The 53287-nt window shown below is 61.9% G+C and carries 62 protein-coding genes (1 of these 62 running past the window's edge); 12 read left to right on the forward strand and 50 right to left on the reverse strand.

All coding sequences use genetic code 11. The features are described from left to right. The 3 genes from K0H47_RS04085 to K0H47_RS04095 all read left to right on the forward strand — a co-directional run. Nucleotides 1-203, forward strand: partial view of an urea transporter gene (locus tag K0H47_RS04085; RefSeq protein ID WP_063028171.1) — the final stretch only. Its footprint begins 673 nt before the window's first position; 203 of the gene's 876 nt are visible here — the last part of the coding sequence; its start codon lies off the left edge, out of view; its stop codon occupies nucleotides 201-203. 31 nt (nucleotides 204-234) lie between these two features. Next, nucleotides 235-1059, forward strand: a complete 825-nt coding sequence (locus tag K0H47_RS04090; RefSeq protein ID WP_177025432.1) for an ion transporter — start codon at nucleotides 235-237, stop codon at nucleotides 1057-1059. Nucleotides 1060-1164: 105 nt separating this feature from the next. Further along, nucleotides 1165-2169 (forward strand): sulfate ABC transporter substrate-binding protein, encoded by a 1005-nt coding sequence (locus K0H47_RS04095; protein ID WP_063028168.1) that lies wholly within the window; start codon nucleotides 1165-1167, stop codon nucleotides 2167-2169. 141 nt (nucleotides 2170-2310) lie between these two features. Here K0H47_RS04095 and K0H47_RS04100 read toward each other — a convergent pair whose 3' ends face one another. After that, a complete protein-coding gene (locus tag K0H47_RS04100) occupies nucleotides 2311-2925 on the reverse strand; it encodes a DUF5666 domain-containing protein (RefSeq protein WP_017477504.1) in 615 nt (204 codons plus the stop codon). Between the two features lie 178 nt (nucleotides 2926-3103). On the opposite strand from K0H47_RS04100, the gene K0H47_RS04105 reads away from it, so the two are divergent. Then, nucleotides 3104-4300 carry an MFS transporter gene (locus tag K0H47_RS04105; protein ID WP_081253098.1) on the forward strand — a complete coding sequence of 399 codons (1197 nt, stop codon included), beginning with the start codon at nucleotides 3104-3106 and terminating at the stop codon, nucleotides 4298-4300. On the opposite strand, the gene K0H47_RS04110 is transcribed toward K0H47_RS04105, so the two are convergent. Together K0H47_RS04110 and K0H47_RS04115 are read right to left on the reverse strand one after the other, a co-directional pair. Further along, nucleotides 4301-4705, reverse strand: coding sequence for a type II toxin-antitoxin system HicB family antitoxin (locus K0H47_RS04110; protein WP_017477502.1), 405 nt, complete (start codon nucleotides 4703-4705; stop codon nucleotides 4301-4303). 21 nt (nucleotides 4706-4726) lie between these two features. Further along, on the reverse strand, nucleotides 4727-4915 hold the full coding sequence (locus K0H47_RS04115; protein ID WP_026077965.1) for a type II toxin-antitoxin system HicA family toxin: 189 nt from the start codon (nucleotides 4913-4915) through the stop codon (nucleotides 4727-4729). A gap of 215 nt (nucleotides 4916-5130) precedes the next feature. Here K0H47_RS04115 and K0H47_RS04120 point away from each other — a divergent pair, with 215 nt between their 5' ends. Then, on the forward strand, nucleotides 5131-6012 hold the full coding sequence (locus tag K0H47_RS04120; RefSeq protein ID WP_063028164.1) for a LysR family transcriptional regulator: 882 nt from the start codon (nucleotides 5131-5133) through the stop codon (nucleotides 6010-6012). Here K0H47_RS04120 and phnP read toward each other — a convergent pair. The 13 genes from phnP to phnC all read right to left on the reverse strand — a co-directional run bounded on the left by phnP (nucleotide 6009) and on the right by phnC (nucleotide 16447). After that, on the reverse strand, nucleotides 6009-6758 hold the full coding sequence (gene phnP / locus K0H47_RS04125; RefSeq protein ID WP_063028162.1) for a phosphonate metabolism protein PhnP: 750 nt from the start codon (nucleotides 6756-6758) through the stop codon (nucleotides 6009-6011). The two genes, K0H47_RS04120 and phnP, sit on opposite strands and share 4 nt — an antisense overlap. After that, nucleotides 6749-7312 carry a phosphonate metabolism protein/1,5-bisphosphokinase (PRPP-forming) PhnN gene (gene phnN, locus K0H47_RS04130; protein WP_177025429.1) on the reverse strand — a complete coding sequence of 188 codons (564 nt, stop codon included), beginning with the start codon at nucleotides 7310-7312 and terminating at the stop codon, nucleotides 6749-6751. Before phnN ends, phnP begins: the two co-directional genes overlap by 10 nt. Further along, entirely contained in the window at nucleotides 7312-8460 is a 1149-nt protein-coding gene (locus tag K0H47_RS04135) for an alpha-D-ribose 1-methylphosphonate 5-triphosphate diphosphatase (protein WP_063028157.1), read from the reverse strand. The genes phnN and K0H47_RS04135 overlap by 1 nt, the downstream gene beginning before the upstream one ends. Next, a complete protein-coding gene (phnL, locus tag K0H47_RS04140) occupies nucleotides 8450-9169 on the reverse strand; it encodes a phosphonate C-P lyase system protein PhnL (RefSeq protein ID WP_063028155.1) in 720 nt (239 codons plus the stop codon). Before phnL ends, K0H47_RS04135 begins: the two co-directional genes overlap by 11 nt. After that, nucleotides 9169-9978: a phosphonate C-P lyase system protein PhnK gene (gene phnK, locus K0H47_RS04145; RefSeq protein ID WP_108083535.1), complete on the reverse strand. Its 810-nt coding sequence runs from the start codon at nucleotides 9976-9978 to the stop codon at nucleotides 9169-9171. Before phnK ends, phnL begins: the two co-directional genes overlap by 1 nt. Then, nucleotides 9939-10805 carry an alpha-D-ribose 1-methylphosphonate 5-phosphate C-P-lyase PhnJ gene (locus K0H47_RS04150; RefSeq protein ID WP_063028151.1) on the reverse strand — a complete coding sequence of 289 codons (867 nt, stop codon included), beginning with the start codon at nucleotides 10803-10805 and terminating at the stop codon, nucleotides 9939-9941. The genes phnK and K0H47_RS04150 overlap by 40 nt, the downstream gene beginning before the upstream one ends. Further along, nucleotides 10798-11874, reverse strand: coding sequence for a carbon-phosphorus lyase complex subunit PhnI (locus tag K0H47_RS04155; RefSeq protein WP_093207541.1), 1077 nt, complete (start codon nucleotides 11872-11874; stop codon nucleotides 10798-10800). The genes K0H47_RS04150 and K0H47_RS04155 overlap by 8 nt, the downstream gene beginning before the upstream one ends. Then, nucleotides 11874-12464 (reverse strand): phosphonate C-P lyase system protein PhnH, encoded by a 591-nt coding sequence (phnH, locus tag K0H47_RS04160; protein WP_093207538.1) that lies wholly within the window; start codon nucleotides 12462-12464, stop codon nucleotides 11874-11876. Before phnH ends, K0H47_RS04155 begins: the two co-directional genes overlap by 1 nt. Next, entirely contained in the window at nucleotides 12464-12901 is a 438-nt protein-coding gene (gene phnG, locus K0H47_RS04165) for a phosphonate C-P lyase system protein PhnG (RefSeq protein ID WP_017477491.1), read from the reverse strand. Before phnG ends, phnH begins: the two co-directional genes overlap by 1 nt. An 11-nt stretch (nucleotides 12902-12912) precedes the next feature. Next, nucleotides 12913-13617 (reverse strand): phosphonate metabolism transcriptional regulator PhnF, encoded by a 705-nt coding sequence (phnF, locus tag K0H47_RS04170; protein ID WP_177025426.1) that lies wholly within the window; start codon nucleotides 13615-13617, stop codon nucleotides 12913-12915. Nucleotides 13618-13652: 35 nt separating this feature from the next. Further along, a complete protein-coding gene (phnE, locus tag K0H47_RS04175) occupies nucleotides 13653-14435 on the reverse strand; it encodes a phosphonate ABC transporter, permease protein PhnE (RefSeq protein ID WP_003210621.1) in 783 nt (260 codons plus the stop codon). Nucleotides 14436-14579: 144 nt separating this feature from the next. After that, a complete protein-coding gene (gene phnD / locus K0H47_RS04180) occupies nucleotides 14580-15581 on the reverse strand; it encodes a phosphonate ABC transporter substrate-binding protein (RefSeq protein WP_063028145.1) in 1002 nt (333 codons plus the stop codon). A gap of 32 nt (nucleotides 15582-15613) precedes the next feature. Then, nucleotides 15614-16447, reverse strand: a complete 834-nt coding sequence (gene phnC / locus K0H47_RS04185) for a phosphonate ABC transporter ATP-binding protein (protein ID WP_219272034.1) — start codon at nucleotides 16445-16447, stop codon at nucleotides 15614-15616. 374 nt (nucleotides 16448-16821) lie between these two features. On the opposite strand from phnC, the gene K0H47_RS04190 reads away from it, so the two are divergent. Further along, a complete protein-coding gene (locus K0H47_RS04190) occupies nucleotides 16822-17232 on the forward strand; it encodes an NUDIX domain-containing protein (RefSeq protein WP_063028142.1) in 411 nt (136 codons plus the stop codon). A 141-nt stretch (nucleotides 17233-17373) separates the two neighbouring features. On the opposite strand, the gene K0H47_RS04195 is transcribed toward K0H47_RS04190, so the two are convergent. Continuing rightward, nucleotides 17374-18270: a LysR family transcriptional regulator gene (locus K0H47_RS04195; RefSeq protein WP_219272035.1), complete on the reverse strand. Its 897-nt coding sequence runs from the start codon at nucleotides 18268-18270 to the stop codon at nucleotides 17374-17376. A gap of 106 nt (nucleotides 18271-18376) precedes the next feature. On the opposite strand from K0H47_RS04195, the gene K0H47_RS04200 reads away from it, so the two are divergent. Continuing rightward, nucleotides 18377-19609 carry an MFS transporter gene (locus K0H47_RS04200; protein WP_219272036.1) on the forward strand — a complete coding sequence of 411 codons (1233 nt, stop codon included), beginning with the start codon at nucleotides 18377-18379 and terminating at the stop codon, nucleotides 19607-19609. A 147-nt stretch (nucleotides 19610-19756) separates the two neighbouring features. Here K0H47_RS04200 and K0H47_RS04205 read toward each other — a convergent pair whose 3' ends face one another. The 10 genes from K0H47_RS04205 to ccmA all read right to left on the reverse strand — a co-directional run bounded on the left by K0H47_RS04205 (nucleotide 19757) and on the right by ccmA (nucleotide 27070). Beyond that, on the reverse strand, nucleotides 19757-20161 hold the full coding sequence (locus tag K0H47_RS04205) for a hypothetical protein (RefSeq protein WP_003210627.1): 405 nt from the start codon (nucleotides 20159-20161) through the stop codon (nucleotides 19757-19759). Nucleotides 20162-20176: 15 nt separating this feature from the next. Further along, nucleotides 20177-21370, reverse strand: coding sequence for a c-type cytochrome biogenesis protein CcmI (gene ccmI, locus K0H47_RS04210; RefSeq protein WP_219272038.1), 1194 nt, complete (start codon nucleotides 21368-21370; stop codon nucleotides 20177-20179). Then, the gene (locus K0H47_RS04215; protein WP_177025422.1) at nucleotides 21363-21836 is read right to left on the reverse strand and encodes a cytochrome c-type biogenesis protein; all 474 of its coding nucleotides are present in this window, start codon (nucleotides 21834-21836) and stop codon (nucleotides 21363-21365) included. The genes ccmI and K0H47_RS04215 overlap by 8 nt, the downstream gene beginning before the upstream one ends. Beyond that, nucleotides 21833-22369 carry a DsbE family thiol:disulfide interchange protein gene (locus K0H47_RS04220; RefSeq protein WP_063028134.1) on the reverse strand — a complete coding sequence of 179 codons (537 nt, stop codon included), beginning with the start codon at nucleotides 22367-22369 and terminating at the stop codon, nucleotides 21833-21835. The genes K0H47_RS04215 and K0H47_RS04220 overlap by 4 nt, the downstream gene beginning before the upstream one ends. Beyond that, entirely contained in the window at nucleotides 22366-24354 is a 1989-nt protein-coding gene (locus K0H47_RS04225) for a heme lyase CcmF/NrfE family subunit (RefSeq protein WP_017477482.1), read from the reverse strand. The genes K0H47_RS04220 and K0H47_RS04225 overlap by 4 nt, the downstream gene beginning before the upstream one ends. Before the next feature lie 3 nt (nucleotides 24355-24357). Next, nucleotides 24358-24813, reverse strand: a complete 456-nt coding sequence (gene ccmE / locus K0H47_RS04230) for a cytochrome c maturation protein CcmE (protein WP_008434786.1) — start codon at nucleotides 24811-24813, stop codon at nucleotides 24358-24360. Further along, nucleotides 24810-24986: a heme exporter protein CcmD gene (gene ccmD / locus K0H47_RS04235; protein WP_177025421.1), complete on the reverse strand. Its 177-nt coding sequence runs from the start codon at nucleotides 24984-24986 to the stop codon at nucleotides 24810-24812. Before ccmD ends, ccmE begins: the two co-directional genes overlap by 4 nt. Then, nucleotides 24983-25738, reverse strand: a complete 756-nt coding sequence (locus K0H47_RS04240) for a heme ABC transporter permease (RefSeq protein WP_219272039.1) — start codon at nucleotides 25736-25738, stop codon at nucleotides 24983-24985. Before K0H47_RS04240 ends, ccmD begins: the two co-directional genes overlap by 4 nt. Nucleotides 25739-25823: 85 nt before the next feature. Then, a complete protein-coding gene (gene ccmB, locus K0H47_RS04245; RefSeq protein WP_093207517.1) occupies nucleotides 25824-26492 on the reverse strand; it encodes a heme exporter protein CcmB in 669 nt (222 codons plus the stop codon). Continuing rightward, nucleotides 26489-27070 (reverse strand): cytochrome c biogenesis heme-transporting ATPase CcmA, encoded by a 582-nt coding sequence (gene ccmA / locus K0H47_RS04250; protein ID WP_242488193.1) that lies wholly within the window; start codon nucleotides 27068-27070, stop codon nucleotides 26489-26491. The genes ccmB and ccmA overlap by 4 nt, the downstream gene beginning before the upstream one ends. Before the next feature lie 252 nt (nucleotides 27071-27322). Between ccmA and K0H47_RS04255 the strand changes: the two genes are divergently transcribed. The 4 genes from K0H47_RS04255 to K0H47_RS04270 all read left to right on the forward strand — a co-directional run bounded on the left by K0H47_RS04255 (nucleotide 27323) and on the right by K0H47_RS04270 (nucleotide 31023). After that, complete coding sequence (locus tag K0H47_RS04255) at nucleotides 27323-28906, forward strand: flagellar hook-length control protein FliK (protein WP_219272040.1); 1584 nt, start codon at nucleotides 27323-27325, stop codon at nucleotides 28904-28906. Further along, on the forward strand, nucleotides 28903-29232 hold the full coding sequence (locus K0H47_RS04260; RefSeq protein ID WP_003210638.1) for an EscU/YscU/HrcU family type III secretion system export apparatus switch protein: 330 nt from the start codon (nucleotides 28903-28905) through the stop codon (nucleotides 29230-29232). Before K0H47_RS04255 ends, K0H47_RS04260 begins: the two co-directional genes overlap by 4 nt. A 202-nt stretch (nucleotides 29233-29434) precedes the next feature. After that, nucleotides 29435-29776 (forward strand): Rap1a/Tai family immunity protein, encoded by a 342-nt coding sequence (locus tag K0H47_RS04265; protein ID WP_219272042.1) that lies wholly within the window; start codon nucleotides 29435-29437, stop codon nucleotides 29774-29776. Between the two features lie 83 nt (nucleotides 29777-29859). Then, nucleotides 29860-31023 carry a hypothetical protein gene (locus K0H47_RS04270; RefSeq protein ID WP_063028124.1) on the forward strand — a complete coding sequence of 388 codons (1164 nt, stop codon included), beginning with the start codon at nucleotides 29860-29862 and terminating at the stop codon, nucleotides 31021-31023. Nucleotides 31024-31056: 33 nt separating this feature from the next. Here the strand turns inward: K0H47_RS04270 and K0H47_RS04275 are convergent, their stop codons facing one another. The 14 genes from K0H47_RS04275 to flhA form a co-directional block, all read right to left on the reverse strand. Further along, nucleotides 31057-31452, reverse strand: a complete 396-nt coding sequence (locus tag K0H47_RS04275; RefSeq protein WP_017477477.1) for a DUF2802 domain-containing protein — start codon at nucleotides 31450-31452, stop codon at nucleotides 31057-31059. Beyond that, on the reverse strand, nucleotides 31453-31938 hold the full coding sequence (locus tag K0H47_RS04280) for a chemotaxis protein CheW (protein ID WP_003210641.1): 486 nt from the start codon (nucleotides 31936-31938) through the stop codon (nucleotides 31453-31455). A gap of 73 nt (nucleotides 31939-32011) precedes the next feature. Further along, nucleotides 32012-32806, reverse strand: a complete 795-nt coding sequence (locus tag K0H47_RS04285; protein WP_093207501.1) for a chemotaxis protein CheW — start codon at nucleotides 32804-32806, stop codon at nucleotides 32012-32014. A gap of 151 nt (nucleotides 32807-32957) precedes the next feature. Next, nucleotides 32958-33746, reverse strand: coding sequence for a ParA family protein (locus K0H47_RS04290; protein WP_219272044.1), 789 nt, complete (start codon nucleotides 33744-33746; stop codon nucleotides 32958-32960). Nucleotides 33747-33797: 51 nt separating this feature from the next. Then, a complete protein-coding gene (motD, locus tag K0H47_RS04295; RefSeq protein ID WP_003210644.1) occupies nucleotides 33798-34685 on the reverse strand; it encodes a flagellar motor protein MotD in 888 nt (295 codons plus the stop codon). Between the two features lie 15 nt (nucleotides 34686-34700). Continuing rightward, nucleotides 34701-35441, reverse strand: a complete 741-nt coding sequence (locus K0H47_RS04300; protein ID WP_017477474.1) for a flagellar motor protein — start codon at nucleotides 35439-35441, stop codon at nucleotides 34701-34703. Further along, a complete protein-coding gene (locus tag K0H47_RS04305; RefSeq protein ID WP_093207495.1) occupies nucleotides 35441-36562 on the reverse strand; it encodes a chemotaxis response regulator protein-glutamate methylesterase in 1122 nt (373 codons plus the stop codon). The genes K0H47_RS04300 and K0H47_RS04305 overlap by 1 nt, the downstream gene beginning before the upstream one ends. Nucleotides 36563-36611: 49 nt before the next feature. Beyond that, nucleotides 36612-38834, reverse strand: coding sequence for a chemotaxis protein CheA (locus tag K0H47_RS04310; RefSeq protein WP_219272045.1), 2223 nt, complete (start codon nucleotides 38832-38834; stop codon nucleotides 36612-36614). Between the two features lie 11 nt (nucleotides 38835-38845). Then, entirely contained in the window at nucleotides 38846-39634 is a 789-nt protein-coding gene (locus tag K0H47_RS04315; RefSeq protein ID WP_063028114.1) for a protein phosphatase CheZ, read from the reverse strand. An 18-nt stretch (nucleotides 39635-39652) separates the two neighbouring features. Further along, nucleotides 39653-40027 carry a chemotaxis response regulator CheY gene (locus K0H47_RS04320; RefSeq protein WP_005790040.1) on the reverse strand — a complete coding sequence of 125 codons (375 nt, stop codon included), beginning with the start codon at nucleotides 40025-40027 and terminating at the stop codon, nucleotides 39653-39655. Nucleotides 40028-40197: 170 nt separating this feature from the next. Next, nucleotides 40198-40938 (reverse strand): RNA polymerase sigma factor FliA, encoded by a 741-nt coding sequence (gene fliA / locus K0H47_RS04325; RefSeq protein WP_003214541.1) that lies wholly within the window; start codon nucleotides 40936-40938, stop codon nucleotides 40198-40200. Then, nucleotides 40935-41768, reverse strand: a complete 834-nt coding sequence (fleN, locus tag K0H47_RS04330) for a flagellar synthesis regulator FleN (RefSeq protein ID WP_003192912.1) — start codon at nucleotides 41766-41768, stop codon at nucleotides 40935-40937. Before fleN ends, fliA begins: the two co-directional genes overlap by 4 nt. Before the next feature lie 105 nt (nucleotides 41769-41873). Continuing rightward, nucleotides 41874-43190 carry a flagellar biosynthesis protein FlhF gene (flhF, locus tag K0H47_RS04335; RefSeq protein WP_177025415.1) on the reverse strand — a complete coding sequence of 439 codons (1317 nt, stop codon included), beginning with the start codon at nucleotides 43188-43190 and terminating at the stop codon, nucleotides 41874-41876. An 11-nt stretch (nucleotides 43191-43201) separates the two neighbouring features. Next, nucleotides 43202-45316, reverse strand: coding sequence for a flagellar biosynthesis protein FlhA (gene flhA / locus K0H47_RS04340; protein ID WP_207198184.1), 2115 nt, complete (start codon nucleotides 45314-45316; stop codon nucleotides 43202-43204). Between the two features lie 368 nt (nucleotides 45317-45684). Between flhA and K0H47_RS04345 the strand changes: the two genes are divergently transcribed. Continuing rightward, nucleotides 45685-45900, forward strand: a complete 216-nt coding sequence (locus K0H47_RS04345) for a DUF6124 family protein (RefSeq protein ID WP_093210192.1) — start codon at nucleotides 45685-45687, stop codon at nucleotides 45898-45900. A gap of 167 nt (nucleotides 45901-46067) precedes the next feature. Here K0H47_RS04345 and flhB read toward each other — a convergent pair whose 3' ends face one another. The 9 genes from flhB to K0H47_RS04390 all read right to left on the reverse strand — a co-directional run bounded on the left by flhB (nucleotide 46068) and on the right by K0H47_RS04390 (nucleotide 53050). Next, a complete protein-coding gene (gene flhB, locus K0H47_RS04350) occupies nucleotides 46068-47204 on the reverse strand; it encodes a flagellar biosynthesis protein FlhB (protein WP_093207489.1) in 1137 nt (378 codons plus the stop codon). A 3-nt stretch (nucleotides 47205-47207) separates the two neighbouring features. After that, nucleotides 47208-47984 (reverse strand): flagellar biosynthetic protein FliR, encoded by a 777-nt coding sequence (gene fliR / locus K0H47_RS04355; protein ID WP_003214551.1) that lies wholly within the window; start codon nucleotides 47982-47984, stop codon nucleotides 47208-47210. A 13-nt stretch (nucleotides 47985-47997) separates the two neighbouring features. Then, on the reverse strand, nucleotides 47998-48267 hold the full coding sequence (gene fliQ, locus K0H47_RS04360; RefSeq protein WP_003214552.1) for a flagellar biosynthesis protein FliQ: 270 nt from the start codon (nucleotides 48265-48267) through the stop codon (nucleotides 47998-48000). A gap of 3 nt (nucleotides 48268-48270) precedes the next feature. Then, nucleotides 48271-49014: a flagellar type III secretion system pore protein FliP gene (fliP, locus tag K0H47_RS04365; RefSeq protein ID WP_003214554.1), complete on the reverse strand. Its 744-nt coding sequence runs from the start codon at nucleotides 49012-49014 to the stop codon at nucleotides 48271-48273. Next, nucleotides 49014-49448 (reverse strand): flagellar biosynthetic protein FliO, encoded by a 435-nt coding sequence (fliO, locus tag K0H47_RS04370; protein ID WP_177070635.1) that lies wholly within the window; start codon nucleotides 49446-49448, stop codon nucleotides 49014-49016. The genes fliP and fliO overlap by 1 nt, the downstream gene beginning before the upstream one ends. A gap of 1 nt (nucleotide 49449) precedes the next feature. Continuing rightward, nucleotides 49450-49917, reverse strand: coding sequence for a flagellar motor switch protein FliN (gene fliN, locus K0H47_RS04375; RefSeq protein WP_063028102.1), 468 nt, complete (start codon nucleotides 49915-49917; stop codon nucleotides 49450-49452). Nucleotides 49918-49951: 34 nt separating this feature from the next. Further along, nucleotides 49952-50920 carry a flagellar motor switch protein FliM gene (gene fliM, locus K0H47_RS04380; protein ID WP_010166091.1) on the reverse strand — a complete coding sequence of 323 codons (969 nt, stop codon included), beginning with the start codon at nucleotides 50918-50920 and terminating at the stop codon, nucleotides 49952-49954. A 9-nt stretch (nucleotides 50921-50929) separates the two neighbouring features. Then, nucleotides 50930-51430: a flagellar basal body-associated protein FliL gene (fliL, locus tag K0H47_RS04385; RefSeq protein ID WP_017477463.1), complete on the reverse strand. Its 501-nt coding sequence runs from the start codon at nucleotides 51428-51430 to the stop codon at nucleotides 50930-50932. A 249-nt stretch (nucleotides 51431-51679) separates the two neighbouring features. After that, entirely contained in the window at nucleotides 51680-53050 is a 1371-nt protein-coding gene (locus K0H47_RS04390) for a flagellar hook-length control protein FliK (RefSeq protein WP_219272047.1), read from the reverse strand. Nucleotides 53051-53287 lie beyond the last annotated feature (237 nt).

Here is a 53287-nt window from a genome sequence, read left to right on the forward strand (position 1 = left end):
CGGCATTGGCCCTCAGCCAGCAACGCCGCCACCCCTGGCTGCCGCTGACCGGCATCCTGCTGGCGATCATCCTCACGCCGGGCTTCACCGGCCTGAACCTGCCAGCGCTGACCGCGCCGTTTATCCTCGCCACCTGGCTGGTGCGCGCCAGTCAGCGGGTGATGCAGAAAACCCGCATGGACAGCCCCTTCGAATCCCCCTAGGCTTCGCTGATCTTCGATTCAGGCGACTTCCATGGACAGCAACAAACACTGGCGTGAACGTCTCTACGTCATGGTGTTCCAAAGCGACACCCCGGCCGGCCGGCGCTTCGACAGCACCCTGCTGTTGATCATTCTCGCCAGCCTGGTGATCGTGATCCTCGACAGCATCCAGGCGGTCCACGACAACTACGCCAACGTGCTGGCCTATATCGAGTGGGGCTTCACGATCATCTTCGCCATCGAGTACGGCCTGCGGCTGTATTGCTCGCCCAAGCCGTTGCGCTATGCCTTCAGCTTTTATGGGCTGGTGGATTTGCTGGCCATCGTGCCCGGGATCCTGGCCCTGTATTACAGCGACGCGCAGTACCTGTTGATCATCCGAATCATTCGGATGCTGCGGATCTTCCGAGTGCTCAAGCTCGGCCCGTATCTCAAGCAGGCCAACTACCTGATGTCGGCGCTGCGGGGCAGCAAGCAGAAGATCGTGGTGTTCCTGGTCAGCGTCTGCACACTGGTCACGGTGTTCGGCACCTTGATGTACGTGATCGAAGGCCCGGAACACGGCTTTACCAGCATTCCCAAGGGCATCTATTGGGCGATCGTGACCCTGACCACCGTGGGTTTTGGCGATATCGTGCCGAAGACCCCGCTGGGCCAGGTAATTTCGTCGCTGGTGATGATCACCGGTTACTCGATCATCGCCGTGCCCACCGGGATCTTCACCGCCGAACTGGCCAACGCCATGCGTGGCGAAATGCTGCAAACCGATTGCCCGGTGTGCAAGAAAAACAGCCATGAGCCGAACGCCGCGTTTTGCTCACGCTGCGGCAATGGGCTTTTCAAGAAAGTGGAATAAGCAAAGTTCTTTTTAATCTTTAAGCGACTATGCGCCCCCCGTTATAGTCGCTGGCATATTGCCCCTATGTGTTTCAAAACCTTCTCGAACAACAAGGAATGAGCAGTGAAAAAACTCGTTAGTGCCTCTCTCCTGGCCGCCGGCCTTGCACTGGCTGGCGTCGTCCAGGCCGCCCCGGTCACCCTGCTCAACGTCTCCTACGACGTGATGCGCGACTTCTACAAAGACTACAACGCCGCCTTCCAGAAGCACTGGGCCGCCGAGCACCCGGACGACAAGCTGACCCTGCAGATGTCCTTCGGTGGTTCGAGCAAACAAGCGCGCTCGGTGATCGACGGCCTGCCGGCTGACGTGATCACCATGAACATGGCCACCGACATCAACGCACTGGCAGACAACGGCAAGCTGGTGCCCGACAACTGGGTCACCCGCCTGCCGAACAACAGCGCGCCCTTCACCTCGGCCACGGTGTTCATCGTACGTAAAGGCAACCCGAAAGCCCTGAAAGACTGGCCGGATCTGCTCAAGGACGGCGTACAAGTCATCGTGCCGAACCCGAAGACTTCCGGTAACGGCCGCTACACCTACCTGTCGGCCTGGGGTTATGTGCTGAAGAATGGCGGTGACGAAGAGAAGGCCAAGAAGTTCGTGGGCGACCTGTTCAAACACGCCCCCGTGCTGGACACCGGTGGCCGTGCGGCGACTACCACGTTCATGACCAACCAGATCGGCGATGTGTTGGTGACCTTTGAGAACGAAGCAGAAATGATCGCCCGTGAATTTGGCCGTGATCAGTTCGAAGTGATCTACCCGAGCGTTTCCGCAGAAGCTGAGCCGCCGGTGTCGATTGTCGACAAAGTGGTCGAGAAGAAAGGCACCAAAGTGGCTGCCGAGGAATACCTGAAGTACCTGTGGTCGCCGGAAGGCCAGGAAATTGCCGCCAACAACTACCTGCGTCCACGTGACCCGAAAGTGCTGGCCAAGTACACCGACCGTTTCCCGAAGGTCGACTTCCTGTCGGTAGAGAAAACCTTTGGTGACTGGCGCACCGTGCAGAAGACCCACTTCAATGATGGTGGGGTTTTTGACCAGATCTACTCCGGCCAGTAATCCGCTCTAACTGGAGAAACCCGGTCAAAAATGTGGGAGCGGGCTTGCTCGCGAATGCGGTGGATCAGTCGGTACATCCGGTGACTGTCACACCGCATTCGCGAGCAAGCCCGCTCCCACATTTGTTTCAGTGTTCAGCCGTTACATCGGCGGCGTCACGCCATCCTTACCCGCAGAAATCGCCTGGGCCGTCACGCTCCCATCCTCACCCTTCGCCGCAAACATCACCACTTTCACCCCCGGCTTCAGCAAGCTGCGATCACCCGGTTCCAGGTTGACGATCGGCACATCATCCGGCACCACGATCTTTTGCTCGCCGCCCTTGTACTTGACGGTCAACGTCCGGCCCTTGCTCACCACCAGGTCACCCACGGTACCGTTGGTCATGCTGCTGCCTTCCTTCAGGTCGAACGCCCGATGCCCGTCGCCGGTACCCGCCATGGCCGGTGGGAACACATGCACTTCCAACGCCGTCAGGGTGCCATCCGCGTTAGGCATGGCCGCCGAGCCGATATAACTGCCAGGCTTGATGTCTTCGATCTTGGCCAAGGTGACTGCACGCACCAGCGTGTCCTTGGTCAGGTGCACGGTGACGTCTTCACCGCTGTTGACCTTGACGTGCATCGCGTCGCCGTCCATCGCGGTAATCGCACCCCGTACGCCGACACGCGGGGCATCCGCGGCCTGGGCAACGCCCACGGTCATCAGCGCGGCCAGACTTGAGGCCAGGAGCATCTTGTTGAATGTCGTCTTCATGGCAGTCGATTTCCTGTTTATGCAGTTGTGACTGAATGTATCATCGACCTTCAGCCCGAAAGTTAACGTTTCAGTCATTAATTCCCGGCATGAGTGTTATCACCGCAGACGGGCTACTCCCGCTCCGGCTCAATCATTATTCTCGCTCGCCTCTTTCCTTCGCTTTTATGAGAACACCATGAACGCTACGCCCCACGCTACAAACACCATGACCCGAGGCATGGTGATGCTGTTTGCGTTCTGTTGCGGCGCCATCGTCGCCAACATCTACTACGCGCAACCGATCATCGAACTGATCGCCCCGGACATCGGCCTCACGCCGGCCATGGCCAGTCTGATCGTGTCCCTGACCCAGATCGGCTATGCCCTGGGCCTGTTCTTCCTGGTGCCGCTGGGCGACTTGCTGGAAAACCGCCGGCTGATGATCATCACCACCGTGGTGGCCATCGCCAGCCTGCTGGGTGCGGCGTTCACCGAACAGCCGAACCTGTTCCTGCTGGTGTCGCTGCTGATCGGCTTCAGTTCGGTGTCGGTACAAATCCTGATTCCGCTGGCGGCGCACCTGGCGCCGGCCGAATCCCGTGGCCGGGTGGTCGGCAGCATCATGGGCGGCTTGCTGCTGGGCATCCTGCTGGCCCGGCCGGTGTCCAGCGTGGTGGCCGACCACTTCGGCTGGCGCGCCATGTTCATGGCCGCCGCAGCCCTGATGGCGTTTATCAGCGTGGTGCTGATGCTGACCATCCCCAAGCGTCAGCCGGATCACGCCGCCAGCTATGGCCAGTTGCTGGGCTCCCTGGGCACCTTGCTGCGCCGCCAGCCGGTGCTGCGCCAGCGGGCGTTTTACCAGGGCTGCATGTTCGCCACCTTCAGCCTGTTCTGGACCGCCGCCCCGCTTGAACTGTCCCGCAACCATGGCCTGAGCCAAAGCCAGATTGCCCTGTTTGCCCTGGTCGGTGCCCTGGGCGCCATCGCCGCCCCCATCGCCGGGCGCCTGGCGGATGCCGGCCACACTCACCGCGCCTCACTGCTGGCGATGGTGTTTGCTGCGCTGAGTTTCCTGCCGGCCTTCGTGCACCCGCTGTACAGCGTGATTGGCCTGGCGGTGACCGGCGTGGTCCTGGACTTCTGCGTGCAGATGAACATGGTCCTCGGCCAACGCGCCATTTACGCCCTCGACGCCAACAGCCGCAGCCGCCTGAACGCGCTGTACATGACCAGCATCTTCATCGGCGGCGCCTTCGGCTCGGCGATTGCCAGCAGCGTGTACGAACATGGCGGCTGGCTGGGGGTGATGCTGGTGGGCAGCGCCTTCCCGCTAGTGGCGTTGTTGCGTTTCCTGAGTGCATCGCGGCAAGGCGCGGTAGCGACTGCCTAGTTACAACCGCACCAATTTCTCCAAAGCCGCATCGGCCAGAAATGACGAGCGGCTTTTCACTTTGTGCTCCCGCACATAACGGTCGATACGCTGGATCACATAGCCGGGCAAGGTCACGTTGACCTTCTCGGTCTTGCCCAGATACGGCGAGATGTCGAGCTCCAACATTCCCCAGCCCATGCCGGCGTAATCCTCATTATCGTGATGGGCGGCCACCGACGTTGGCATCGGAATCACCCGGCCTTCTGCGGCGATCTCTTGCAGCATGATGTGCGCCACTTCAACCGCCGCGTTGTAAGCCTCTTCAAAACTGTCCCCGGCGGTCACCGCACCTGGAATGTCGGGGATCTGGATACCGGTGGCGACAAAGTCATCGCCCCATTCGATACAGATTGGGTATTGCATGGAAAATCTCCTTAAACCGTCCTAAAACGAAAACAGCCCGGCACGTTTCCTGATACTTCGCACGGTGCCCATGGGCAGATCCTTCTTGGGATGGGGCACCGGTATCGTGTACGGGTTATAGCGGTGGGTGAAAAGATGATGGCTGCCCGTCACCCGATCCAGCACCCAACCTGCCTCTTGCAGCTCTTTGATCAATAGCCTGCTTTGCACCACAGCCTCCTTGCTCTGGCTCGAATAAAGGTAACTCCAGAGTTATCTTTACTCAAGCACAGAATTCATCAGGCTGACTGGCGGCTGTTTTACCGGATGTTGGAAAAACAACGAATCTATTCCCTTAAGGAATAAATTCTATGCCCCCGAATTGACTTCCACGCTTTTCCTAAAGGCCCCATGATTCCCGAAACGCCACGCCACAAGGACACCCGATGGACCGCCTCACTGCCATGGAAACCTTCGTCCACGTCGTCGAGACCGGCTCGTTTTCCGCTGCCGCAAAACGTATGGGAGTCGGCCAGCCCGCCGTTTCCAAAGGCATAGCGCAACTGGAAGCCCGGTTGGCGGTCAGCTTGCTGATGCGCTCCACCCGGGGCCTGACGCCCACCGAGGCCGGGCTGGTATTTTTTGAAAAGGCCAAACGCGCGGTCGACGAAGCCAACGGTGCCGACGACGCCGCCCGGGGCGCCGGCAACGGCCTGTCGGGCAACTTGCGTATCAGCGCCGGCGTGACCTTGTCCCGCTTGCACATCATTCCCAACCTGGGCCCGTTCCTTGAGCAGCACCCCGGTTTGAATGTGGACGTGGTACTCGACGACCGCCTCCTCAACCTGGTGGAAGAAGGTATCGACGTCGCCCTGCGCATCGGCAACCTGAGTGACTCCGGCCTCACTGCCCGCAAGATCGGCCAAAGCCCCAGCCGGGTGTTCGGCACCCCGGCCTACTTCGAACGTTACGGCGAGCCCCACACCCCGGCAGATCTGCTGCACCACCAGGCGGTGATCTATAGCTTGAGCGAAAGCACCTGCTGGCCCTTCAGCCAAGGTGCTCATCAATACCCCATCGTCGCCGACGGACGCCTGCGTGTTACGTCATCCGAGGGCATACGCGCAGGCGTCCTCGCCCACCATGGGGTGGCCATGACCGCGGAATGGATGTTCGCCCCGGAGATCGCCAGTGGCGAGGTCAAGGCGGTGCTGACTGACTGGGAACTACCGCCCCGGGACTTGTGGGCGGTAACGCCGACAGGCCGGATGGCAGGTGCCAAGGCCCGGGCGTTTATCGAGTACGTGGAGGGCGTGTTCAGCCGCTAAACCACCCGCCCATCCCAGCCTACCGTCACATGGCGCGGCAACTCCCGCCGATGCTGCAACAACCACGCATCCAGCGTGTGCCCCACATGGGTCAGCACACCCAACTCGGCCTTCACCTCATCAATGCACTGCAACGCCAACGTCAGGTCATTGTGATTACGCGGAGCCTGGGGTTGCGGCGGCATGGAGCAGTCCAGCACCAGTACATCCAGCGGTTCACGCTGCAGCCAGTCGCGGGTAGCCGGTGGCAGGCCAACGGTGTCGGTGAGGTAGGCGATGCGCCTCCCCTCGCCTTCCAGCAGATAACCCAAGGTGGGTTTGGAGTGCACCAACGGCAGCGCAGTGACGCTCAGCTCACCCAACCGGCGGGTTTCAAACTCGGCAAACGGCTGGCTGAAATCGAGGATGCCGGGGTGCTTGTACAGGTCGGACAACCCTTCCGGATCCACCGGACCATGCACCGGAATCACCAGCCCTTGCCCCCAACGCAAATGCAGCAGGCCTTGGGCGTGATCGGCGTGGTAGTGGGTCTGGAGAATCCCGTTGAAACTGCGGGGCGGGAAGCGTTCGGTGAGGTCGGGCAACCCGCTGTCGATCAACCAGCGCTGGTCGCCGCACTCAATCAACGCGCTGCATGGGCGACGCCGCAGGCTCTCGTCACGGCGGGCCAAATCACAGGCCGCGCACTCACAGCCATACACCGGGACTTGCCGCGCATCGCCGGTGCCCAGCAGAGTCAGGCGCATGCCGGTTGCCCGTCGAGGCAGCCCAGCAGGCGCTCGACCGTGTGTTCCAGTTGGCCGGAGTTGTCGAGCAGGAAAACATCCGGTGCCGAGCTCAAGCCTTCGGCGAATCGCGCATTGCGTGCCAGCCGCTGATCAATCTCCGCCACGGATTCGCGGCCCCGCGCCAGCAAACGCTGGCGCAAAACGCCTTGATCCACCGTCAGCAATACCACCAGCAGGTTCGGGTAACGCAAGCGGGTTTGCGCCAGGTGGCCGCGAGAGCCGTTGACCAGCACGTCATCTCCCGCCGCCAGCCACCCGTCGATTTCCCGGGGGATGCCGTAGGACAAGCCGTTGGCGTGCCAACTGAGGGCAAACGCGCCCTCGGCTTCCATCGCGGCAAACTGCTCCGGGCTCACACCCTGCGCCGCTTCGCCCACCGCTTCCGCCGAGCGGGTGATGACCCGCCGCACAATGCGGCAGCCACGCTCGGCCAAACGCGGGCGTGCGGCATCCAGCAGGCTGTCCTTGCCCGAACCCGATGGTCCGATGAGATAGATCAACCTGCCTGCCATCAAAACACCCTCTTCGCTTGTCGCCAGACTTGTTGGACCACTGGCAGTCCGTCGCGGCTTTTTTTGGCTTGCACCAGGTCGGCCCGCAGACCGATAGCGATTTCGCCGCGATCACTCAGGCCCGCCGCGTGTGCGGGTGCCAGGCTGATCATCTTGACCGCCCGGGATAGGTCGCCACCGTCCTGTTGATCGGCCAGCACGAACGCCGCTTGCAGCAGGCTGGCCGGGTAGTAGTCACTGGAAAGTATATCCAGCAATCCTTCGGCAGCCAGGCCGGCGGCGGCCACATTACCCGAGTGGGACCCGCCACGCACCACGTTCGGCGCGCCCATCAGAACTTTCATGTTCAGTTCCTGGCAGCCACGGGCCGCTTCCAGGGTGGTGGGGAATTCGGCGATGGTCATCCCGTAGCGTGCCGACTCCTCGACGTGAGCCAGCGTTGCATCGTCATGGCTGGCCACGGACAAGCCGCGCGCCAGGCAATGCTCGACGATCGCGGCGCGGTAGCGGTCGCTGTATTCCTTCGAGTTGGCCATTTGCAGCTTGATGAACGCGTCCATGGTCTCGTCGTTCAGGTGGTACTTGCCCATGTAGTACTCACGGTACTTGGATTCGAGCACGAACTGGCGCTGGCCCGGCGAGTGGTCCATCACCGACACCAACTGCACCAGCGGGTTTTCCACCAGGTCACGAAACACGCTCAAGGTGTCGGGGTGGCACAGCTCGCAGCGCAGGTGCAGACGGTGTTCGGCGCGGGTCAGGCCGGCGCTTTCTGCCGAGGCGATGGCATTGAGCATCGCCGGCAGTTTTTGCATGCGGTTGCCCTTGGGGTTCACGTCGCCGATGGACACCGCGTCGAATACCGTGGTGATGCCGGCCGCGATGATTTGCGCGTCATGGCTGAGCACCGCCGAGGTCGACGGCCAGTCCACGCCGGGGCGCGGGGTCATGTGTTTTTCCAGGTTGTCGGTGTGCAGTTCCACCAGCCCCGGCAGCAGGAAATCACCGTCGAGGTCCTGGGCCTGGGGCAACTGGCTGCGGCCTTCGGCGATGTCGGCGATCAGTCCGTCCCGCAGCACTACGCTGCCAAGGAACATGCGATCAGCCGTCACCAGCCGGGCATTACTGAGGATCTGTTCAGCGGGCATGGGCGTATTCCTCTTGGGCAACGGGCGCGGGAGTCATGTCGAAATGGCGGTCGGCCACCGCTTCACGGGCGGCGCGGTCGTGGAAGATGCCGATCAGTGCGGCACCGCCGGCCTTGGCTTCGTTCATCAGTTCCAGCACCACCTGTCGGTTGCTGTCGTCGAGGGACGCGGTGGGTTCGTCCAGCAGCATCACCGGCCAGTCCACCATGAAGCCACGGGCGATGTTGACCCGCTGCTGCTCGCCGCCGGAGAACGTGCCGGGTGCCAACTGCCATAGGCGCTGGGGAATGTTCAGGCGGGTCAGCAGATGCTCGGCGCGCGACTGTGCATTGGCCTTCGACCAGCCACGGGCCAGGGCGGGCTCCATCACCACATCCAGGCAGGCCACGCGCGGGATCACCCGCAGAAACTGGCTGACGTAGCCCAGGGTCTGCTGGCGCACTTGCAACACCTCCCGAGGCTCGGCACCGACCAGCTCCAGCCATTCGCCGAGGTGCTGCACACGAATGCTGCCGCCTGCCGGTAAATAGTTGCCGTACAAGGTGCGCAGCAACGTACTTTTACCGGCGCCGGACTGGCCATGCAGCACCAGGCATTCACCGCCTTTCACGCTGAACTCCACCCCGCGCAGCACGTTCAGCACTACGCCGTTCTGCTGGTGCAAGGTGAAGGTTTTCGAGAGGTCACGGACCTCGATCAAGGCATTCATCATGGCTGCAATACCGAAGACACCAGCAGTTGAGAGTAAGGGTGCTGTGGATCGTCGAGGATCTGATCCGTCAGCCCGGTTTCCACCACCCGGGAGCGGCGCATCACCATCAGGCGATCGGCCAGCAGGCGCGCCACGGCGAGGTCGTGGGTCACGATCACCACCGCCAGATCCAGCTCGCGAACGAGGCCGCGCAGCAGGTCGAGCAAGCGCGCCTGTACCGATACGTCAAGGCCGCCGGTGGGTTCGTCCATAAACACAAGGCGCGGGCTGGAGACCAGGTTGCGAGCGATTTGCAGGCGCTGTTGCATGCCGCCGGAGAAGGTCCGGGGCAAGTCATCAATGCGCTGCGGGTCGATTTCCACCTGGCCGAGCCAGTCGAGGCCGGCGCCGCGCAGTTGCTCATAGTTGCGCACGCCTTGAGCCATCAAGCGCTCGCCGATGTTGGCGCCGGCCGACACGCCCATGCGCAAACCGTCCCGTGGGTTTTGCTCGACAAAGCCCCACTCGGTGCGCAGCAAGGTGCGGCGTTCGGCTTCGCTGGCGCTGTACAAATCCAGCCATTCGCCGCCCTTGCCGCGATAGCCGATGTTCCCGGCCTGCGGCGGCAAACGTCCGCTGAGCAACGAGAGCAAAGTGGACTTGCCCGAGCCGGATTCGCCAACAATCCCCAGCACTTCGCCAGGGTACAAATCGAAGCTGACGTCCTGGCAGCCCTTCTCTTCGCCGTATAACAACGACAGATCACGCACTTGCAAAAGAGGCTGGCTCACTGGTTGTTCTCCTTGACCCGTTGGGCGCAATACCAGGTGTCGGAACACACAAAACTCTGGGTACCGGCGTCGTCGAGAATCAGCTCATCGAGGAACGATTCATGGCTGCCGCAGATGGCGCAGTTGTGTTCCCACTTCTGCACTTCGAACGGATGGTCTTCAAAGTCCAAGCTAGTGACCTGGGTGTACGGCGGCACCGCGTACAGACGCTTTTCGCGACCGGCACCGAACAGCATCAGCGCCGGGCTCATGTCGAGTTTCGGGTTGTCGAATTTCGGGATCGGCGACGGGTCCATCACGTACCGCTCATCCACCATCACCGGGTAGGCGTAGCTGGTGGCGATATGGCCAAAGGTGGCGATGTCTTCGTAGAGTTTTACGTGCATCACCCCGTAGTCATTCAGGGCGTGCATGGTGCGGGTCTCGGTTTCCGACGGTTCGATAAAGCGCAGCGGCTCCGGGATCGGCACCTGGTAGACCATGATCTGGTCGGCGTGCAGCGGGGTTTCCGGGATGCGGTGGCGGGTCTGGATCACCGTGGCGTCCGGGGTGCTTTCAGTGGTGGCGACGCCGGCGGTGCGCGCGAAAAAGCGCCGGATCGACACGGCGTTGGTGGTGTCGTCGGCGCCTTGGTCGATGACCTTGAGCACGTCATCGGCCCCCAGAATCGCGGCGGTCAGTTGCATGCCGCCGGTGCCCCAACCGTAAGGCAGCGGCATCTCGCGACCGCCGAACGGTACCTGGTAACCGGGGATCGCCACGGCCTTGAGCAAGGCGCGGCGGATCATGCGTTTGGTCTGCTCGTCGAGGTAGGCGAAGTTGTACGCCGGGTCACGGGCAGGTGTTTGGGTCAGGTCATTCATGGCGCGTGCCCTCGGCCGGTTGGCGCAGTTTGCGGATCAGTTCCAGTTCGGACTGGAAGTCCACGTAGTGAGGCAATTTGAGGTGGGAAACAAAGCCCGCCGCCTCGACGTTGTCGCAGTGGGACAGCACGAATTCCTCCTGCTGGGCCGGCGAGACGATCTCTTCGTTGAACTCATTGGCCCGCAGCGAGCGGTCCACCAGCGCCATGCCCATCGCCTTGCGCTCGGCATGCCCGAATGCCAGGCCGTAGCCCCGGGTGAACTGCGCCAGCTCGGTGGCCGAGCCGACGAACTGGTTGACCATCTCGCACTCGGTGACTTCGATGCTGCCCAGGCAGACCGGGAAACCCAACTCTTCCGGGTCGATCCACACCTCCACATCGCCGATACGAATCTCACCGGCAAACGGGTGGTTGCGGCCGTAGCCGCGCTGGGTCGAGTAACCCAGTGCCAGCAGAAAACCTTCATCGCCACGAGCCAGGGCTTGCAGACGCTGGGCGCGGTTGGCCGGGTATTCCAGCGGGTCGCGGGTGATGTCGGCGACGCTGCCGGTGTCGTCGGATTCGTTCTTGATCAGCCCTTCCTTGGCCAGCAAGCCGAGTACCCGAGGGCATGGTTCAAGGGCAGCATCCGGCGTGGTTTGCGGGCCAGGGTATTCACCTTCGGCCAGCAGTGCGAAGTCCAACAGGCGGTGGGTGTAGTCGAAGGTCGGGCCCAGCAGTTGCCCACCCGGCACGTCCTTGAAAGTCGCCGACAAACGCCGGCTCAGGGACATCTGCGCGGTATCAATCGGCAGGCTCGGGTTAAAGCGCGGCAACGTGGTGCGGTAGGCCCGCAGCAGGAAGATCGCTTCCACCAGATCCCCCGCCGCTTGCTTGATTGCCAGCGCAGCCAGCTCTGTGTCGTACAGCGAGCCTTCGCTCATCACTCGCGCCACCGCCAAAGGCAGTTGCTCGCGGATCTGCTCCACGCTCAGTTCCGGAATGGAGGTATCGCCCCGGCGTTTTTTCGCCAGCAGGCGGTGGGCATTGTCGATGGCCTGTTCGCCACCCTTGACGGCTACGTACATCAGGCATGCTCCTGTGTAATTCGGGTGCTGCGTGGCAGGCCGATCAGGTGGTGGCCGGCGGCGAACAACACGTCCAGGCCACGGGGAAACGTCTCGCGGCGTTGACGCTCCAGCCAGAACGCCTGGGGCACCGGCAGGTTGACCTGACGCTGGGTCTTGATCCCCGGACCGCGCCAGTTCAAGGCGCGACCGGCTTCCAGGTCGGTCAACTGGACCAGCAAGGTGCAGGACTGATCGGGGTAGCGGTCATTGCCGTGGTCGAAGCCGCTGAGGTCGAGCAAGTCCTGTTCACCGAGCAAGGCGAACGCGGCCTCTTCACGGTTGGCGGTCAGCGGGCAGCCGCAGTGGAACGCCAGGTTGGCGCGAATCAGCGGTGTGTCGAAGCACGGCGCCAGCCACAGCGGCGTGTCCATATCCAGCAGCGCCAGGCACAGCGCGTATGTAGCGGGGGCCAGGCCTTCAAGGCTGGGGGCCGCGGGCAAGGATTGGATCAGGCCGGGCTCGGCGAGGGCCTTGAGGGCCCCGCGAAAACCGCGCTGGGCGTCCAGCACCGGGTCAACAAAGGCCGGTTGCAAGCGTTGGGCATTCATCAGTTTTCTCCTCGAACCAGGGTGAAGAACTCGACCTTGGTGGCGGCGGTGTCGGCCTCTTTGTGCGCCCGGCGTTCGGCCTGGGCGTTGGCCAGTGAGCCGATCAGGTCGCTGAGCCAGGGGCTCGGGTGCGCGCCCTGCAAATGCGCATCCGCCAGGGCCGCCAGTTCGGCATGGACCTTGTCGCGCCCGGCCAGGTAGCTGTAGCCGGTGCGCCCGTCTGCCAGGCGCACCACGCAGCGGGTCACGCTCATTTCGCCGAGGTTGAACGGCGCGCCATTGCCGCCCATGCGGCCGCGCACCAGGGTCATGCCGATTTCCGGGGCGCGGATCAGTTGGTAATCCACGTCGCGCAGGGCGTCTTCATGGGGCAGCAATTCACTGCGAAAGGCGCGGGCGAGCACGCCGATCCAGTGTTGACGCGGGGACAGGTTCATCGGGGTCTCCATCAGGTCACCACTTGGTACTGGAAGCGATCCGAACGGCTGGTGGACTGCGCCAGCTCCACCGGGCGGCCGTCGCGATCGCGGGAAAGGGTGAATACGGTCAGCGCCGGCAAGTGCCGGGGCATCATCAGCAGTGCGGCTTCGTCGCGGTTGGGCAAACGCGCGCCGATCAGGCTCTGGGTGCGGGTCAACGGCAGGTCGCGCTCACGCAGGTAGTGGCGTAGCGAGCCGCCGTTGTAGTCCGCCAGCAGCGGCGCATGGCTGGCGCAGTAACGATGACGGATCAGGCTGACCGGCTGGTGGTCGAGCTTGCGCAGGGTCTGCAGCTCGATCATTGGCGCCATCTCGGCGATGCCCAATTGCTGCGCCTCTTCGCGGCTGGCGAAGCAGTAGCGACGTTTGAGCAGCATCGCTTCCACGCCCACGCCTTGGGCCGACAACGACTGGCTGTAGGAGGTCTCGGCCCCCATCGGGTAAATCAGCGGGCGGTCCAGCACTTGGGTGCCCTTGCCCTGGCGGCGCAACAGGCTGCCTTCGAAAACCAGTTCATCGATGGCGCGGCGCAGGGTGTGGCGATTGACACCAAAACGCTCAGCCAACTGCACCTCGCCCGGCAGGAACTCACCGGCCTGGTAGCTGCTCAGTTCGCGGCGCAGGATGTCGGCGAGTTCGCGGTACACCGGCTCATCTTGTCTAGACAACTGCATGCTTAAAAAAAGCGCCCTCGGGCACCCCTCCGACGTCAGATGAACTGCTTGCGCAGGCGTTGGGACAGCACGTCGATACAGCTCACCACCACGATGATCACCAGCAGCACCGCGCAGGTCTGCACGAACTGGAAGGCGCGGATGTTTTCCCAGAGGATCACGCCGATCCCGCCGGCACCGACCATCCCCACCACCGTCGCCGAGCGTACGTTGGCCTCGAAGCGGTAGAGCGCGTAGGACACCCACAGCGGCATCACTTGCGGGATCACGCCGTAGATCACTTCCTGCAAGGCACTCGCGCCGGTGGCTCGCACACCTTCAACGGGGCCCGGGTCGATGGCTTCGACGGCTTCGGCAAACAGCTTGGCGAGGACGCCGGTGGTGCTGATCCACAAGGCCAGGACACCCGCGAAAGGACCGAGGCCCACCGCGACCACGAACAACATGGCGAACACCATTTCGTTGATCGAACGGAAAGCATCCATCACCCGGCGCAGTGGTTGGTGAATCCACCACGGCGTGATGTTGTCGGCGCACAGAATGCCCAGTGGCACCGAGCAGACAATCGCCAGTACCGTGCCCCAGAGGGCGATTTGCACGGTGACGATCATTTCCTTGAGGTAGGAGCGCCATTCGTGGAAGTCCGGCGGGAAGAAGTCGGCGGCGAAGGTCGCCATGTTTCCGGAGTCGCGGTACAGCGCCAGCGGGTTCATCTCGGCGCCGTGCCAGGCCCAGGCCAGCAGGATCAGGAACAGGCCCCAGCCCAGGTATTGCGGCCAAGTCCTTTTGCCCACTGCTTCAGCATGCAAGGTAGTCATGGGTCACTCTCAATAAGTGTATGGGCAAGGCTTATGTGGGAGCCGGGCTTGCCCGCGATAGGATCGACCCGGTTTTACTGTCAGACCGAGTTGCCTGCATCGCGGGCAAGCCCGGCTCCCACACAAGCCCGCGCCTACAGGGGGTTAGCCGTTGGCTGCGGTCTTTTTGTCCAGTTCGGTGATGCGCTGTTGCAGCTTGGCGAGGTCGGCGTCGATATCCGCCAGCTTCTTGGCCTTGTCAGCCGCTTCCAGCTTGTCGTCGGCGCTGATGGTGGTGCGCTGCTTGAACAGCTCCAGTTGGCGGATCGGCAACAGCTGGTCGTCGCTGGACTTGAGGAACTTGCCCAGTTGCATGTTCTTCAGCACGGCCTTCTCTTCGTCGGTGTCACCGTAGTTGGCGAAGAAGTCGCGGATCTTGGTCTTCTCGCTGTCGCTCAGGGCCTTGCTCCACACCATCGGGTCGGCCGGGATCAGCGGCGACTTCCAGATCACCTTGAGCATCGCGGCCTTGTCCGGCTGGGTGACTTCCAGGCGGTCCCAGCTTTCGGTGTTGAAGGTGGCGACGTCCAACTGCCCTTTGGCCACGCTCAGTGCGTTGACTTCATGGCTGGAGTTGAGAGTGCGCTTGAAGGCGGTGGCGGCGTCGACGTGGTTCTTGGCGAACACGTAGTAGCCGGGTACCAGGTAGCCCGAGGTGGAGTTCGGGTCACCGTTGCCGAAGGTCAGGTTCTTGGCGTTCTTGAGCATGTCATCGACGTTGTTGATCGGGCTGTCCTTGCGCACGATCAGCACGCTCCAGTACCCGGCAGCCCCGTTGGCGGCGGCGGTCTGGGCGAAGATTTCGCCGTTGGAACGGTCCACCGCTTCCATCGCGGCCTTGTTGCCCAGCCAGGCCACGTCGACCTTGTTGAAACGCATGCCTTGGATCAGGCCGGCGTAGTCGGAGGCGAAGGTGGCGTTGATGGTCAGGCCGGTCTTCTTGTGCATGTCATCCAGAAAGGGCTGCCAGATGCTCTTGAGGTTCTGCGAAGACTCGGTGGACATGATGCCGAAATTGATCGCCTTGTCGGCGGCCTGGGCATTGCCCATGGCCACGCTGGCTAACAGCACGGCGGACAGAAACACATGACCGATACGGTTCAACATGGAGAGGATTCCTGTGGGTCGTTAGTAAGGTTTCAAGCGCGGGCCAGGGCCAACCGTGCGGGGACGACGGGTGTGCGGGTCTGGTCGGAAAACATCAGGCTGGTGTCGACATCGGCACCGTACAAATCATTGAGGAACTGGCTGCTCAGGTCGCTGGCCTGCCCATCGAAGTGAATCCGCCCACCCTTGAGCGCCACGGCTCGGGGGCAATAACGCATGGCGTAATCGACCTGGTGCAGGGTGACCACCACGGTCTTGCCGTCGCGGCCGTTGATGTCGGCGAGGATCTCCATGACCTTGCGCGCCGACTCCGGGTCCAGGGAGGCGATGGGTTCATCGGCGAGGATCACTTCGGCGCGTTGCGTCAAAGCCCGGGCAATGGCTACGCGCTGCTGCTGGCCACCGGACAAGGTAGAGGCGCGTTGGCTGGCCAGATCCGCCAAGCCGACGCGGGCCAGGGATTCCATGGCGAACTGTTTTTCCTCGGCGTTGAACAACCCGAGGTTGCCACGCCAGCGCGGCATGCGGCCCAGGCAACCGAGCAGCACGTTGTCGAGCACGCTCAGGCGGTTGACCAGGTTGAACTGCTGGAAGATGTAGCCGATGTCGGCGCGCAGGCGCCGCACCTTGCCATTCAACCGCCCGCTGGCCTGCACTTCCCGGCCCAGCACCTTGACGCTGCCGCCGTTGCTCTTGTCGCAACAGGCCAGGCCCGCGAGGTGGCGCAGCAAAGTGGATTTGCCGGAGCCGGAAGCGCCAATCAGCGCGACCATCTCACCGGTGGCAACGGTAAGCTCGAGGTCGATCAATGCGGATTTTTTCGCAAAGGTCTTGTTCAGATGATCGACATGGATAGCTGGAGTCATGGGCTTCTCTGTCTGGTTGAACAGCCATCCGTGGCTGCGTTTGAGTTCAAACGACAGTAGGCGCGGGCTGTGTCAGCCCTATGACTTGCACATGACTGGAGTAAAACCGTTTGATGAAGGTTTGATGAAAGGTTGGAAGTAGCTGTAGGACTTTGATCGTTCCCAAGCTCTGCGTGGGAATGCCGTCTCGGACGCTCTGCGTCCAGCTGGGGATGGAAGGTTGAAGTCTTGCGCAGTGGTGACGCGGAGCGTCACGGGATGCATTCCCACGCAGAGCGTGGGAACGATCTAATGAAAGGTCTTCGCCCGGCAGTGGAAATGTGCCGGGCTGTGGTGCAATAGCTGGTCGTCAATATGTGCAAGAGGGCAACGTGATGGGAAAAGACAAGGCATGTCCGGTCGTTCTGCGAACCCGCCAATCGCTGGAAATCCTCGCCTTCAAACACCCACTGGCCGGCCTTCAACTGGTCAAGGGCAGCGTGGAGCCTGGCGAAAGCACCGACGCAGCTGCGATTCGGGAATTACAGGAAGAAGCCGGGATAACCGGCAAGGTGATACGTAACCTGGGCACTTGGCACTCAGCGTCCACGGGGCATACATGGGCCTTTCATCAATGCCTGATCCCTGAAGACCTGCCAGATACCTGGACCCATTTTGCAGAGGATGATGGCGGCCACGAGTTCCAGTTCTTCTGGCACCCGCTGGCGAGCGAGTCGTCAGAAGAGTGGCATCAGGTGTTTAAAGATGCCCTGGAGTTTCTAAAGTCGCGCCTTGCCGAGATCTAACTGGCAACGTAAATCCAATGTGGGAGCCGGGCTTGCCCGCGATAGCGGTGTATCAGCAACAGTTTCAAAACCTGATACACCGCTATCGCAGGCAAGCCAGCTCCCACATTTTGATTTTCATCAGGTTCAAATTCGTCGGTGTTATTGGGCCGTGCGGGCGCGCAATCGCGGCATCACAAAATCCAGAAACGCCCGCAGCTTCAGCGGCAACGGCGACTGGCCTTTGTGCACCAAACTGATGGGCAGCGGCGCCGACTCGAACGCCTCAAGCACCACCGCCAACGCTTCTTCCCGCACTGCATCCGCCACTTGATACGACAGCACCCGAATCACCCCAACCCCCAACGTCGCCGCTGCAATCGCTGCTTCTGCGGTGTTCACCGACAACCGCGAATGCACCGGTACCGAGAGCCCGGTTTTGCCCGCGCCAAATCCCCACGCCCCTTGGGATGCCAGCACTTCGAAAGTGATGCAGTCATGTGCCGCCAGGTCCTGGGGTTCGGCCGGTACACCGCGAGCGGCCAGGTATGCCGGGCTGGCGCACACCACCCGCCGCACCGTGCCTACCTGCATGGCCTTGAGCGAGCTGTCGGGCAGTTCACCGATGCGCACGGCCACATCGCAGTGTTCTTCCATCAGGTGCACGACGCGGTCGGTGAGGATCAGGTTGATGTCGATCTCCGGGTACTGCGCCAGAAATTCCGCCACCACCGGCACGATGTGCAGCCGTCCGAAGACCACGGGGGCGGTGACCATCAATTCGCCCCGGGGCTGAGAGTATTCGCCAGTGGCCGCGCGCTCGGCCTCGCTGATGTCTTCAAGAATGCGCCGGCATGCCGCGAGATAGGAGGCGCCGGCATCGGTCAACGACAGCTGGCGCGTGGTGCGGTGCAGCAGGCGGGTTTTCAGGTGCGTCTCGAGTTCGGCCACCTTGCGGCTGACGCTGGCCAGCGGCATGTCGAGGCGCCGCGCCGCAGCCGTCAGGCTGCCTGCATCAACCACGGCAACGAAGATGGACATGGATTCAAGACGGTTCATGGCAACCTATCAAATTCTGGAAGGATGATTCCAAATCCTAGGGGATTATCCTGCCAAGCGCGAGTGCGTAACGTTGGCCACTCATCTCCGCCCCCGGAGATCTGCATTGAAGGAGAGCGCCGTGAGTGGCCAACCGATTACTGACCAAAGTCCTGCAGCGCCTGCTGTCGCGCCGCGCGGCAAGATCATCATGATGGCGGTGATCGCCGGCGCGGTGATCACCAATATTTACTGCACCCAGCCGATCCTGCCACTGATCGCCTCGGACATGGGCGTGGACGTGACCACCGTGGACCTGGTGGCCGGTTCCGCCCTGCTGGGGTTTGCCACCGGCCTGGCATTGCTGTTGCCGATGGGCGACCGCTTTGACCGGCGCAAACTGGTACTGGGGCAGATCGCGCTGGCGTTCTGCTTCGCCCTGGCGGCGGCGTTTTCACCGGGTATCTGGGCGCTGGTTGCGGCGTCATTTGGCTTGGGAATTGTGAGCTGTGTACCGCAGCAACTGGTGCCGTTCGCGGCGGTGATGTCGCAGCCCCACGAACGCGGGCGCAATGTAGGCACGGTGGTCAGCGGGATCATGGTGGGCATTCTGCTGGGGCGCACTATCGCCGGCGTGGTCGGTGAGGCTTATGGCTGGCGGGCGGTGTACGCGATGGAAGCGGCCTTCATGATCCCGGTGTGGATCGCCGCCGCCAAGCTGCTGCCACGGGGCGTGCCCAGCACCAACCTGTCCTACCCTCGCCTGCTGGCTTCGCTGTGGCCGCTGATGCGCGACAACAGCCCGATTCGCCAGTCGATGATGGTGCAGGCGTTGTTGTGGGCTTGCTTCAATGCGTTCTGGGTGAATCTGGCGGCGTTGTTGGCCCACGGGCCATGGCAGTTGGGCAGTGCCTGGGCCGGTGGCTTCGGGATTATCGGGGCGGCAGGTGCATTGGCGGCGTCGCTCGGTGGACGGGCATCCGACCGGCTGGGTTCGCGTAAGGTGATTGGGGCGAGTATTGGTATTGTCACCTTGGCATTCCTGCTGCTGGCGGGGGCGGAAACCTCGATCATTTTGCTGGTGCTGGGGGTGATCGTGCTGGATATCGGGGTGCAGTCGGGCTTGGTGTCGAATCAGACGCGGGCGTTTGCGGTGGACCCGAAAGCCCAGGGCCGCATCAACAGTTTGTACATGACGGCGACGTTTTTTGGCGGCGCGGTGGGGGCGACGGTCAGCGGCTGGTTGATGGCGCGGTTGGGCTGGATGGGGATTGTCGAGTTTGGGGTGATGCTGGGGGTGATTAGCGGGGTGATCCATTGGATCGGTGGCGCAGGCCAGGCCGAATATCAAAAACAGTAGAAATCCTGTGGGAGCCGGGCTTGCCCGCGATGGCGGTGTATCAGCCACAACTTCATAACCTGACACACCGCTATCGCAGGCAAGCCAGCTCCCACAGTTGATTGCATTTCACGCTCACAAAAAAGGCGACCCGAAGGTCGCCTTTTTTCATTGCGCGTACTGCTTGCTCAACCCCGGCGGCACGCCATGGACGTCGGTCTCTTCCCAAGGCCCGTTCGGGCTGATGGAGCGGCTCCAGCCGTTGCTCCAGCGGTAGTAGGTGCGCTGGCGGTAGAACGTGTCCGGCTGTTCATCCAGCACATACACCTGCATCTTCCCGTCCCAGTGGCTGGCAGCACCTGGCGGAGGTGCGAAGGTCGGCGAGGAGCTAGGCACCGGCTTCGACGGTTTGATCACCGGGCCGGAAGGCTGGGTGCCTGGCTGCGTGCTCGGCTGGGTCGACGGCCCTGTCGGTGGAATGGTCGGCCCGGTAGGCGACGGAGGCCGATGGACCGCACAAGCACTCAACCCCAATACCAGGCTGAGCAGGGTGATACGTGCGATAGCGGTCATGGGCATTTCCTCGAATTATTTATCCGGACTGTCGATGGTCAACTGCTGCAGCGCAGTGGTGCTGCTGGCCAAGGGTTGGCTGCGGCCGATCCACTCGCCAGCTGTCGGAACACCTGCCCGGGATATGCGCGCAACCAGTTGGACTTCGGGAAAGTTGGACAGTTTCAACTGCGGCATCATCGCGTCGGCATCGCCCAGTTCGACGGTGATCGGCAGGTCGGCGACGGTCACGCGCTTGGCGGCCAATGGCGCCGGCGGGCCTTTGACGGCACGGGCGAAGATGAACACGCTGTCGGTCGGTAAGGCCTTGGCCTTCACGTCCGCCGCCAGGTCCACACGCACTTGCATCTGCTTTTGTGCCTTCACGGGCGCCACGCTACCGCCGCTCTCTCTGAGCTTCTCGGCAGCCCGGTCAATCCCGCCTTGCAGTGCGACACGGGAGTTGTCTTCCGGCGGCAGTTGCGCCAGCAGGCGGTTCCAGTAGTCGATCGCTTCCTGGTAACGCTGGCCTTCAAAGGCGGCGATGCCCAGCAGGCCGAGGCTGGTGACCTCTTTCGGATCGAGTTTCAGTGCTTCGTCGGTCAGGGCCTGGACCTTGGGCGACCACTGTTTGTTATCGGCAAAGTACTGGGCCTGGGCCCACTGCCCGAGCAGCTCCGGCTGGCGACCGGCCAAAGCCACGGTGCGCTCGAAGACTTTGGCCGCATCGGCGGAACGGTCCTGGGCCATGTAGGCACGACCGAGGAAGTACAGGCCTTCCGGCGAATCCGGTTGGGCGGCAGCGGCGCGCTCCAGGCGGCGGGTCATGTCTTCCATGGACACCGGCGGCTGGGAGAATTCGCGGGTCAGTTCGACCTTGTCACTGGCGCCGTAATGCAGGTACAGCGCCACGCCCAGCACCGGCACCAGAAAGGCCGCGAGCAACGGCAACGGTTTGCCGAGGCGTGATTCCCGGGGCTTTTCCACGCCCTCGGTATCCGCCAGCAACTCGCGAGCTGCTTCAGCGCGGCCACTGTCCAGTTGGGCCGCATCCAGCACGCCTTCGGACTGCTGGGTTTGCAGTTCCGCCACACGTTCTTGATACAGCGCCACGTTCAGCGCGGTGCGATCCTCTTCACGCTGGGCGCGGCGGCCGCGTAACACCGGGATCAGCAGGAAACTCAAGGCAATCAGAAGCAGCAGACCGGCTGCGAGCCAGAAATCAATCATCAGTTTTTTTGTCCAGCAGTTGGTCGAGGCGTTGACGCTCATCGACGGAAAGCGAGTCCGAGCCATCGGCCGGGGCGACACGACGGCGGCGCACAATCACCGCCATCACCACGACACCGGCGAGCAACAACCCGGCCGGGCCGAACCACAGCAGCGCAGTCTTGCCGGTGAGCGCTGGCTTGTAGCGCACGAAGTCACCGTAGCGGTCGACCATGAAGTCGATGATCTGCTGATTATCCTTGCCCTCGCCGAGCATGCGGAAAATCTCTTTGCGCAGGTCGGCGGCGATCGGTGCGTTGGAGTCGGCGATGTCCTGATTCTGGCACTTGGGGCAGCGCAGTTCCTTGGTCAGTTCGCGAAAACGCTCGCGGTCACCGTCCTTGGCAAATTCGTAGGTGTCGATGGCGGCGTGGGCCACGCCAGCCATGCTCAAGCCCAACACAGCGGCGGCTAACCAACGCTTCATGGCTTGGCCTCATCCACCAGCGCCTGGTACTTGGCGGCCAGTTGCTCGCGCCACACCACTTCGTCGATCACGCCCACGTACTTATCGCGGATCACGCCCTTGGCGTCGATGAAGAAGGTTTCCGGGGCGCCGTAGACGCCGAGGTTCAGGCCGAGGTTGCCGTCTTCGTCGCGGATATCCAGCTGGTACGGGTTGTGGAACTCTGCCAGCCACTTCAGGGCGGCAGCATTGTCGTCCTTGTAGTTGATGCCGTAGATCACCACGCCCTGCTCCGCCAGCTTGTTCAGCACCGGATGCTCCACGCGGCAGGAAATGCACCAGGTGCCCCACACATTGACCAGTGCCGGTTTGCCCAGCAAGTCAGCCTGGGTCAGGGTTTTGTCGCCCTGCACCGTCGGCAGCGAGAACGCCGGGAATGGCTTGCCGATCATGGCCGACGGCAGCTCGGCCGGGTCCAGGTACAGCCCGCGATACAGGAACACCGCCACCACCAGAAACGCCGCCAGCGGTAACACCATCAACCAACGCTTCATACCGCCGCTCCTTGCAGACCGAGGGCTTCACGCACCCGGCTCTTGACCTTGACCCGGTAGCGCCGGTCCATCGCTGCCAGCAAACCACCGAACCCGGTGAGCAGGCCGCCGAACCAGATCCAGCGCACAAACGGTTTGACGTGGACCCGCACGGCCCAGGCGCCATCGCCCAGCGGTTCACCCAGGGCGACGTAGAGGTCGCGGGTGAAACCGGCGTCGATCCCGGCTTCGGTCATCATCGAGCTTTGTACCGTGTACAGGCGTTTTTCCGGGTGCAACACCGCCACTTCCTTGCCATTGCGCACCACACGTACGGTGCCTTTGTCGGAGGTGAAGTTCGGGCCTTCGAAGTGCTTGGCGCCTTCGAAAATGAAGTGGTAACCGGCCAGGTCCATGGACTCGCCGGGCGCCAGGCGCAGGTCGCGCTCGGCACTGTTCTGGCTGGACAACACCACGCCCAACGCACACACGGCGATGCCGATATGCGCGACCTGCATGCCCCAATAGCTGCGGGTCATGGTCGGCAGGCCTTTGATCAACCCTTTGTGGCGGGTCTTGTCGATCAGGTCACGTACGCCGGCCAGCAATACCCAGGCAGCCAGCATGAAGGTGGCGAGCACGGCCCAGTTGAAGTCGCCGTAGGCTATACCGGCGATCACGGCCAGCGCGGCGCTGCCGAGCAGTACCGGGGTGAGCATGCCCACCAGCCATTTCACCGGGGTGTCTTTCCAGCGCACCAGTACGCCGACCGCCATCACCACCATCAACAGCGCCATCAACGGGATAAACAGTGCGTTGAAGTACGGCGGGCCGACGGACAGTTTGGCGCCGCTCAGGGCATCCAGCACCAGCGGGTACAGGGTGCCGAGCAGGATCATCGAAGCCGCCACCACCAGCACCAGGTTATTGCCCAGCAGCAGGGTTTCCCGGGACCAGAGGTTGAATCCCACATGACTTTTGACCACTGGCGCGCGCAGGGCAAACAGGGTCAGCGAGCCACCAACCACGAACAGCAGGAAGATCAGAATGAACACGCCGCGCTCCGGGTCGGAGGCAAACGCGTGAACCGATGTCAGCACACCGGAACGCACCAGGAACGTACCCAGCAGGCTCAGGGAAAACGCGGCGATGGCCAGCAACACGGTCCAGCTTTTGAACACGCCGCGTTTTTCGGTGACTGCCAGCGAGTGAATCAGCGCCGTGCCCACCAGCCAGGGCATGAAGGAGGCGTTTTCCACCGGGTCCCAGAACCACCAGCCGCCCCAGCCGAGTTCGTAGTAGGCCCACCAAGAGCCCAGGGTGATGCCGATGCCGAGGAACGCCCAAGCGACGATGGTCCATGGCCGCGACCAGCGCGCCCAGGCCGCATCGAGACGCCCGCCGAGCAAGGCGGCGATGGCGAAGGCGAAGGCGACCGAGAAACCGACATACCCCATGTAGAGCATCGGCGGGTGCACGATCAGGCCGATGTCTTGCAGCAGCGGGTTGAGGTCGTGACCGTCTACCGGGATCTGCGGCAGGATGCGGGTGAACGGGTTGGAAGTCATGATCAGGAACAGCAGGAAGCCGATGCTGATCATGCCCATCACCGCCAGCACCCGGGCCAGCATGACTTGCGGCAGTTGGCGGGAGAAGATCGAGACAGCAAAGGTCCAGCCGCCGAGGATCAACGCCCACAGCAGCAACGAACCTTCGTGGGCACCCCACACGGCACTGAACTTGTAGTACCAGGGCAAGGCGCTGTTGGAGTTGTTGGCGACATAGGCGACGGAAAAGTCGTCGGTCATGAAGGCGTAGGTCAGGCAACCGAAGGCGAACACCAGAAAGGCGAACTGGCCCCAGGCGGCCGGCTGAGCCAGGCTCATCCACAGGCGGTCACCGCGCCAGGCGCCCAGCAACGGGACCACGGCCTGGACGATGGCAAAGCACAGGGCGAGGATCATCGCCAACTGGCCCAACTCCGGAATAAACAATGCGGACGTCATGACTTAGCCCTCCTTGGCAGGGGTCGGGGCGGATTGGCCGCTGTCTTTGAGGGCCTTGGTGACTTCCGGCGGCATGTATTTTTCATCGTGCTTGGCCAGCACTTCGTCGGCCACTACCACGCCGTCGGCGTTGAGCTTGCCGAGGGCGACGATGCCCTGCCCTTCGCGGAACAGGTCCGGGAGGATGCCGCGGTAGGTGATGGTCACGGATTTGTTGAAGTCGGTGACGATGAATTTGACGTCCAGGGAGTCCCCGGAACGTTGCAGCGAGCCCTTCTCGACCATGCCACCGGCGCGGATTCGCGTGTCCAGCGGCGCTTCGCCGTTGGCGATCTGGGTCGGGGTGTAGAACAGGTTGATGTTCTCCCGCAGGGCACTCAGGGCCAGGGTCACGGCAATGCCGACACCGGCCATGATGGCCAGGATGATCAACAGACGCTTTCTACGCAGCGGATTCACTTTTCGGTCTCCCGGCGCAAACGACGCGCCTCTTGTTGCAGGTAACGCTTGCGGGCCAGGATCGGCGCGGCGACGTTGAGGGCCAGCACCGCCAGGCAAACGCCATAGGCCGTCCAGACATACAGGGCGTGATGGCCCATGGCGAGAAAATCACTGAAAGAGTTGAAGCTCATCCACGGGCTCCCAGGCTGTTTTGCACTTCGGCCTTGACCCAACTGGTGCGGGCTTCACGCTTGAGCACTTCAAGGCGCATGCGCAGCAGCAGCACGGCGCCGAAGAAGCAGTAGAACCCCAGCACCATCAGCAGCAGCGGCGCCCACATTTCCACGGGCATGGCCGGCTTTTCAGTGAGGGTGAAGGTGGCGCCCTGGTGCAGGGTGTTCCACCACTCCACCGAGTATTTGATGATCGGGATGTTGATCACGCCGACAATCGCCAGCACCGCACAGGCCTTGGCGGCGCTGTCACGGTTGCTGATGGCGTTGCCCAGGGCGATCAAGCCGAAATACAGGAACAGCAGGATCAGCATCGAGGTGAGGCGCGCGTCCCAGACCCACCACGAACCCCAGGTCGGCTTGCCCCAGATCGCACCGGTGACCAGCGCCACAGCAGTCATCCAGGCACCGATGGGCGCGGCGCATTGCAGGGCCACGTCCGCCAGTTTCATCTTCCACACCAGGCCGACGATGCCGCACACCGCCAGCATCACATAGCAGGACTGAGCCAGCATCGCGGCGGGAACGTGGATATAAATGATGCGAAAGCTGTTGCCTTGCTGGTAATCCGGCGGCGCGAAGGCCAGGCCCCAGACCAGGCCGATGCCGATCAGCAATACAGCGGCGACGCTCAACCACGGCAGCAGTTTGCCACTGATGCCGTAAAACCATTTGGGCGAGCCGAGCTTGTGAAACCAGGTCCAGTTCATGCTGTTTCCATCACGGTTGCTTCTCGTCGTTGCGAGAAGCTTAGGGTCTTTACTGGTTAAGGTTATATCGCTTAACCAGACCTCATTATTCGCCGACGCTGATCTTCAGGCCAGCCGCTATAGCAAAGGGTGTCAGGGTTACCGCCAGGGCGGCCAGGCTGCCAAGCCACAGGAGGTAACCGGTCGCCGGCATGCCCTGGAGCGCGGCTTGCAAAGCGCCGCTGCCCAGGATCAACACCGGGATATACAAAGGCAAAATCAGCAGGGCCAACAACAGGCCGCCGCGTTTCAAGCCCACAGTCAGCGCCGCACCCACCGCGCCCAGTAGACTGAGAACCGGCGTGCCAAGCAACAAGGAAAGGAGCAACACCGGCAGGCACTCGGTGGGCAATCCCAGCATCATCGCCAGCAACGGCGCGAGCAGCACCAGCGCCAGGCCGGAAAACACCCAGTGTGCCAGTACCTTGGCCAATACCAGAAGTGGCAGGGGGTGCGACGAAAGGACCCACTGCTCAAGGGAACCATCTTCAAAATCACTGCGAAACAGCCCGTCCAGCGAGAGCAGGACCGACAAAAGCGCCGCCACCCAGACCAGTCCCGGAGACAAGGTTTGCAACAGTTTAGTCTCGGGGCCCACCGCCAACGGGAACAGCGCGATCACAATCGCGAAGAACACCAGCGGGTTGGCCAGTTCGGCCGGGCGGCGACAGAGTAACCGCGCTTCGCGGGCGACCAACAGGGCAAAAACACTCATACCGACCACCGGCCCAGGTCGAGGTCGCGGTAACCGGCAGGCATGCGCGTCAAGGTGTGGTGAGTGGTCAGGACCACCATGCCGCCCTGCTCGCAGTGCGCGGCAAGGTGTTCTTCCAAATGGGCGACGCCTTGTTTGTCGAGGGCGGTGAAGGGTTCGTCGAGAATCCATAGCGGCGGGCCGTCCAGATACAAACGGGCCAGGGCCACGCGGCGCTGCTGGCCGGCGGACAGGGTGTGGCAGGGAACGTCTTCGAAACCCTTCAGGCCAACGGCAGCGAGGGCCTGCCAGATCGCGTCGCGGCTCGCGGGATGATGCAGAGCGCTGAGCCAGCTGAGGTTTTCTTCGGCGGTGAGCACATCCTTGATCCCGGCGGCGTGGCCGATCCAGATCAGGTTGCGCGCCAGCTCGGTGCGTTGCTCGTGCAACGGTTTACCGTTGAGCCGCACTTCCCCCGCCGTCGGCTGCATCAGGCCGGCCAACAGGCGCAACAGGCTGGTCTTGCCGCTGCCGTTGGGGCCGCTGACCTGCACCATGTCGCCGCCCGCCAGACGCAGTTCGAGGTGTTCGAACAGCATCCGCAGGTCACGTTCACAGGCGAGCGCTACGGCTTCTAGAAGAGGGCTGGTCAAGAGATCGCGGGCCTTTACGGTTCAAGTCGGCGGTGGAACGGCCGTTAAAGAGATGCACATTAACTGCTTTGGCGACCGTTTTTAGAGAGCTGGATCAATCAGTTGTGTTGTTTTTAACGCTCTCTTTGAAGACGGGCGGCATTATACATGTGATGCCCTACTCTAAAGAGGGCAATTTCCCTTGAGACGGCGCGCACGATGACCGGTGAGATCAATCTTCCCACGCTTCCCCCGACGCTGCCGGCCGGGCCTGCGCCCGCGCCCGCGACGGGTGAGCTGCTGAAACTGCTGGAGCCGCAGACCGGCCTGATTGACCCCGGAAAAACCGTGAATGCCGAGGTGCTGGCACTGAAACAAGGCGGCGATGCGTTTCAGTTGCTGCTCAAGCTGACCCTGGAAGGCGGTCGGCAAACCCTGGTGCAGGCCAGCAGCAGCCAGCCGCTGCCGCTGGGCGCCCAGGTGGAAGTCAGCCAGACCCCTTCGGGCAATTTATCCATCAGCCTTCAGCAGGCGTTGAGTTCCAGCGTGGCTGCGCTGACTCGCATCGACACCACCCAACTGCCGGTGGGCACCCTGCTGCAAGGCAAGGTGCTGACCACCCAGGTGCTGCCCCAGGGTGCCAACCAGCCGGTGGTGTATCGCTCGCTGGTGTCGGTGCTCAATAACGTCCTCAGCGGCGCGACCCTGACCGTCGAAAGCCCGCAGCCGCTGCGCATCGGCAGCTTGCTCAGCGCCGTGGTGCAAAGCGCCCAGACCTTGAGCTTTGTGCCCCTGAGCGGGCGCCAGGACCAACTGGCCGTGGCCCAGCAACTCTCCACCCAACAAAGCCGCCAGGGCTCGCTGGACGTGGTGTTCACCGCGCTGCAAAGCCTGCCGGCGACCAGCAGCGACAGCACCTCGGTCGATTTGCGTGCCGCCGCCGAGCGATTGCTGGCGAGCCTGCCCGACCTGGCCCAAGCCAGTAATCCGAAGGTACTGGCGCAACTGATCCAGAACAGCGGCACATTCCTGGAAGCCAAGCTGCTCGCCGGGCAAAACCCGCAGATACCGCCGCTGGACATGAAGGGCGCCCTGCTGCGCTTCGTCGCCGACCTGCTGCCGGCCCTGCCCGCCAACACCAATCTCAATGCGATCCTGGCGTCCAACACCCTGGCGCAACTGCTGCCCAGCTTCGTGCGCAGCCCGTTGGGCACCCTCGGCCAGGTCGGCGCCCGCCAAGCGCCCGCAGGCTTTCCGCTGCCGGATCGGCTGATGCAACGCCTGGAAGGTGAGAGCGATCTGGAAAACCTGCTGCGCCTGGCCGCCGGCGCCATTTCCCGGCTGCAAAGCCATCAGCTGTCGAGCCTGGAACAAACCGGCACCACCGCCGATGGCAAGCTCTTGACCACTTGGCAGTTGGAAATCCCGATGCGTACCTTGCAGGACATCGTGCCGTTGCAGGTCAAGTTCCAGCGTGAAGAACCCGCCCCCGACAAGGATCAGCCGGAACGCAAGGACAGCAAGGACCCCAAGCAAATGCTCTGGCGCGTGGAAATGGCCCTCGACATGGAGCCCCTGGGCCCGTTGCAGGTCCAGGCGCAACTGAGCCAGGGCAAACTGTCGAGCCAGCTGTGGGCGACCCGTCCGTTCACCGCCAGCCTGATCGAAAGCCACCTGGGCAGCCTGCGCGAGCGTCTGGTGTCGTCGGGACTCAACGTCGGCGACCTGGACTGCCACCTCGGCACCCCGCCGCGTGGCCCGAAGACCGGACTGGAACAACGCTGGGTGGATGAAACCGCATGAAAAATCCCAACCCGCCCCGCCAGGCCATTGCTCTCAAATACGACGGGCAACAAGCACCGACCCTGACAGCCAAGGGCGACGACGCCCTGGCCGAAGCCATCCTCAAGCTGGCCCGGGAAAACGAAGTCCCGATCTACGAAAATGCCGAGCTGGTCAAATTACTGGCGCGCATGGAGTTGGGGGACAGTATCCCGGAAGAGCTGTACCGCACCGTCGCCGAGATCATCGCGTTCGCCTGGACGCTGAAGGGCAAGTTCCCGGTGGGATATGACCCGGACGCGGGGCCGGTGGAGCGGGATGTGACGGAAAGAGGCGACGATTATTAATGTGGGAGCGGGCTTGCTGGCGAATGCAGCGTATCAGTCAATACATCTGAGACTGATCCAGCGCTTTCGCGAGCAAGCCCGCTCCCACACTTGATTGGCTCACATTAAGCCGTAACAACGGCGGATTAATCTGTCGCGACCCCCTAATCCCGGAGCGCGGCAGTTGAAACGGACTTCAATCCTGACAGCACTGAGTCTTTGTGTGTTTTCCCTGACGGCAACGGCCAGCAACGAGGCCCATGACTACCTCACGGCCTGTCGCGAAGCCAAGAAGCAATCGCCGGATGCACCACCGTCCTACCAGGCCGCCTATTGCCTCGGCATCACCACGGGCGTGCTGAGGACGCTGGAATACAAAGATGAATTCACCCGCAGAAACCGCCGCCTTTGCCAGCCGGAAAACCTGGAGCCAGGGCATTTGGTAGAGATGGTTCTGGAGTACAGCAAGAAATACCCTGCGGCAGAGCGAACTGGCACGACCCGGCTGGTGAGGGGCGCAATTACCGAGCGCTATCCGTGCCCGAAGAGAAACAACACGCTCTAGCGGAAGCCGCAGCCGCTGATGTATAGCAATTATATCTTTCAAGGTATAGATTATCTCGAACTCGATAGTTCAGGATAAAACCCATGAGCCCCACCCGCCCAATCCTCAGTCGAAAGCTACTCGCCGAAGCGCTCGCCCGTGATTTGGCGGGCGAGTCATTTGCCGATTACAGCTCCGGCATGTTCCTCGCGGCACCCCGTCGCACGGGCAAAAGTACTTTCCTGCGCAACGACCTCATCCCCGAATGCAAGGCCCGAGGCTGGCTGCCGGTTTACGTGGACCTCTGGATGAACCGCGAAATCGACCCCGCCGAGCTGATCTCCGGCGCCATCGGCAAAGCCCTGGGCGAGTTCGAAAGCGCGGTGAGCAAGGCGGCCAAGAAAGCCGGTATCGAAAAGATCAGCCTGCTGCGCACCTTGAGCTGGGATTTCACCAAGCCTCAACTGCCCGCCGGCACCACGCTCAGCCACGCCCTGGACGTGCTGCATCAGGTCTCGGGGCAAATGATCGTGCTGATCGTCGACGAAGCCCAGCACGCCCTCAACAGCGAAGGTGGGGTGAACGCAATGTTCGCCCTCAAGGCAGCGCGAGATCATCTCAACGGCAGCAGCACCACCGATGGCCTGCGCCTGGTCTTCACCGGGTCCAGCCGGGACAAACTGGCCAACCTGGTACTCAAGAGCAAACAACCGTTCTTCGGCGCCCACATCACGCCGTTCCCACTGCTGAGCCGGGACTTTGTGGAGTTCGTGACGGACCTTTGGAACCAGCGCCTGGCCGCAACCAACCAGTTCAACCTCGAAGATATGGACTATGCGTTCCAGCTCGTCGGCCGGCGCCCGGAAATGCTCAACAAGCTATTGACCGAAGTGAGCGTGGGTCTTGGCGAGGCCAGCAATCTTGGCGAGCTGCTGAGGACGGGAGCACTGAATCACCAGGCCGGAATCTGGAGCGACTACGAGAGCGCCTACAACGACCTTTCCCCCCTGCAACAGGCGGTACTCGAAGTGATGGGCGAACGAACCCTGGGCAAGCAAGCGTTTTCGCCTTTTGCGGAAAAAACCTTCCAGGATGTGAACCGCAAACTGGAGCAGGCCCAGGTCGAGCCGAACGCCAGCACCCCAAACGTGCAGAAAGCACTGGAAGTGCTGCGGGAGAAGGAGTTGGTCTGGAAAGCCAACCGTGGTGAATATGCGCTCGAAGACTCGACCATGGCCGAATGGCTGAGCAATCGGCATCAGCTATAAGCGACAAGCCAACCTGCTTGCCGCTCGTAACCTTCAGTTGTCCTTGTGCAACCGGCTCATCAACTGCGCTTCAGCCTGGGTCAACCCGCAGGACTGCGTCAGCTCATCCACCGTCGCGCCCATGCCCACCAGCTTCGCCGCCTGGGCGAATGAGAGGCTCGACGGGTCACGCTGCTCGAGCGCCGACAGCTTGTCCGGCAACGGCGCCAGCACCGCACGCAGTTCGTGCACTTCATCCCCCACACGCACCGCGCTTTGCTGGAAGTGGTCGACCCGCTTGGCCAGCTCCAGGATTCGCCGGTCGCGCGCAGCGTCGCGCTCGACCTGTCGAGCTGCCAATTCCCGTTGCTGGCGCACGTAGCGCAGCAGAAAGCCCAAAGTCCCGGCCCACAGGATGGCCAGGACGATCACCGCTACCTCAAGGAACAATCAGATATTCTCCAGATCCTGCCATTCTTCTTCGCTCATCATCTTGTCCAGCTCAACCAGAATCAGCAGTTCGCCGTTCTTGTTGCAGACACCCTGGATGAACTTGGCCGATTCTTCGTTGCCGACGTTCGGCGCGGTCTCGACTTCAGATTGGCGCAGGTAAACCACTTCCGCCACGCTGTCGACCATGATCCCGACCACTTGCTTGTCGGCTTCGATGATCACGATGCGGGTGTTGTCGTTGACTTCGGTCGGCACCAGGCCAAAACGCTGGCGAGTGTCGATCACGGTCACCACGTTGCCGCGCAGGTTGATGATGCCCAGCACGTAGCTTGGGGCACCCGGCACCGGAGCGATTTCGGTGTAGCGCAGCACTTCCTGCACACGCATCACGTTGATGCCGTAGGACTCGTTGTCCAGTTTGAAGGTGACCCATTGCAGGATTGGATCATCCACCAGACCTTGTGCGGACACTGACTTGTTCATACTCCAGACCCCTTCAAATACCGTTGGTTACGGTGTGTGTTCTTGGGCAGCGCCGTAGCACTGCTGCTTGTTATCAAGTGCGTTTGTTGAGCGGCATGGCTTTTACCGCACCGCTGGCAATCAGCTCCGCCAGTTCGGCGACATCCAGCAACGCGCACATGTGTTCGATCACGGTGCCCGCCAGCCATGGCCGCTGGCCCCGGTGGCTGCGCCATTTGATTTCGTTCGGGTCCAGGCGCAATGAACGGCTGACCTGATGCACTGCCAGCCCCCACTCGTAGCCCTGGACCGAAATAACGTATTGCAGGCCCTGGCGGAAATCATCCCGATAGCGGTCGGGCATGACCCAACGCGCGGTGTCCAATACCTTCAAGTTGCCCTGCTGGCTCGGCAGGATCCCGAGGAACCATTCCGGCTGGCCAAACAACGGCGTCAACTCCTGGCCTTCCAGGGAGTAGATCGACCCCAGGCACACCAGCGGCACTGCCAGGGTCAGCCCGGCGACGTCGAACAGCAAGCATTCGAACGGTTCTGCGGCCCATACCGGGCGACCATCGCCCTGCACCGGCGGCGGGGTGATGCTCGGCGGGAGGTGAACCTCAACCACCGGCGCGATCACCACAGGCGTAACAGGCTCGGGCACAGCCACCGTTTCCGGAACGGCTAAGGGAACCACCAACGCATCACGGGCCTGCTCTTCCAGGACCGCCAGTTGAAACTCGTCCAGGGCCGCGGGTGTTGGCTCGATGACTTCATCGAGGATCAGAATCGGTTCCGGCATTTCCTCGGTCGCGTCCTGGAGCAAGGCGTCCAGGTAGGACTCCAGCGCCAGCTGCGGCCGGGTCTTGAAATCAACGGGACGGTTCATCTGTATGCCCACGCGCAAGCCCCACCAACCCTGTATTCAGAGGTTATCGGCCTGTAAGTGTCCGGACTTGAATCGAGAGCCGGTTTTGTCAGAAAAACCGCGGCGTCTGCATCGCTGGCAAGCCAGGCTCCTACAGGGCTGTTTATGATCATCACGCCACCTGCGCCACAAGTTGCTGGGACAACAGGTGCTTGAGCAACGCCCGATACGCCAGCACCCCACGGCTCTTGCCGTCGAACTGCGAAGGCGTCAGCCCTGCCCGGCTCGCATCCCGCAGGCGCGTGTCCACCGGGATGTAGCCTTGCCAGATGGTGTCCGGATAGGCGTCACGCAATACCCGCAGGGTGCCGAGGGAGGCCTGGGTACGGCGGTCAAACAGGGTCGGCACGATGCTGAACGGCAACGCCTGTTTGCGCGAGCGGTTGATCATTGCCAGGGTGCTGACCATGCGTTCCAGGCCTTTGACGGCCAGGTGCTCGGTCTGCACCGGGATCACCAGCTGTTGGCTGGCGGCCAGGGCATTGACCATCAGCACGCCGAGCAACGGCGGGCTGTCGATGATCGCGTAGTCGAAATCCTGCCACAGCTGCGCCAGGGTCTTGGCGATCACCAGGCCCAGGCCGCTCTGCCCCGGCGACTGACGCTCAAGGGTGGCCAGGGCGGTACTGGACGGCAACAGCGAGATCTTTTCATTGCTGGTAGGCAGCAACAGTTGGCCCGGCAAATCGATCGGCACGCTGCCCTTGTGCAGGAACAGGTCGTAGCAACTGTGCTCCAGGGCATCCGGGTCGTAGCCGAAATAGCTGGTCATGGAGCCGTGGGGGTCCAGGTCGACCACGACCACACGCTTGCCGGCCTCTGCCAGCAAGCCGGCCAAGGCGATGGAAGTGGTGGTTTTACCGACACCACCCTTTTGATTGGCAACTGCCCAGACTCTCATTCTGATTGTTCCTCCCGGCAGGCACAGGCTCGACCGAGAAATTGCATGGGGTTATAGAGCCGGTGACGGAGAATTGACGGCACTCCCGCGAACCGGCGCCTTTACGGGCGCTGGTGCAGTTTGTGTGCCAGCCCGCTTCAAGGCGGCATCCGGTGTTGCATTGGCGGTGCCGGTACCGGTCAGGCTGCGGCGCACATCCAGGTTGCGCGACACCACCAACACCACCCGACGATTGCGCGCCCGGCCTTCCGCCGTGGCGTTATTGGCCACCGGCTGGAACTCGCCATACCCCACCGACGCCAGGCGCCCGGGGTTCACGCCCTGCATCGCCAGCATCCGCACAATACTCGCCGCGCGGGCCGAAGACAGCTCCCAGTTGGTCGGATACTGCGCCGTGCTGATCGGCAAGTTGTCGGTAAACCCTTCAACGTGCACCGGGTTCTCAAACGGCTTCAGGATCGCCGCCACCTTGTCGATGATGGTGAACGCCTGGTCGCTGGGCATCGCATCGGCGCTGGCGAACAGCAGACTGGAATTCAGCTCGATTTCCACCCACAACTCATTGCCGCGCACGGTCATCTGGTTGGAGCTGATCAAGTCGCCAAAGGCTGCACTGATGTTATCGGCGATGCTTTTCAGCGGGTCACTGGTGCCACCGATGCCGGCGGCGGTTTCATCGCTGTCATTGACCAGCGGCTTGGCCGGGGTCACGGTCTTGGGGCGTTCTTCGCCGATGGGAATCGGCTTGAGGGCGCGGTCAGCGTCGTTGAACACGCCGATCAGCGCCTGGGAAATGACTTTGTACTTGCCTTCGTTGATCGAGGAAATGGAGTACATCACCACAAAAAACGCGAACAACAGCGTAATGAAGTCGGCGTAGGACACCAGCCAGCGTTCATGGTTGACGTGTTCTTCAGGCTCGCGGCGGCGACGGCTCACAACAAATACCTCCCATCAATCCATGAAGCCCTGGAGCTTCAATTCGATGGAGCGCGGGTTTTCACCCTCGGCAATCGAGAGGATGCCTTCGAGCAACATCTCGCGATAACGCGACTGGCGCATGGCGATCGACTTGAGCTTGCTGGCCACCGGCAACAACACCAGGTTGGCACTGGCCACGCCGTAGATGGTGGCGACGAACGCCACGGCGATCCCGCTGCCCAGTTGCGACGGATCGGCCAGGTTGCCCATCACGTGGATCAAGCCCATCACCGCACCGATGATGCCGATGGTCGGCGCATAGCCGCCCATGCTTTCAAAGACTTTGGCCGCGTTGATGTCGCGGCTTTCCTGGGTGTAAAAATCCACTTCCAGGATGCTGCGAATCGCTTCCGGCTCAGCGCCGTCCACCAGCAATTGTAGGCCTTTGCGTGCGTAGCTGTCGGGCTCGGCATCGGCCACGCCTTCTAGGCCCAGCAGGCCTTCCTTGCGCGCCGTGAGGCTCCAGTTGACCACGCGGTCGACGCCGCCCGGCAGGTCGACACGCGGCGGGAAAATAATCCAGATAAGGATCTGCATCGCGCGTTTGAACGAACTCATGGGCGATTGCAGCAAGGCTGCGCCCACCGTGCCGCCGATCACAATCAACGCTGCCGGGCCGTTGGCCAGGGCACCCAGATGGCCGCCTTCGAGGTAGTTGCCGCCGATAATCGCGACAAACGCCATGATGATGCCAATCAGGCTCAATACATCCATTACAGGCAGGCCTCCACCAGATGCTTGCCGATGTCGTCCAGGCTGTAGACGGCGTCGGCCAGGTCAGCTTTGACGATGGCCATGGGCATGCCATAGATCACGCAGCTGGCTTCATCCTGGGCCCAGATCGCGCTGCCGCCCTGCTTGAGCAGGCGTGCGCCTTCGCGGCCGTCGGCGCCCATGCCGGTCAATACCACCGCCAGAACTTTGTCGCCGTAGGACTTGGCGGCGGAACCGAAGGTGATATCCACACACGGTTTGTAGTTCAGGCGCTCGTCACCCGGCAGGATTTTGATCGCACCACGACCATCGACCATCATCTGCTTGCCGCCAGGGGCCAGCAGCGCGAGGCCCGGGCGCAGGATGTCGCCATCCTCGGCTTCCTTGACGCTGATGCGGCACAACTTGTCCAGGCGCTCGGCGAAGGCCTTGGTGAACGCAGCCGGCATGTGCTGGATCAACACGATCGGCGCAGGAAAGTTGGCCGGCAGCTGGGTCAACACCCGCTGCAAGGCAACCGGGCCGCCGGTGGAGGTGCCGATGGCCACCAGCTTGTAGGCCTTGCGCTTGGGAGCAGGCGAATGCGCGGCGGGCGCAGCCGTACGCACAGGTGCTGCGGCCGGGCGCGCAACCGGCGCAGGTGCCGGGCGACCAAAGGTGCTCGGGGCTGCCGGTGGCGGTGTAACAGGTGCCGGCGCCGGTGCACTGAACAGGCTGCGTCGGTTACTGCGGGAGATGCTGTGCACCTTCTCGCAAAGCATCTGCTTGACCTTCTCGGGATTGCGCGAGATGTCTTCGAAATTCTTCGGCAGGAAGTCCACCGCGCCGGCGTCCAGCGCATCCAGGGTGACCCGGGCGCCTTCGTGGGTCAGCGAGGAGAACATCAACACCGGAGTCGGGCAGCGCTGCATGATGTGCCGCACCGCCGTGATGCCGTCCATCATCGGCATCTCGTAGTCCATGGTGATCACGTCTGGCTTGAGGGCCATGGCCTGATCGATCGCCTCTTTGCCGTTGGTGGCCGTGCCGACCACCTGGATATTGGAATCCGATGAAAGAATTTCCGAGACGCGGCGGCGGAAGAAACCTGAATCGTCCACCACCAGGACCTTGACTACCATAAACACTCCGTTAGGCCGGGCGAGGGACAACCGCCCTGCCCGGGCCGAATCAAATACGCCGTGCGGCGTAACGCTTGAGCATGCTCGGAACATCCAGAATCAGCGCGATCCGACCGTCACCGGTAATGGTCGCACCCGACATGCCCGGGGTTCCCTGCAGCATTTTGCCCAAAGGCTTGATGACCACTTCTTCCTGGCCCACCAGCTGATCGACCACAAAGCCGATACGCTGGGTGCCCACGGAGAGAATCACCACATGGCCTTCGCGCTGCTCTTCATGCTTGGCCGAAGCCACCAGCCAGCGCTTGAGGTAGAACAGTGGCAGTGCCTTGTCGCGCACGATCACCACTTCCTGGCCGTCCACCACGTTGGTGCGCGACAGGTCGAGGTGGAAGATTTCGTTGACGTTGACCAGCGGGAAGGCGAACGCCTGGTTGCCCAGCATCACCATCAGGGTCGGCATGATCGCCAGGGTCAACGGCACCTTGATGACGATCTTCGAGCCCTGGCCCTTGGTCGAGTAGATGTTGATCGAACCGTTGAGCTGGCTGATCTTGGTCTTCACCACGTCCATGCCCACGCCACGGCCCGACACGTCGGAAATCTCGGTCTTGGTGGAGAAGCCCGGGGCGAAGATCAGGTTGTAGCACTCGGTGTCGGTGAGGCGGTCGGCGGCGTCCTTGTCCATCACGCCACGCTTGACCGCAATGTTGCGCAGTATCGTGGGGTCCATGCCTTTGCCGTCGTCGGTGATCGACAGCAGGATATGGTCGCCTTCCTGTTCGGCCGCCAGGATCACTTTGCCCTGGCGGTTTTTGCCCGAGGCTTCGCGCTCTTCCGGCGTCTCGACACCGTGGTCGACCGCGTTGCGCACCAAGTGGACCAGCGGGTCGGCCAGGGCCTCGACAAGGTTTTTGTCGAGGTCGGTTTCTTCACCCACCAGTTCCAGGTTGATCTCTTTCTTGAGCTGGCGTGCCAGGTCGCGAACCAGGCGCGGGAAGCGGCCGAAGACTTTCTTGATCGGCTGCATCCGGGTCTTCATGACGGCGGTTTGCAGGTCGGCGGTGACCACGTCGAGGTTCGACACGGCCTTTTGCATGGCCTCATCGCCGCTGTTCAGGCCCAGTCGCACCAGGCGGTTACGCACCAGCACCAGTTCGCCGACCATGTTCATGATGTCGTCCAGGCGCGCGGTATCAACCCGCACGGTGGTTTCGGCTTCACTGGCCGGTTGCTTGTCTGCGGCCGGAGCAGCAGCGGCACGCGCGGGTGTCGGGGCCGGTGCAGGTTTGGCAGCCACTGGTGCAGCGGCCTTGGCGGCCACCGGGGCTGGCGTTGTCACCGCAGCGGCAGCTGTAGCAGCCGGTGCAGCAGCGCCGACCACTTCGGTGAACTTGCCCTTACCGTGCAGTTCATCCAGCAGGGCTTCGAATTCGTGATCGGAGATCAGTCCATCGGCAGCCGGTGCAGCGGCTGCAGTAGCAGCAGGTGCTGCAGGTGCGGCGGCGGTTGCGGCGACTTCCGGCAGTGCATCGGCAGCAAACGAGCCTTTGCCATGCAACTGGTCCAGCAGCGCTTCAAATTCGTCGTCGGTGATTTCGTTGCTGGCAGGCGCCGCGGCTTCCGTAGGCGCTGGCGCTGCGGCCACCGCGTCCGGGGCAAACTGACCCTTGCCGTGCAACTGGTCGAGCAACGACTCGAACTCGGCGTCAGTGATGTCTTCAGTGGTTGGCACCATGGCCGGCGCATTGGCCGCCGGAGCCTCGGCTTCGGCCTTGACGGCGTTCAGCGAGTCCAGCAGTTGTTCAAATTCGCTGTCGGTCACGTCGCCCGCAGGCTCGGCGACAGGCTCAGCCACCGCTTCGACCACCGGCGCGTTGGCCGCAGGTTCCGCCAGGCGCGCCAGGGCGGCCAGCAGTTCCGGAGTGGCGGCCGTGATCGGTGCACGTTCGCGCACTTCACTGAACATGCCGTTGACCGCGTCCAGCGCTTCCAGGATCACGTCCATCAGTTCCGAGTCGACGTGTCGCTCACCCTTGCGCAGGATGTCGAACACGTTCTCGGCGATGTGACAGCACTCCACCAGCTCGTGGAGCTGGAGGAAGCCGGCGCCCCCTTTTACAGTGTGAAAACCGCGAAAAATTGCATTGAGCAGGTTCGCATCATCCGGTCGGCTTTCCAGCTCGACCAGTTGTTCGGACAGTTGCTCTAAAATTTCGCCGGCCTCTACAAGGAAATCCTGAAGGATTTCTTCATCGGCGCCGAAGCTCATGGGTGTGCTCCTTAGAAGCCTAAACTGGACAGCAAATCGTCTACGTCGTCTTGCCCGGATACAACGTCTTCACGTTTATCGGCATGAATCTGCGGACCTTCACCCTTGGCGAGGTGTTTTTGTGGATCTTTTTCAGAAAGGATCGCTTCGCGGTCATGTTCGATGCCGGCAAACCGGTCGACCTGGCCCGCCATCAACACCAGTTTGAGCAGGTTGCTTTCCACTTCGGTGACCAGTTGGGTCACGCGCTTGATCACCTGACCGGTGAGGTCCTGGTAGTCCTGGGCCAGCAGAATGTCATTCAGGTTGCTGGAAACCGTGCGGTTTTCCTGCTCGCTGCGGGACAAAAAGCCCTCGACCCGACGCGCCAGTTCACGAAACTCTTCAGCGCCCACTTCCCGACGCATGAACCGGCCCCAGTCAGTGCTCAGGGCCTTGGCTTCACTGGCCATACCGTTGACCAGAGGCGTGGCGTTTTCCACCAGGTCCATGGTGCGGTTGGCCGCCGCCTCAGTCAGCCTGACCACATAGGACAGGCGTTCGGTGGCATCCGTGATCTGCGAGATTTCTTCGGCCTGGGGCATGTGCGGGTCAATCTGAAAATTGACAATCGCACTGTGCAACTCACGCGTGAGCTTGCCCACTTCCTGGTACAGGCCGCGGTCACGGGTCTGGTTGAGCTCATGGATTAACTGCACCGCGTCACCGAACTGGCCTTTTTCAAGGCTTTCGACAAGTTGGTGAGCATGTTTTTTCAGGGTCGACTCAAAGTCGGCCTGCGATGATTCTTTATGCTCCATAGCTCCCCCGTGGCAGCATCAATGACCGATGCGTTCGAAGATCTTTTCGATCTTCTCTTTCAAGGCCAGTGCAGTGAATGGCTTGACCACGTAGCCGTTAACCCCGGCTTGGGCGGCTTCGATGATCTGTTCACGCTTGGCTTCAGCGGTCACCATCAGCACAGGCAGGCTGCGCAGTTTTTCATCAGCGCGCACGTGGCGCAGCAGATCGATACCGGTCATGCCCGGCATGTTCCAGTCTGTTACCAGAAAGTCGATGCTCCCGCTGTTGAGGATCGGAATCGCCGTAATGCCGTCATCCGCCTCGACCGTGTTAGTGAACCCAAGGTCACGCAACAGGTTTTTTATGATCCGCCGCATCGTTGAGAAGTCATCAACGATGAGGATTTTCATGTTCTTGTCCAATTCGACCTCCAAGCAGTCTTAAACGCGCCCAGCACCTGGGCGCGCCATATCAATCAACAGGCGTTACACAAAAAGGACTACCGGGGGCGCACCACGGGCCAAGCCCGTCCGGGCGCAGAGCCCGGACGGTATCGTTCGCAGTGTCCCCACACTGCCTGTCAGCGCGCTCGCCACTCTCCCAAACGCCCCCGCAAGCGGGCCGCGCACTGGCTGTGTAACTGGCTGACCCGCGATTCGCTGACACCCAGGACCTCACCGATTTCCTTGAGGTTCAGCTCTTCGTCGTAGTACAGCGCCAACACCAGTCGCTCACGCTCCGGCAAATTGGCAATCGCGTCCGCCAGCGCACGCTGGAAGCGTTCATCTTCCAGATCGCGTGACGGTTCGAGATGAGCACTCGCGCCGTCCTCGTGCAGCCCTTCATGTTCGCCGTCCTGCAAAAGGTCGTCGAAACTGAACAGGCGGCTGCCCAAGGTATCGTTCAAAATCCCGTAATAATCGTCGAGACTCAATTGGAGTTCGGCCGCAACTTCGTGATCTTTAGCGTCGCGACCGGTTTTTGCTTCAATTGAGCGAATTGCGTCACTCACCATCCGCGTGTTGCGGTGTACCGAACGCGGCGCCCAATCACCTTTACGCACTTCATCGAGCATGGCCCCACGGATACGAATCCCCGCGTAGGTCTCGAAACTCGCGCCCTTGCTCGCGTCGTACTTGGTCGACACTTCGAGGAGGCCGATCATCCCGGCCTGGATCAAGTCTTCGACCTGGACGCTGGCGGGCAAGCGCGCCAGCAAGTGATAGGCAATGCGCTTGACCAGGGGCGCATAGCGCTCGATCAATTCGACCTGACTGTCACGTGCCGACTTCTTGTAAAGGTTGTAGCCGCTGGCTGTCATAGCACCGGTCCTGCGCTCGTCTGATGCACCAATCGCTCGACGAAAAACTCCAGATGCCCCCGAGGATTGGCGGGCAACGGCCAGGTATCGACCTTCTGGGCAATAGCCTTGAACGCCAATGCGCACTTCGAACGAGGGAACGCTTCATAGACCGCACGCTGCTTTTGCACGGCCTTGCGTACGCACTCGTCGTAAGGAACTGCGCCAACGTATTGTAAGGCGACATCGAGGAAGCGATCTGTGACCTTGGTCAACTTGGCGAACAGATTCCGCCCTTCCTGCGGGCTTTGGGCCATGTTGGCCAGCACGCGGAAGCGGTTCATGCCGTAGTCGCGGTTGAGCAGTTTGATCAGGGCGTAGGCGTCGGTGATCGAGGTGGGTTCATCGCACACCACCAGCAACACTTCCTGGGCTGCGCGCACGAAGCTGACCACGGATTCGCCGATCCCGGCGGCGGTGTCGATCACCAGCACGTCGAGGTTGTCGCCGATGTCACTGAACGCCTGAATCAGGCCGGCATGCTGCGCCGGGCTCAGGTGCACCATGCTCTGGGTGCCGGAAGCGGCCGGCACGATGCGAATCCCGCCGGGGCCTTGCAACAGTACGTCGCGCAGCTCACAGCGGCCTTCGATCACATCGGCCAGGGTATGTTTGGGCGTCAGTCCCAGCAGAACGTCGACGTTCGCCAGGCCCAGGTCAGCATCCAGCAGCATGACGCGACGGCCAAGCTCTGCCAGAGCCAGGGACAAATTCACTGACACGTTAGTTTTCCCGACGCCACCTTTGCCGCCGGTCACCGCGATCACCTGTACGGGATGCATGCTGCCCATTTTATTTCTTTACCTTGTCTTGCTTAGACGCAGGCTACATAAGTTGGCCGCGGGAACTGCTGGCAGGCCATCGATGTAGATACTTTGCAATGTGTTCATATTGCCTCAGCCGACTCGCTTTTTCGGGCTGTGGTAGAGGTCAGCAAACATGTCAGCCATCGCTTCCTCACTCGGTTCTTCCTGCATTTGCACGCTGACAGCCCGGCTGACCAACTGATGACGGCGCGGCAGATGCAAATCATCCGGGATCCGCGGCCCGTCGGTCAGGTAGGCGACCGGTAACTCATGACTGATGGCCAGGCTCAATACTTCGCCCAGGCTTGCCGTTTCATCCAGTTTAGTCAGGATGCAGCCCGCCAGCCCACAGCGCTTGTAGCTGTGGTAGGCGGCGGTCAATACCTGCTTCTGGCTGGTAGTGGCAAGTACCAAATAGTTTCTGGATTTGATCCCGCGCCCGGCCAGGCTTTCCAGCTGCATGCGCAGGGCCGGGTCACTGGCTTGCAGGCCGGCGGTGTCGATCAGCACCACGCGCTTGCGCAGCAGCGGGTCGAGGGCGTTGGCCAGGGACTGGCCCGGGTCGACGTGGGTCACCGGCACATTGAGGATGCGGCCCAGGGTCTTGAGTTGCTCCTGGGCGCCAATGCGGTAGCTGTCCATGCTCACCAGCGCGATGTTCTGCGCGCCGTACTTGAGCACATAACGTGCGGCCAGCTTGGCCAGGGTGGTGGTCTTGCCCATGCCGGCAGGGCCGACCATGGCAATCACGCCGCCTTCTTCCAGGGGTTCGATTTCCGGGGTGACGATCATCCGCGCCAAGTGGGCCAGGAGCATGCGCCAGGCCTGGCGAGGTTCTTCAATTTGGGTGGTCAGTTGCAGCAGGTCGCGGGACAACGGGCCGGACAGGCCGATGCGTTGCAGGCGACGCCACAGGTTGGCCTGTTGTGGCTGGCTGCCCTGCAACTGGTTCCAGGCCAGGGAGCCCAACTGCACTTCCAGCAGTTCACGCAGGCCGTTGAGTTCGAAGCGCATCGAGTCGAACACCCGCTGGTCTACCGCTGCCGCCGGGGCGGGCGCAGCAGGACGCGGCGGCTCAACAAAAGTCGGCTCTACCAGAGGCTCGGACGCCGTCAGCGGCAACCCGGCAAACAGCTGGCGATTGGTGGATGCGTCGCTGTCGCCACGCATGCTCAGTTCAGCCTGGGCCGAGACAATGCGCGAAGCGGTCTTGCGCAGCTCGTCTTCCAGTTCCATGTTCGGCACACGCGGCGCCAGGGCCGAGGGCTTGTAATCCAGGGCAGCCGTCAGCTCGACACCGCCGGCAATACGACGGTTACCGATAATCGCAGCGTCGGCGCCCAACTCATCACGTACCAGTTTCATGGCCTGACGCATATCGGCGGCGAAAAAACGCTTCACTTGCATATCCCACTACCTCAGCCGTTGGGCCCTACTGTCGCGACGATAGTCACTTGCTTATTGTCAGGAATTTCCTGGTAAGCCAATACATGCAAATTCGGTATAGCCAGGCGTCCAAACCGCGACAACATCGCCCGGACGGGGCCAGCCACCAGCAGGATCACCGGATGGCCTTCCATCTCCTGGCGCTGCGCGGCCTCAATCAACGAACGCTGCAGCTTTTCAGCCATGCTTGGCTCCAGCAACACGCCTTCATCAGCGCCCTGCCCAGCCTTCTGAATACTATTGAGCAATATTTGTTCCAACCTTGGTTCCAAGGTGATCACAGGCAGCTCAGAGTCAAGCCCTACAATGCTTTGGACGATTGCACGCGACAATCCGACGCGCACTGCGGCCACCAGGGCGGCAGTATCTTGACTCTTGGCGGCATTGTTGGCGATAGCTTCGGCAATGCTGCGAATATCCCGCACCGGCACCTGTTCGGCCAACAGCGCCTGCAGCACCTTGAGCAGTTGCGAGGTAGACAGCACGCCCGGCACCAGCTCTTCGGCCAGCTTTGGCGAGGCCTTGGCCAGCAATTGCAAGAGTTGCTGGACTTCTTCGTGGCCGATCAGCTCGTGGGAATGCTTGTACAGAATCTGGTTAAGGTGGGTCGCGACCACCGTGCTGGCGTCGACCACGGTGTAGCCCAACGACTGCGCCTGGCTGCGCTGGCTGATTTCGATCCACACAGCTTCCAGCCCAAAAGCCGGATCTTTGGCGGTAATCCCGTTGAGGCTGCCGAACACCTGGCCCGGGTTGATCGCCAGTTCGCGGTCCGGGTAGATCTCGGCTTCGGCCAGGATCACCCCCATCAGGGTCAAGCGGTAGGCGCTGGGCGCCAGGTCGAGGTTGTCGCGGATGTGCACAGTAGGCATCAAGAAGCCCAGGTCCTGGGACAGCTTCTTGCGCACACCCTTGATCCGCGCCAGCAACTGCCCGCCCTGGTTGCGATCCACCAGGGGAATCAGGCGATAGCCGACTTCCAGGCCGATCATGTCGATCGGGGTCACGTCGTCCCAGCCCAACTCCTTGGTTTCAAGGGCCCGGGCCGGCGATGGCAGCAGTTCCTGCTGACGCGCCACTTCCTGCTGGGCAATCACCTTGATGTTGTTTTGCTTTTTCCAGAACAGGTAGGCACCACCGGCGGCCATGGCAGCCATGCTCAGGAACGAGACGTGAGGCATGCCCGGCACAATACCCATGATGGCCATGATGCCCGCCGCCACGGCCAGCGCCTTGGGCGAGGCAAACATCTGCCGGCTGATCTGCTTGCCCATGTCTTCGGAGCCCGAAGCACGGGTCACCATGATCGCCGCCGCTGTAGATAACAACAGTGATGGCAATTGCGCCACTAAACCGTCACCGATGGTCAGCAAGGCGTAAACCTTACCGGCGTCGCCGAAGGTCATGCCGTGCTGGAAGATGCCTACTGCCATGCCGCCGATCAGGTTGATAAACAGAATCAACAGGCCGGCGATGGCGTCACCGCGCACGAATTTGCTGGCACCGTCCATGGAACCGTAGAACTCGGCTTCCTGGGCGACTTCAAGACGACGGGATTTAGCCTGGTTCTGATCGATGAGGCCGGCGTTGAGGTCGGCGTCGATGGCCATCTGCTTGCCGGGCATTGCGTCGAGGGTGAAACGCGCGCTCACCTCGGAAATCCGCCCGGCGCCCTTGGTCACTACCACGAAGTTGATGATCATCAAGATCGCAAAAACCACGATACCGACCACGTAGTTACCGCCGATCACCACCTCACCGAAGGCCTGGATCACCTTGCCTGCGGCGGCGTGGCCGTCCTGGCCGTGGAGCATCACCACCCGGGTGGAGGCCACGTTAAGCGCCAGCCGCAGCAGCGTGGCGATCAGCAGAATCGTCGGAAACACCGCAAAATCCAGCGGCCGCAGGGCGTACACACACACCAGCAGCACGACCACGGACAGCGCAATGTTGAAAGTGAAGAACACGTCCAGCAGGAACGGCGGCATCGGCAACATCATCATTGCCAGCATCACCAGCAACAACAACGGCACACCCAGATTGCCTCGCGAGAGGTCAGTCAGGGTGCCACGGGCCGTGCTGAGCATTTGAGAGCGATCCACCGGTATTCCTCGTTTCCTTGAAGCAAACTTTTGACGCCGGGAGGCGTCCTGAAGGCGGTATTGCAAGAAGCCTTCCAACTTTTGCTTGAGGGAGCAGATCGGTCTCACGGACAGCGAAGGGCTAGCGCCGTACACACATCACCTGTGGCGAGGGAGCTTGCTCCCGTTGGGCTGCGCAGCAGCCCCAGAACGGCTTACGCGTTTTGCCTGAATAACCGCGATAGCTTTATTGGGGGCGCTTCGCGCCCCAGCGGGAGCAAGCTCCCTCGCCACACAAGCTCGTTCACGGGAGATGGCGAAACGTCCGACAGGGATTTAGGGTTGCTGGTGAGAAGAAAAAGGCGCTATCGAAGATAGCCATTCCTCCTCCCACAACGCCCCCCGTCGAAGACCTGCTGGTCAACCTCACCGAAACACTGGCTTCGGCCCATGCCCTGACCTGCGACTTTGCCTGTGAACTGGAAGGATCGCGGCGGGAAGGCGCGCTGGGGATTGCGCAGTTGATTGAGATGGGTCGGTTGCTGGCTGATCGGGTGCTGGATGACATAGCGCCCTTGCCTGCGACTTAAACGTTGCCATAGGCAATTGCGGGAACACTCAGGAGATTTTTTTGCCTGGACGGACGCCATCGCGGGCAAGCCCGGCTCCCACAGTTGACCAAGTTGGCCGGGAGAATGCGATCAAAATGTGGGAGCCGGGCTTGCCCGCGATGAGGCCAGGAGAGGCGCTACAACACTCAGGAATCCCGACGCAAATCCGGCGGAATCGGCAGGTCTTTGAGCGGATCCGGCCGCTTGCCCTTGCCCGCCCGGTACTGGCGGATCTGATACACGTACGCCAACACCTGAGCCACCGCCAGGTACAGTCCGGCCGGAATCTCCTGGTCGAGGTCGGTGGAGTAAAAAATCGACCGCGCCAACTCCGGCGACTCCAGCAGCAGAATGTCATTGGCCACGGCAATCTCACGGATTTTCAACGCGGTGAAATCACTGCCCTTGGCCAGCAGCATCGGCGCCCCACCCTTCTCCGGGTCGTACTTGAGCGCCACGGCATAGTGAGTCGGGTTGGTGATGACCACGTCGGCGTCGGGAACGGCAGCCATCATCTTGCGCTGGGACATCTCGCGCTGCAGCTGACGAATCCGCTGTTTGACCTCGGGCCGGCCTTCCTGGTCCTTGTGCTCGTCGCGCACTTCCTGCTTGGTCATCAGCAGTTTCTTGTGGCTTTCCCACAGCTGGATCGGCGCATCCACCGCGGCAATGATGATCAACCCGCAGGCCATCCACAGCGAACTCCAGCCCACCACTTGCACACTGTGGATGATCGCCAGTTCGATCGGCTCGTGGGCGATGCGCAGCAGGTCGTCGATGTCGGACGACAACACCGTCAACGCCACAAACAGGATCAGGATGAACTTGGCCAAGGCCTTGAGCAGTTCCACCAGGGCCTTGGTGGAAAACATCCGCTTGAGCCCGGGCCCCGGGTTCATCCGGCTGAACTTGGGCGCCATGCTGCCGGCGGCAAACAGCCAGCCGCCGAGGGAAATCGGGCCGATCAGTGCGGCCAGCAGCAAGGTAATCAGGATCGGTTGCACCGCAAGGATCGCGATCTTTCCGGAGTGCAGCAGGTACAGGCCCATGGCGCCCGGGCTGAGCAGCACCTCACGGGGCAGGGAGAAATTCAGGCGCATCAACTCCATCAGGTCCAGGGCCAGGCCACCGCCGTAGATCAGCAGGCCACCGGAGCCGGCGAGCATGATCGCCAGGGTGTTGAGCTCTTTGGAACGGGCAATCTCGCCCTTTTCCCGGGAGTCCTTTTTACGTTTCTCCGTGGGGTCTTCTGTTTTGTCCTGGCCACTCTCGCTCTCGGCCATGGCTTACCGCGCCCGCGCCAAGTCACGTAAGAACTGCAGGGCGTCAGTCGCCAGCGGTTGATACTGATTGAGAATGTCAGCCATGCCGACCCAGAAAATCCCCATGCCCAGCACCAGGGTCAGCGGAAAACCGATGGAGAAGATGTTCAACTGCGGCGCCGCCCGGGTCATCACGCCAAAGGCGATATTGACCACCAGCAGCGCGGTGATCGCCGGCAATACCAGCAGCAACGAGGCACCGAGCACCCAGCTCAAGCGCCCCACCAGTTCCCAGAAGTGATTGACCACCAACCCGCTGCCCACCGGCAAGGTGGTAAAGCTCTCGGTCATGACCTCGAACACCACCAGATGGCCGTTCATGGCCAGGAACAGCAAGGTCACCAGCATCGTCAGGAACTGCCCGATCACCGCCACCGACACGCCGTTGGTAGGGTCGACCATGGACGCGAAGCCCATGCCCATCTGGATCGAGATGATTTGCCCGGCGATCACAAAGGCCTGGAAGAACAGCGTCAGGGAGAAACCCAGCAAGGCACCGATGATGATTTGCTCGGCGATCAACATCATCGCACTGAGGTCCAGGGCATTCACCGGCGGCATCGGCGGCAAGCCCGGCACGATAACCACGGTAATCGCCACCGCGAAATACAGGCGGATGCGGCGTGGTACCAGGGTGGTACCGAACACCGGCATGGTCATCAGCACCGCCGTGACCCGGAACAACGGCAGAATGAACGAGGCCACCCAGGTGCTGATCTGGGTGTCGGTCAACGCCAACATCGAATTCACGGGGTCAGCCGATCAACTGCGGAATACTGCCGTACAGCTGCAGGATGTATTCCATGAAGGTTTGCACCAGCCACGGGCCGGCAACGATCAGGGTGATCAGCATTACCAGCAGGCGCGGCAGAAAGCTCAGGGTCTGTTCGTTGATCTGGGTCGCAGCCTGGAACATCGCCACCAGCAGGCCCACCAACAGGCTCGGCACTACCAGCACAGCGACCATCATGGTGGTCAGCCACAGGGCTTCACGAAACAGGTCGACCGCTACTTCTGGCGTCATCGTCTACACCCCACCGAAACTGCCGGCCAGGGTGCCGATAATCAGCGCCCACCCGTCCACCAACACAAACAGCATGATCTTGAACGGCAACGAAATGATCAGCGGCGACAGCATCATCATACCCATGGCCATCAGCACACTCGCCACAACGAGGTCGATGATCAGGAACGGAATGAAGATCATGAAGCCAATCTGGAACGCAGTCTTCAGCTCCGAGGTCACGAACGCCGGCACCAGGATGGTCAGCGGCGCCATGTCGGGACTGGCGATGTCGGTACGCTTGGACAGCCGCACGAACAACTCAAGGTCGCTGGAACGGGTCTGCGACAGCATGAAATCCTTGATCGGGCCCTGGGCCTTGTCGATCGCATCCTGGGCGGTCATTTTCTCCGCCAGATAGGGTTGCAGGGCTTGCTGGTTCACCTTGTCGAACACCGGCGCCATGATGAACAGCGTCAGGAACAGCGCCATGCCGGTCAGGATCTGGTTCGACGGCGTCTGTTGCAGGCCGAGGGCCTGCCGCAGGATCGAGAACACGATGATGATCCGGGTGAAACTGGTCATCAGCATCACGAACGCGGGGATGAAGCTCAGCGCGGTCATGATCAGCAGGATCTGCAGGCTGACCGAATACTCCTGCGCGCCCGCCGCGTTGGTGCCCAGGGTAATCGCCGGGATCGACAACGGGTCTGCCGCGTACGCCAGCGGCGCTGCCAGCAACAGCATGAGCGTCAATAAAACGCGCATTACTTCTTATCCTTCTGATCCTTGCCCAGCAACTCCATGAGGCGCTGGGCGAATTCCGGCGTGGCCGCTTGGGTCTGGGCCACTTCCACAGGCTGCTTGAGCACGTGCAACGGGGTGATGCGGCCGGGGGTGATGCCCAGCAGAATCTGCTCGTCGCCCACCTGCACCAGCACCAGCCGGTCCCGCGGGCCAAGGGCACGCGAACCCACCAGCTCAATCACCTGGGCATTGCCCGGGCCAATGCGCTGTACACGGCGCAACACCCAGGCGAGCACGAAGATCAGCCCCACCACCAACAACAAACCCAACACCAACTGGGTCAGTTGCCCGCCAACGCCACTGCCGAGCGCCGGTGCGGCCGCCTGGGCGACCGGTTCTGCTGCCATTACGCTCAAGGGCAGCGTCGATAACAGTCCTACCAGTGAGCGCTTCATATCAACGCAACTTCTTGATGCGTTCACTTGGACTGATCACGTCGGTCAGGCGGATGCCGAACTTCTCGTTGACCACCACCACTTCGCCATGGGCGATCAGCGTGCCGTTGACCAGCACGTCCAGCGGCTCACCGGCCAGACGATCCAGCTCGATCACCGAACCCTGGTTGAGTTGCAGCAGGTTACGGATGTTGATTTCGGTGCTGCCGACTTCCATGGAGATCGACACCGGGATGTCGAGGATCACGTCCAGGTTCGGACCGTCCAGGGTCACCGGCTCGTTGTTCTTCGGCACGCTGCCGAACTCTTCCATGGGAAGGCGGTTGCCCACCGGTGCGGTGGCCGCATCAGCCGCCAGCAGCGCGTCGATATCGTCCTGGCCGACATCGCCGGTTTCCTCCAGGGCAGCCGCCCACTCGTCAGCCAGGGCCTGGTCTTCGGCGGAAGTGTTTTCGTGTTCGGTAGCCATTACATGTCCTCGGCGGAGCAGAAATTAATGTGGATCAGCGGCGGTTGATCGGTTCAATCACTTGCAACGCGAGGTTGCCTTTGTGAGAACCCAGCTTGACCTTGAACGACGGCACGCCGTTGGCGCGCATGATCAGTTCTTCCGGCAGTTCGACGGGAATCACATCCCCCGGCTGCATGTGCAAAATATCCCGCAACCGCAACTGGCGACGGGCCACGGTGGCGCTCAGGGGTACGTCGACGTCCAGCAAGTCTTCGCGCAGGGCCTTGACCCAGCGTTCGTCCTGGTCGTCGAGGTCGGACTGGAAGCCGGCATCGAGCATTTCGCGCACCGGCTCGATCATCGAGTACGGCATGGTCACGTGCAGGTCGCCGCCACCGCCATCGAGTTCGATGTGGAAGGTGGAGACCACAATGGCTTCGCTGGGGCCGACGATGTTAGCCATGGCCGGGTTCACTTCCGAGTTGATGTACTCGAAATTGACTTCCATGATCGCTTGCCAGGCTTCCTTCAAGTCGATGAAGGCCTGCTCCAGCACCATGCGCACCACGCGCAATTCAGTCGGGGTAAATTCACGGCCTTCGATCTTGGCGTGACGGCCGTCACCGCCGAAGAAGTTGTCCACCAGCTTGAACACCAGCTTGGCGTCGAGGATGAACAACGCGGTGCCGCGCAGCGGCTTGATCTTCACCAGGTTGAGGCTGGTGGGCACGTACAGCGAGTGCACGTATTCACCGAACTTCATCACCTGCACGCCGCCCACCGCCACGTCCGCCGAGCGGCGCAGCATGTTGAACATGCTGATGCGGGTGTAACGGGCGAAACGCTCGTTGATCATCTCCAGGGTCGGCATGCGTCCACGGACGATGCGATCCTGGCTGGTCAGGTCGTAGCTTTTGACGCTGCCGGGCTCGGCAGCCATTTCGGTCTGTACCAGACCATCGTCGACGCCGTGGAGCAGCGCATCGATTTCATCCTGGGACAGCAGGTCCTGCACGGCCATGTCGTGATCCTACTGCAATACGAAATTAGTGAAGAGCACCTGCTCGATCACCGGTTTGCCGACTTCCTTCTGGGCCACTTCCTGCACGCTGGCAGTGACCTTCTGGCGCAGCATTTCCTGGCCCACCGGGGTGGCGAGGGTGTCGAAGGGCTGGGCGGAAAACAGCATCACCAGGTTGTTGCGGATCACTGGCATGTGCACCTTGAGGGCATCCAGGTCTGCCTGGTTACGCGCCAGCAGGGTAATGCTCACCTGCAGGTAGCGTTGACGGCCGTTCTGATTGAAGTTGGCGACAAACGCCGGAAGCATCGGCTCGAAGATTGCCGGTTGCTTGACGTTAGGGTTGACCTCGGCCGTCGCGGCCGGTTTGCTCTGGGCGCTGTGCATGAAGTACCAGGTAGCCCCCACGGACAGGCCGATCGCCAGGAACAAGGCCAGGACAATCAGCAGGATAAGCTTAAGCTTGCCCTTGCCTGCGGGTGGTGTTGCTACGTCGTCGCTCTTCGCCATGCCAATAATCCGTCACTATTCAGGGATTCATAGTTCTGGGGAAAGGCAAGAGCAAGTGTTATGCCAGAGTTGTCAGTTCAGATGGGAAGAGTACGGCTCTCTCACTCACAACCCCGATCAACTGTGGGAGCTGGCTTGCCTGCGATGAGGCCCTGCCAGCCGATATCTTGGTTGCTGACCCACCGCTATCGCAGGCAAGCCAGCTCCCACATGACCTGATTCCAACTGGAAAAAGGGCCGCTTCTCAGATCAGGCGTAGTAGTCCACGGCACTGGAACCAATGATGGACTGCACCACCGGCGCGGCAACCTCTGCCACCTCACCGATACCGCCACCATCAACCCCATCACCCCGCCCGCCGCTGCCACTGACGCCGCGTGCCTGGCTCTGCTGTTGTTGATCCTGACCCTGCTGACCCTGCCAGCCACGGGATTGGTCAGACACGTTGACGTCGACCTGGCCCATGCCCTGCTGGGCAAACATCTCCCGCAGACGGCCCGACTGGCTTTCCAGCGCTTCACGAACCACCGCGTGGCCGCTCATGAAGGTGACCTGCGCCTGTTGGTCAGCGGACATTTTCACGCTGATATCCAAGCGGCCCAGCTCAGCCGGTTGCAGCTGGATCTCTGCCGATTTGAGGTTGGCGCTGGACAAGTACATGACCCGGTTCACCACCTCGTCGGTCCAACCGCTCTGGTGCATGGCCAGTGGTGCGTTGGCCACCGGCGGCAGGGCATTTGCGGTTTTCGGCGTGGCGGCCTGGGTCAGTGCAGCGAGGCGATTGGCGAAATCGTCGACCCGGGTGTCGCTGCGGGCGTCTTTCAGGTCCTTGAGGCCGCCATCGATCAGGCCGCTGAAGGCTTTGTCGCCGCCCTGGTCGGTGCTGTCCTTGGACGCTTGCTGGTCGACCATGCTGGCCAGGCCAGTGGCGAAGTTTTGCGCGGCAGTTGGCTGATCCTGGGTCGGGGCCGGCGTGCCTTTGGCTGGGGTTTGGCTGCTGGCAGATACGTGTCCGCCCTGCTCCATGGCCAGGCGCACGGCGGGCATGGCGTCCAGTGGATCGGCTTCTGGGTCGAAGGCGGGCTTGGCGTCGTCGGTGGCGGCCACGGGTGGCGCTACCACTGGCTGGGCCTTGTCGTCTTTCGCGACAGCCGGTGCCGGTGTTTCGACGGGCGCTGGCGTTGCCGGGACGGGAACGGGGACTACCGCGGCCATCAGCGCCGGGTCGACGGCGGGGTCGACCGGGGGTTGCTGGGCCAGGGTGGGGTCATCTGCCGGGGCCGTGTCGTCGGTCTTGGCGGTGGTGTCCGGGGTGTCGGACTTGGCCGGCGGGGTGGCAGGCAAAGTCTTGCCGTTATCGGCAACCGATGGAGTGCCGGCGGCAGGCTTGTCGTTGTTGGCGGCGGGCTTGGTGCTGGCGTCCGCAGGCTTGTCGCGGGTCGACTTGGTGGTGGTGTCGGTGGGTTTTGCCGTGGGCGCGGGGGCCTGTTTGGCGAACACCTGAGCGAAGCCCGGGGCCTTGTCCCGCGGGTCCGCAGCCACTGCCGGTGGATTGGCAGCGGGCGCTTGAGGCTTGGCCGCGGGGGCCGCCTGAAGAAGCGAATTCGGGGTGATTGCCATAGCTAAGAGTCTCCGCCGCACAGGGGTCGAGGGTGCGGTTACAGGAGGTAGAGCAAGAGTTGGGCCAGGTTTTGGTTTTGGGTGTATATCCGTTATTTGGGTGATGGCGGCTTATGGTTCCGCTCTTACAGCGGGTCACTTTGGAAAAGCCCCAAAGTAACCAAAGGGCTCTTGCCCCACCACTCGGCTCCTCGCCTAGGCTCGGAGTGCCCTCACTCCGGCTTTGGACCGTGGGCC

Source organism: Pseudomonas sp. Xaverov 83 (genome assembly GCF_019352905.1).
Taxonomy (GTDB): Bacteria; Pseudomonadota; Gammaproteobacteria; order Pseudomonadales; family Pseudomonadaceae; genus Aquipseudomonas; species Aquipseudomonas yamanorum.

Excerpts from the sequence above, each read along its gene's own strand:
- K0H47_RS04090 (WP_177025432.1), top strand. The coding sequence starts at position 235 with ATGGACAGCAACAAACACTGGCGTGAACGTCTCTACGTCATGGTGTTC.
- K0H47_RS04100 (WP_017477504.1), bottom strand. The coding sequence starts at position 2,925 with ATGAAGACGACATTCAACAAGATGCTCCTGGCCTCAAGTCTGGCCGCG.
- K0H47_RS04105 (WP_081253098.1), top strand. The coding sequence starts at position 3,104 with ATGAACGCTACGCCCCACGCTACAAACACCATGACCCGAGGCATGGTG.
- K0H47_RS04110 (WP_017477502.1), bottom strand. The coding sequence starts at position 4,705 with ATGCAATACCCAATCTGTATCGAATGGGGCGATGACTTTGTCGCCACC.
- K0H47_RS04120 (WP_063028164.1), top strand. The coding sequence starts at position 5,131 with ATGGACCGCCTCACTGCCATGGAAACCTTCGTCCACGTCGTCGAGACC.
- phnP (WP_063028162.1), bottom strand. The coding sequence starts at position 6,758 with ATGCGCCTGACTCTGCTGGGCACCGGCGATGCGCGGCAAGTCCCGGTG.
- phnN (WP_177025429.1), bottom strand. The coding sequence starts at position 7,312 with ATGGCAGGCAGGTTGATCTATCTCATCGGACCATCGGGTTCGGGCAAG.
- K0H47_RS04135 (WP_063028157.1), bottom strand. The coding sequence starts at position 8,460 with ATGCCCGCTGAACAGATCCTCAGTAATGCCCGGCTGGTGACGGCTGAT.
- phnL (WP_063028155.1), bottom strand. The coding sequence starts at position 9,169 with ATGAATGCCTTGATCGAGGTCCGTGACCTCTCGAAAACCTTCACCTTG.
- K0H47_RS04150 (WP_063028151.1), bottom strand. The coding sequence starts at position 10,805 with ATGAATGACCTGACCCAAACACCTGCCCGTGACCCGGCGTACAACTTC.
- K0H47_RS04155 (WP_093207541.1), bottom strand. The coding sequence starts at position 11,874 with ATGTACGTAGCCGTCAAGGGTGGCGAACAGGCCATCGACAATGCCCAC.
- phnH (WP_093207538.1), bottom strand. The coding sequence starts at position 12,464 with ATGAATGCCCAACGCTTGCAACCGGCCTTTGTTGACCCGGTGCTGGAC.
- phnG (WP_017477491.1), bottom strand. The coding sequence starts at position 12,901 with ATGAACCTGTCCCCGCGTCAACACTGGATCGGCGTGCTCGCCCGCGCC.
- phnF (WP_177025426.1), bottom strand. The coding sequence starts at position 13,617 with ATGCAGTTGTCTAGACAAGATGAGCCGGTGTACCGCGAACTCGCCGAC.
- phnE (WP_003210621.1), bottom strand. The coding sequence starts at position 14,435 with ATGACTACCTTGCATGCTGAAGCAGTGGGCAAAAGGACTTGGCCGCAA.
- phnD (WP_063028145.1), bottom strand. The coding sequence starts at position 15,581 with ATGTTGAACCGTATCGGTCATGTGTTTCTGTCCGCCGTGCTGTTAGCC.
- phnC (WP_219272034.1), bottom strand. The coding sequence starts at position 16,447 with ATGACTCCAGCTATCCATGTCGATCATCTGAACAAGACCTTTGCGAAA.
- K0H47_RS04190 (WP_063028142.1), top strand. The coding sequence starts at position 16,822 with ATGGGAAAAGACAAGGCATGTCCGGTCGTTCTGCGAACCCGCCAATCG.
- K0H47_RS04195 (WP_219272035.1), bottom strand. The coding sequence starts at position 18,270 with ATGAACCGTCTTGAATCCATGTCCATCTTCGTTGCCGTGGTTGATGCA.
- K0H47_RS04205 (WP_003210627.1), bottom strand. The coding sequence starts at position 20,161 with ATGACCGCTATCGCACGTATCACCCTGCTCAGCCTGGTATTGGGGTTG.
- ccmI (WP_219272038.1), bottom strand. The coding sequence starts at position 21,370 with ATGATTGATTTCTGGCTCGCAGCCGGTCTGCTGCTTCTGATTGCCTTG.
- K0H47_RS04215 (WP_177025422.1), bottom strand. The coding sequence starts at position 21,836 with ATGAAGCGTTGGTTAGCCGCCGCTGTGTTGGGCTTGAGCATGGCTGGC.
- K0H47_RS04220 (WP_063028134.1), bottom strand. The coding sequence starts at position 22,369 with ATGAAGCGTTGGTTGATGGTGTTACCGCTGGCGGCGTTTCTGGTGGTG.
- K0H47_RS04225 (WP_017477482.1), bottom strand. The coding sequence starts at position 24,354 with ATGACGTCCGCATTGTTTATTCCGGAGTTGGGCCAGTTGGCGATGATC.
- ccmD (WP_177025421.1), bottom strand. The coding sequence starts at position 24,986 with ATGAGCTTCAACTCTTTCAGTGATTTTCTCGCCATGGGCCATCACGCC.
- K0H47_RS04240 (WP_219272039.1), bottom strand. The coding sequence starts at position 25,738 with ATGAACTGGACCTGGTTTCACAAGCTCGGCTCGCCCAAATGGTTTTAC.
- ccmB (WP_093207517.1), bottom strand. The coding sequence starts at position 26,492 with ATGAGTGTTTTTGCCCTGTTGGTCGCCCGCGAAGCGCGGTTACTCTGT.
- ccmA (WP_242488193.1), bottom strand. The coding sequence starts at position 27,070 with ATGCTGTTCGAACACCTCGAACTGCGTCTGGCGGGCGGCGACATGGTG.
- K0H47_RS04255 (WP_219272040.1), top strand. The coding sequence starts at position 27,323 with ATGACCGGTGAGATCAATCTTCCCACGCTTCCCCCGACGCTGCCGGCC.
- K0H47_RS04260 (WP_003210638.1), top strand. The coding sequence starts at position 28,903 with ATGAAAAATCCCAACCCGCCCCGCCAGGCCATTGCTCTCAAATACGAC.
- K0H47_RS04270 (WP_063028124.1), top strand. The coding sequence starts at position 29,860 with ATGAGCCCCACCCGCCCAATCCTCAGTCGAAAGCTACTCGCCGAAGCG.
- K0H47_RS04280 (WP_003210641.1), bottom strand. The coding sequence starts at position 31,938 with ATGAACAAGTCAGTGTCCGCACAAGGTCTGGTGGATGATCCAATCCTG.
- K0H47_RS04285 (WP_093207501.1), bottom strand. The coding sequence starts at position 32,806 with ATGAACCGTCCCGTTGATTTCAAGACCCGGCCGCAGCTGGCGCTGGAG.
- K0H47_RS04290 (WP_219272044.1), bottom strand. The coding sequence starts at position 33,746 with ATGAGAGTCTGGGCAGTTGCCAATCAAAAGGGTGGTGTCGGTAAAACC.
- K0H47_RS04300 (WP_017477474.1), bottom strand. The coding sequence starts at position 35,441 with ATGGATGTATTGAGCCTGATTGGCATCATCATGGCGTTTGTCGCGATT.
- K0H47_RS04305 (WP_093207495.1), bottom strand. The coding sequence starts at position 36,562 with ATGGTAGTCAAGGTCCTGGTGGTGGACGATTCAGGTTTCTTCCGCCGC.
- K0H47_RS04310 (WP_219272045.1), bottom strand. The coding sequence starts at position 38,834 with ATGAGCTTCGGCGCCGATGAAGAAATCCTTCAGGATTTCCTTGTAGAG.
- K0H47_RS04315 (WP_063028114.1), bottom strand. The coding sequence starts at position 39,634 with ATGGAGCATAAAGAATCATCGCAGGCCGACTTTGAGTCGACCCTGAAA.
- K0H47_RS04320 (WP_005790040.1), bottom strand. The coding sequence starts at position 40,027 with ATGAAAATCCTCATCGTTGATGACTTCTCAACGATGCGGCGGATCATA.
- fliA (WP_003214541.1), bottom strand. The coding sequence starts at position 40,938 with ATGACAGCCAGCGGCTACAACCTTTACAAGAAGTCGGCACGTGACAGT.
- fleN (WP_003192912.1), bottom strand. The coding sequence starts at position 41,768 with ATGGGCAGCATGCATCCCGTACAGGTGATCGCGGTGACCGGCGGCAAA.
- flhF (WP_177025415.1), bottom strand. The coding sequence starts at position 43,190 with ATGCAAGTGAAGCGTTTTTTCGCCGCCGATATGCGTCAGGCCATGAAA.
- flhA (WP_207198184.1), bottom strand. The coding sequence starts at position 45,316 with ATGCTCAGCACGGCCCGTGGCACCCTGACTGACCTCTCGCGAGGCAAT.
- flhB (WP_093207489.1), bottom strand. The coding sequence starts at position 47,204 with ATGGCCGAGAGCGAGAGTGGCCAGGACAAAACAGAAGACCCCACGGAG.
- fliR (WP_003214551.1), bottom strand. The coding sequence starts at position 47,984 with ATGTTGGCGTTGACCGACACCCAGATCAGCACCTGGGTGGCCTCGTTC.
- fliQ (WP_003214552.1), bottom strand. The coding sequence starts at position 48,267 with ATGACGCCAGAAGTAGCGGTCGACCTGTTTCGTGAAGCCCTGTGGCTG.
- fliP (WP_003214554.1), bottom strand. The coding sequence starts at position 49,014 with ATGCGCGTTTTATTGACGCTCATGCTGTTGCTGGCAGCGCCGCTGGCG.
- fliO (WP_177070635.1), bottom strand. The coding sequence starts at position 49,448 with ATGAAGCGCTCACTGGTAGGACTGTTATCGACGCTGCCCTTGAGCGTA.
- fliN (WP_063028102.1), bottom strand. The coding sequence starts at position 49,917 with ATGGCTACCGAACACGAAAACACTTCCGCCGAAGACCAGGCCCTGGCT.
- fliM (WP_010166091.1), bottom strand. The coding sequence starts at position 50,920 with ATGGCCGTGCAGGACCTGCTGTCCCAGGATGAAATCGATGCGCTGCTC.
- fliL (WP_017477463.1), bottom strand. The coding sequence starts at position 51,430 with ATGGCGAAGAGCGACGACGTAGCAACACCACCCGCAGGCAAGGGCAAG.
- K0H47_RS04390 (WP_219272047.1), bottom strand. The coding sequence starts at position 53,050 with ATGGCAATCACCCCGAATTCGCTTCTTCAGGCGGCCCCCGCGGCCAAG.